47 protein-coding genes and 3 pseudogenes (2 of these 50 cut by a window edge) are annotated in these 57,183 nt (G+C 71.8%); 34 read left to right on the top strand and 16 right to left on the bottom strand.

Annotation, left to right across the window (positions count from 1 at the left end; genetic code table 11):
- Positions 1-253 carry the start of an IlvD/Edd family dehydratase gene (locus NNW99_RS37205; protein ID WP_215123736.1) on the bottom strand. 1,463 nt of this gene lie to the left of the window's left edge, so the window shows 253 of its 1,716 coding nt (coding positions 1-253); the start codon lies at positions 251-253; the stop codon falls past the left edge of the window.
- Positions 254-435: 182 nt separating this feature from the next.
- Here NNW99_RS37205 and NNW99_RS37200 point away from each other — a divergent pair, with 182 nt between their 5' ends.
- The 5 genes and pseudogenes from NNW99_RS37200 to NNW99_RS37180 form a co-directional block, all read left to right on the top strand.
- Entirely contained in the window at positions 436-954 is a 519-nt protein-coding gene (locus NNW99_RS37200) for a hypothetical protein (RefSeq protein WP_215123735.1), read from the top strand.
- A gap of 184 nt (positions 955-1,138) precedes the next feature.
- Positions 1,139-1,279 carry a lasso RiPP family leader peptide-containing protein gene (locus NNW99_RS37195; protein WP_215123733.1) on the top strand — a complete coding sequence of 47 codons (141 nt, stop codon included), beginning with the start codon at positions 1,139-1,141 and terminating at the stop codon, positions 1,277-1,279.
- Positions 1,280-1,371: 92 nt separating this feature from the next.
- Positions 1,372-3,228 carry an asparagine synthase-related protein gene (locus tag NNW99_RS37190; RefSeq protein ID WP_215123731.1) on the top strand — a complete coding sequence of 619 codons (1,857 nt, stop codon included), beginning with the start codon at positions 1,372-1,374 and terminating at the stop codon, positions 3,226-3,228.
- Positions 3,209-3,466 (top strand): lasso peptide biosynthesis PqqD family chaperone, encoded by a 258-nt coding sequence (locus NNW99_RS37185; RefSeq protein ID WP_251058039.1) that lies wholly within the window; start codon positions 3,209-3,211, stop codon positions 3,464-3,466. Before NNW99_RS37190 ends, NNW99_RS37185 begins: the two co-directional genes overlap by 20 nt.
- Positions 3,463-3,843: pseudogene (locus NNW99_RS37180) on the top strand (lasso peptide biosynthesis B2 protein); the annotation flags it as partial. The gene NNW99_RS37185 and the pseudogene NNW99_RS37180, both read left to right, overlap by 4 nt.
- Positions 3,844-3,853: 10 nt before the next feature.
- On the opposite strand, the gene NNW99_RS37175 reads toward NNW99_RS37180, so the two are convergent.
- The gene (locus NNW99_RS37175; protein ID WP_215123727.1) at positions 3,854-4,843 is read right to left on the bottom strand and encodes a helix-turn-helix domain-containing protein; all 990 of its coding nucleotides are present in this window, start codon (positions 4,841-4,843) and stop codon (positions 3,854-3,856) included.
- A gap of 301 nt (positions 4,844-5,144) precedes the next feature.
- Between NNW99_RS37175 and NNW99_RS37170 the strand changes: the two genes are divergently transcribed.
- From NNW99_RS37170 to NNW99_RS37160, 3 genes are all read left to right on the top strand, one after another.
- The gene (locus NNW99_RS37170; protein ID WP_215123725.1) at positions 5,145-5,969 is read left to right on the top strand and encodes an alpha/beta fold hydrolase; all 825 of its coding nucleotides are present in this window, start codon (positions 5,145-5,147) and stop codon (positions 5,967-5,969) included.
- An 88-nt stretch (positions 5,970-6,057) separates the two neighbouring features.
- Positions 6,058-6,891: an alpha/beta fold hydrolase gene (locus NNW99_RS37165; RefSeq protein ID WP_215123723.1), complete on the top strand. Its 834-nt coding sequence runs from the start codon at positions 6,058-6,060 to the stop codon at positions 6,889-6,891.
- Between the two features lie 24 nt (positions 6,892-6,915).
- Positions 6,916-7,713 carry a carboxylesterase gene (locus NNW99_RS37160; RefSeq protein WP_215123721.1) on the top strand — a complete coding sequence of 266 codons (798 nt, stop codon included), beginning with the start codon at positions 6,916-6,918 and terminating at the stop codon, positions 7,711-7,713.
- A 90-nt stretch (positions 7,714-7,803) separates the two neighbouring features.
- Here NNW99_RS37160 and NNW99_RS37155 read toward each other — a convergent pair whose 3' ends face one another.
- Both NNW99_RS37155 and NNW99_RS37150 read right to left on the bottom strand, forming a co-directional pair.
- Complete coding sequence (locus tag NNW99_RS37155; protein WP_215123714.1) at positions 7,804-8,367, bottom strand: snapalysin family zinc-dependent metalloprotease; 564 nt, start codon at positions 8,365-8,367, stop codon at positions 7,804-7,806.
- A gap of 81 nt (positions 8,368-8,448) precedes the next feature.
- Positions 8,449-8,940, bottom strand: coding sequence for an aminoglycoside phosphotransferase family protein (locus NNW99_RS37150; protein WP_251058038.1), 492 nt, complete (start codon positions 8,938-8,940; stop codon positions 8,449-8,451).
- A 402-nt stretch (positions 8,941-9,342) separates the two neighbouring features.
- Between NNW99_RS37150 and rph the strand changes: the two genes are divergently transcribed.
- Together rph and NNW99_RS37140 are read left to right on the top strand one after the other, a co-directional pair.
- Positions 9,343-11,940 carry a rifamycin-inactivating phosphotransferase gene (gene rph, locus NNW99_RS37145; RefSeq protein ID WP_215123712.1) on the top strand — a complete coding sequence of 866 codons (2,598 nt, stop codon included), beginning with the start codon at positions 9,343-9,345 and terminating at the stop codon, positions 11,938-11,940.
- A 170-nt stretch (positions 11,941-12,110) separates the two neighbouring features.
- Positions 12,111-14,978 (top strand): hypothetical protein, encoded by a 2,868-nt coding sequence (locus NNW99_RS37140; RefSeq protein ID WP_215123711.1) that lies wholly within the window; start codon positions 12,111-12,113, stop codon positions 14,976-14,978.
- Between the two features lie 71 nt (positions 14,979-15,049).
- Here NNW99_RS37140 and NNW99_RS39010 read toward each other — a convergent pair whose 3' ends face one another.
- Positions 15,050-17,446, bottom strand: a complete 2,397-nt coding sequence (locus NNW99_RS39010) for a glycoside hydrolase N-terminal domain-containing protein (RefSeq protein WP_285439962.1) — start codon at positions 17,444-17,446, stop codon at positions 15,050-15,052.
- On the bottom strand, positions 17,443-18,252 hold the full coding sequence (locus NNW99_RS37130; protein WP_251058037.1) for a glycoside hydrolase N-terminal domain-containing protein: 810 nt from the start codon (positions 18,250-18,252) through the stop codon (positions 17,443-17,445). Before NNW99_RS37130 ends, NNW99_RS39010 begins: the two co-directional genes overlap by 4 nt.
- Before the next feature lie 288 nt (positions 18,253-18,540).
- Between NNW99_RS37130 and NNW99_RS37125 the strand changes: the two genes are divergently transcribed.
- The 9 genes from NNW99_RS37125 (at position 18,541) to NNW99_RS37085 (ending at position 31,830) form a co-directional block, all read left to right on the top strand.
- Positions 18,541-18,735, top strand: a complete 195-nt coding sequence (locus NNW99_RS37125; RefSeq protein ID WP_215123709.1) for a hypothetical protein — start codon at positions 18,541-18,543, stop codon at positions 18,733-18,735.
- 147 nt (positions 18,736-18,882) lie between these two features.
- Positions 18,883-20,970, top strand: coding sequence for a dynamin family protein (locus NNW99_RS37120; protein ID WP_215123707.1), 2,088 nt, complete (start codon positions 18,883-18,885; stop codon positions 20,968-20,970).
- Positions 20,967-22,541: a dynamin family protein gene (locus NNW99_RS37115; protein WP_215123705.1), complete on the top strand. Its 1,575-nt coding sequence runs from the start codon at positions 20,967-20,969 to the stop codon at positions 22,539-22,541. The genes NNW99_RS37120 and NNW99_RS37115 overlap by 4 nt, the downstream gene beginning before the upstream one ends.
- Positions 22,538-24,838 carry an Hsp70 family protein gene (locus tag NNW99_RS37110; protein WP_215123703.1) on the top strand — a complete coding sequence of 767 codons (2,301 nt, stop codon included), beginning with the start codon at positions 22,538-22,540 and terminating at the stop codon, positions 24,836-24,838. Before NNW99_RS37115 ends, NNW99_RS37110 begins: the two co-directional genes overlap by 4 nt.
- A gap of 98 nt (positions 24,839-24,936) precedes the next feature.
- On the top strand, positions 24,937-25,479 hold the full coding sequence (locus NNW99_RS37105) for an RNA polymerase sigma factor (RefSeq protein ID WP_215123701.1): 543 nt from the start codon (positions 24,937-24,939) through the stop codon (positions 25,477-25,479).
- A 64-nt stretch (positions 25,480-25,543) separates the two neighbouring features.
- A complete protein-coding gene (locus NNW99_RS37100; RefSeq protein WP_215123700.1) occupies positions 25,544-25,741 on the top strand; it encodes a hypothetical protein in 198 nt (65 codons plus the stop codon).
- A gap of 43 nt (positions 25,742-25,784) precedes the next feature.
- On the top strand, positions 25,785-28,202 hold the full coding sequence (locus NNW99_RS37095) for an Hsp70 family protein (RefSeq protein WP_215123698.1): 2,418 nt from the start codon (positions 25,785-25,787) through the stop codon (positions 28,200-28,202).
- A gap of 56 nt (positions 28,203-28,258) precedes the next feature.
- Positions 28,259-30,241: a dynamin family protein gene (locus tag NNW99_RS37090; RefSeq protein WP_215123696.1), complete on the top strand. Its 1,983-nt coding sequence runs from the start codon at positions 28,259-28,261 to the stop codon at positions 30,239-30,241.
- Entirely contained in the window at positions 30,238-31,830 is a 1,593-nt protein-coding gene (locus NNW99_RS37085) for a dynamin family protein (RefSeq protein WP_215123694.1), read from the top strand. The genes NNW99_RS37090 and NNW99_RS37085 overlap by 4 nt, the downstream gene beginning before the upstream one ends.
- A 72-nt stretch (positions 31,831-31,902) precedes the next feature.
- On the opposite strand, the gene NNW99_RS37080 is transcribed toward NNW99_RS37085, so the two are convergent.
- Both NNW99_RS37080 and NNW99_RS37075 read right to left on the bottom strand, forming a co-directional pair.
- Positions 31,903-33,303: an Hsp70 family protein gene (locus tag NNW99_RS37080; RefSeq protein ID WP_215123692.1), complete on the bottom strand. Its 1,401-nt coding sequence runs from the start codon at positions 33,301-33,303 to the stop codon at positions 31,903-31,905.
- Positions 33,300-35,603, bottom strand: coding sequence for an Hsp70 family protein (locus tag NNW99_RS37075; RefSeq protein WP_215123690.1), 2,304 nt, complete (start codon positions 35,601-35,603; stop codon positions 33,300-33,302). Before NNW99_RS37075 ends, NNW99_RS37080 begins: the two co-directional genes overlap by 4 nt.
- 93 nt (positions 35,604-35,696) lie before the next feature.
- Here NNW99_RS37075 and NNW99_RS37070 point away from each other — a divergent pair, with 93 nt between their 5' ends.
- Complete coding sequence (locus tag NNW99_RS37070; RefSeq protein ID WP_215123688.1) at positions 35,697-36,395, top strand: Crp/Fnr family transcriptional regulator; 699 nt, start codon at positions 35,697-35,699, stop codon at positions 36,393-36,395.
- 13 nt (positions 36,396-36,408) lie between these two features.
- Positions 36,409-37,407, top strand: a complete 999-nt coding sequence (locus tag NNW99_RS37065; protein WP_215123686.1) for a hypothetical protein — start codon at positions 36,409-36,411, stop codon at positions 37,405-37,407.
- 542 nt (positions 37,408-37,949) lie between these two features.
- Here NNW99_RS37065 and NNW99_RS37060 read toward each other — a convergent pair.
- Entirely contained in the window at positions 37,950-38,111 is a 162-nt protein-coding gene (locus NNW99_RS37060; RefSeq protein ID WP_215123684.1) for a hypothetical protein, read from the bottom strand.
- Between the two features lie 139 nt (positions 38,112-38,250).
- Here NNW99_RS37060 and NNW99_RS37055 point away from each other — a divergent pair, with 139 nt between their 5' ends.
- Together NNW99_RS37055 and NNW99_RS37045 are read left to right on the top strand one after the other, a co-directional pair.
- Positions 38,251-39,042 carry an LppX_LprAFG lipoprotein gene (locus NNW99_RS37055; RefSeq protein ID WP_215123682.1) on the top strand — a complete coding sequence of 264 codons (792 nt, stop codon included), beginning with the start codon at positions 38,251-38,253 and terminating at the stop codon, positions 39,040-39,042.
- Between the two features lie 155 nt (positions 39,043-39,197).
- Positions 39,198-40,964: an FAD-dependent oxidoreductase gene (locus NNW99_RS37045; RefSeq protein WP_215123674.1), complete on the top strand. Its 1,767-nt coding sequence runs from the start codon at positions 39,198-39,200 to the stop codon at positions 40,962-40,964.
- A gap of 28 nt (positions 40,965-40,992) precedes the next feature.
- Here NNW99_RS37045 and NNW99_RS37040 read toward each other — a convergent pair whose 3' ends face one another.
- Complete coding sequence (locus tag NNW99_RS37040) at positions 40,993-41,523, bottom strand: MepB family protein (RefSeq protein WP_215123672.1); 531 nt, start codon at positions 41,521-41,523, stop codon at positions 40,993-40,995.
- 149 nt (positions 41,524-41,672) lie between these two features.
- Between NNW99_RS37040 and NNW99_RS37035 the strand changes: the two genes are divergently transcribed.
- Positions 41,673-43,406, top strand: coding sequence for a GAF domain-containing protein (locus NNW99_RS37035; RefSeq protein WP_215123671.1), 1,734 nt, complete (start codon positions 41,673-41,675; stop codon positions 43,404-43,406).
- 23 nt (positions 43,407-43,429) lie between these two features.
- On the opposite strand, the gene NNW99_RS37030 is transcribed toward NNW99_RS37035, so the two are convergent.
- The gene (locus NNW99_RS37030; RefSeq protein ID WP_215123669.1) at positions 43,430-44,131 is read right to left on the bottom strand and encodes a response regulator transcription factor; all 702 of its coding nucleotides are present in this window, start codon (positions 44,129-44,131) and stop codon (positions 43,430-43,432) included.
- A gap of 244 nt (positions 44,132-44,375) precedes the next feature.
- On the opposite strand from NNW99_RS37030, the gene NNW99_RS37025 reads away from it, so the two are divergent.
- The gene (locus tag NNW99_RS37025) at positions 44,376-45,281 is read left to right on the top strand and encodes a universal stress protein (protein ID WP_215123667.1); all 906 of its coding nucleotides are present in this window, start codon (positions 44,376-44,378) and stop codon (positions 45,279-45,281) included.
- A gap of 90 nt (positions 45,282-45,371) precedes the next feature.
- Here NNW99_RS37025 and NNW99_RS37020 read toward each other — a convergent pair whose 3' ends face one another.
- Entirely contained in the window at positions 45,372-46,037 is a 666-nt protein-coding gene (locus tag NNW99_RS37020) for a CBS domain-containing protein (RefSeq protein WP_215123665.1), read from the bottom strand.
- A 41-nt stretch (positions 46,038-46,078) separates the two neighbouring features.
- The gene (locus NNW99_RS37015) at positions 46,079-46,537 is read right to left on the bottom strand and encodes a cyclic nucleotide-binding domain-containing protein (protein ID WP_215123664.1); all 459 of its coding nucleotides are present in this window, start codon (positions 46,535-46,537) and stop codon (positions 46,079-46,081) included.
- Positions 46,538-46,883: 346 nt separating this feature from the next.
- On the opposite strand from NNW99_RS37015, the gene NNW99_RS37010 reads away from it, so the two are divergent.
- The 4 genes from NNW99_RS37010 to NNW99_RS36995 are packed head-to-tail and all read left to right on the top strand — an operon-like array spanning position 46,884 to position 50,398.
- The gene (locus tag NNW99_RS37010) at positions 46,884-48,257 is read left to right on the top strand and encodes a hypothetical protein (protein WP_251058036.1); all 1,374 of its coding nucleotides are present in this window, start codon (positions 46,884-46,886) and stop codon (positions 48,255-48,257) included.
- Position 48,258: 1 nt separating this feature from the next.
- Positions 48,259-48,606, top strand: coding sequence for a carboxymuconolactone decarboxylase family protein (locus NNW99_RS37005; protein WP_215123662.1), 348 nt, complete (start codon positions 48,259-48,261; stop codon positions 48,604-48,606).
- Positions 48,606-49,025, top strand: a complete 420-nt coding sequence (locus tag NNW99_RS37000; protein ID WP_215123660.1) for an SHOCT domain-containing protein — start codon at positions 48,606-48,608, stop codon at positions 49,023-49,025. Before NNW99_RS37005 ends, NNW99_RS37000 begins: the two co-directional genes overlap by 1 nt.
- Before the next feature lie 26 nt (positions 49,026-49,051).
- Positions 49,052-50,398: a sodium:proton antiporter gene (locus NNW99_RS36995; RefSeq protein ID WP_215123658.1), complete on the top strand. Its 1,347-nt coding sequence runs from the start codon at positions 49,052-49,054 to the stop codon at positions 50,396-50,398.
- Between the two features lie 141 nt (positions 50,399-50,539).
- Here the strand turns inward: NNW99_RS36995 and NNW99_RS36990 are convergent, their stop codons facing one another.
- Both NNW99_RS36990 and NNW99_RS36985 read right to left on the bottom strand, forming a co-directional pair.
- Positions 50,540-51,883 (bottom strand): VCBS repeat-containing protein, encoded by a 1,344-nt coding sequence (locus tag NNW99_RS36990; RefSeq protein ID WP_215123656.1) that lies wholly within the window; start codon positions 51,881-51,883, stop codon positions 50,540-50,542.
- Between the two features lie 250 nt (positions 51,884-52,133).
- Positions 52,134-52,361 (bottom strand): annotated as a pseudogene (locus tag NNW99_RS36985) (2-oxo acid dehydrogenase subunit E2); the annotation flags it as partial.
- A 180-nt stretch (positions 52,362-52,541) separates the two neighbouring features.
- Between NNW99_RS36985 and NNW99_RS36980 the strand changes: the two are divergent.
- The 3 genes from NNW99_RS36980 to NNW99_RS36970 all read left to right on the top strand — a co-directional run bounded on the left by NNW99_RS36980 (position 52,542) and on the right by NNW99_RS36970 (position 55,369).
- A complete protein-coding gene (locus NNW99_RS36980; RefSeq protein WP_215123654.1) occupies positions 52,542-53,063 on the top strand; it encodes a phosphopantetheine-binding protein in 522 nt (173 codons plus the stop codon).
- 117 nt (positions 53,064-53,180) lie between these two features.
- The gene (locus NNW99_RS36975) at positions 53,181-53,900 is read left to right on the top strand and encodes a hypothetical protein (protein WP_215123652.1); all 720 of its coding nucleotides are present in this window, start codon (positions 53,181-53,183) and stop codon (positions 53,898-53,900) included.
- 446 nt (positions 53,901-54,346) lie between these two features.
- Positions 54,347-55,369 (top strand): DNA-directed RNA polymerase subunit alpha, encoded by a 1,023-nt coding sequence (locus tag NNW99_RS36970; protein WP_215123650.1) that lies wholly within the window; start codon positions 54,347-54,349, stop codon positions 55,367-55,369.
- Between the two features lie 14 nt (positions 55,370-55,383).
- On the opposite strand, the gene NNW99_RS36965 is transcribed toward NNW99_RS36970, so the two are convergent.
- Entirely contained in the window at positions 55,384-55,848 is a 465-nt protein-coding gene (locus tag NNW99_RS36965) for a carboxymuconolactone decarboxylase family protein (protein ID WP_215123648.1), read from the bottom strand.
- Here NNW99_RS36965 and NNW99_RS36960 point away from each other — a divergent pair.
- Together NNW99_RS36960 and NNW99_RS36955 are read left to right on the top strand one after the other, a co-directional pair.
- Positions 55,774-56,677: pseudogene (locus NNW99_RS36960) on the top strand (sigma factor). The gene NNW99_RS36965 and the pseudogene NNW99_RS36960 overlap by 75 nt on opposite strands.
- Before the next feature lie 294 nt (positions 56,678-56,971).
- Positions 56,972-57,183, top strand: the beginning of a protein-coding gene (locus NNW99_RS36955) for an MMPL family transporter (RefSeq protein ID WP_215123646.1). The gene runs 1,939 nt beyond the window's last position; 212 of the gene's 2,151 nt are visible here — the first part of the coding sequence; its start codon is at positions 56,972-56,974; its stop codon lies off the right edge, out of view.

Raw genomic sequence — 57,183 nt, 5'->3', positions numbered from 1 at the left:
GCGTCTCCCCCAGCGACACCACGGGCAGGTCCAGCGGGATGCCGCCCGCCTCGTACACGCCGCCCCGGACCGAGGCCGCGACCTCGTTCAGATGCGCGTTGCAAGGAGTCAGGTCCGAGGCGGTGTTGGCGATCGCGATCTGAGGCCGGCCCGCGAAGGCGTCGTCCGGCACTCCGCGCCGCATCCAGGCCCGGTGTATGTAGGCGTTGCGGTCCTGTCCCTCGTACCACTGCGCGCTGCGGAGCCTCTCCATGGAACCCTTCCGATAGACGGTACGGAGGTCTGAGTTCCGGAACGTGATCAAGCATAAGCAGCCGGTGCGCGGATCGACAGACCCCGTCGAGCGCGTCAGAAACCCGTCAATATTCGCCCGCGGGGCGCCAGAACCCCGTCAGCGGGGGCCACAGAGCCCTGACGGCCGCCTATTTTCAGGGCATGGAACGGAGCTCACCGGCGGCCCCGGTCGGCGACCGCCACTGGCGTGACGGTGCGCGGCTCGCGGTGTGCTGCACGCTGGTGTTCTGTGCCATGTGCCTGCTCGTCGACTGGGACGCCGGAAGCCTGACGCTCACGCGTGCCCTGCTCTGGGGCGTCCTGTCGGCCACGGTGCTCGGCGTCCTGCTGCCGCCGCAGGTGAGCGCGGGCCCCGGCTGGCTGGCGGTACGCACCCCCTGGCGCCGGATCGTCATCCGCACGGACGCGCTGACGGCCGTACGTCAGTACGACGGCGTCTCCTCCCACCTGGTCCTGCGGGACGTCCACGGCCGGCGCCTGGAACTCGACCCCCGGATCCTCGCGGCCAACCCGCTGCTCTGGCACGAACTCGACACGGGCGTCCGCCGCTCCCTGGAGCGTGGCACGCTGCGCCACGGCGCGGATGTCCTGGAGCGGCTCGGCCACCGCATCGACGACGAGACGGGGCACGCGGTGTTCCGGGCCTCCGGGCTCTCCTGACTCCGGCGGCGCTTTCGGGGGCCCGGCCGAGCGCCGGTGCACCTCCCCGGCGCGTGACAGCTCCGGGTCTCTCATCCCTCACACGATGGGTTTGTCCGGGTTCCCCTGGCCTCGTCCGGTTCTGGGATGCGTAACTGCTTGACCGGGGGCGGGAATTCCGCCTCCGCGACCGGAGGTGACCGCTGTGAACGAAGCGCTCATGGCCATGGAGACCGTGGACTTCTACGAGCCGCCGCTGCTGGCCGAGGCCGGGGCGTACGCCGACCTCACCCAGGGCGAGGGAGGCGGCGAGCCCGAAGGCGAGTTCTTCTACCACGACGAGTGACCCACACCCTCGTACCGGTCCGTGGCTCTCACGCCGCGGGCCGGTACCCGGTCCGCCCCCACGTGGTCACCCACCCCCTCTTGGAGAGGCCCATGCACTCCACCCCGGGCTGCTGGTTCGTCGTTCTCCCCGACCGGGACCTCCACCCCCGCGTCATGGCCCGACTCCGGGAAACCGCCCGCCCGGACACGCTCCGGGTCGTGCCGCATCCCTCCGGCCGGCCGTGGCTGGCCGGCCGCTGGACCGGCGAGGAGATGACCGTCTGCACCGCCGGTGCGGTACGGCTGGCCGTCGCCGGCACCTGCTCGCTCGACGCCGGACAACTCGCCGTACGGGCCCGGCGGATCGGCGATCCTGCGCACATCGAGGCGGCCCTGTCGGGCGCCCACGGCTGTTTCCATGTCATCGCCTCGGTCGCCGGGCACACGTATGTGCGGGGCAGTCACTCGGGGCAGCGGAGGGTGTTCCGGGCCGAGGTGGAGGGGGGCACGGTGTGCGCCGACCGCTCCCTGACGCTCGCCCGGCTGACCGGAGCCGCGCCGGACACCGCGCGGCTGGCCCTGCACCTGGCCGGTGGCCGCGTCCCGCACCCGCTCGCCGGGGGTGCGCTGTGGGGCGGGGTGTACGGCGTGCAGCCGGGGCAGGCCCTGGAGTCGGGGCCGGACGGCAGGGTGCGTACCCGCGTCTGGTGGCAGCCGCCCGTGGCCGAACTGCCGCCGGCCGAGGCCGCCGCCGGTCTCAGGGAGGCACTGCGCCGGGCGGTCGCGCTGCGGGTCGGCTCCGGTGAGGTGGCGGGTGCGGATCTGTCCGGCGGTATGGATTCCACCTCCCTGTGCTTCCTGGCCGCCGAGGCGGGCGCGCGGCTGGTCGCCGTCACTCTGGACTGGAGCGCGCCCACCAACCAGGACCGCGCCTACGCGGACCACGCCGCCGCCCGTCTGCCCGGCATCGAGCATCTGGTGTTCCCTTCCGCGGATCTGCCGGGTCACTTCAGCGGCCTCGACGTACGCGGTGAGCCCACCGACGAGCCGACGGCGGCGCCGCGCGACCGGGCACAACAGCGGCACCTGGCCGAGGCCATGCTCACGCGCGGGGCCGGACTGCGGCTGTCGGGGCACGGCGGGGACCAAGTCGTGCAGCCGCCGCCCGCCTATCTGCACGCGCTGCTGCGGCATTCGCCGACGACCGGGCTCAGGCACGCCGCCGGGCGTCGCGCGCGGCACCGATGGCCGCTCGGGGCGATGGTGCGCGCCCTGGTGGACGGCCGCTCGTACGCGGCGTGGCTCACCCAGGCCGCAGAGCACCTGATCGCGCCGGCGGCACCGACCCCGCTGGGCTGGGGCCCGGGCCCGCGGCTCCCGGCGTGGGCGAGCGCACAGGCGGTCGAGCTCTGCCGCGAGCAGTTGCGGGCGGCGGCGCACCGGGCCGAGCCGCTGCACCGCGACCGTGGCCGGCACGCTTGGATCGCCATGGTGCGCCAGGCAGGCCGGGCCGCCGGGCCCCTCAGCCACCGCGCAGCGCTCGCGGGCCTGCCCGCCCATACGCCGTTCTGCGACGACGCCGTCATCGACGCCGCTCTCGCCGCACGCCCGCACGAGGCGTCGACCCCGTGGTCGTACAAGCCGCTGCTCGCCGCCGCCATGAACGGACTGGTCCCCGACCACATCCTGTGCCGGACCACCAAGGACCACTGCGGGGCCGAGTGGCGGGAGGGCCTGCGGCGACAGCGGCGCACCCTGGCCGCCTGGGCCGAGGACTCCCGGCTGGTGGCCGCGGGCGTGGCCGACGCCGATGAGCTGCGCCGGGCACTGCTCTCGCCGCAACTCCTCACCGGCGGGGCCCCGGAACTGGAGGCCACCCTCGGCGCGGAAGCGTGGCTGCGCGACCTGGAACACCACGATGCCCGACACGACGCACAGGAGAAGGACGTTGCACCGACTTCGCCCTGATGTCACCGCCTGCGCCACCGGCGACGGCATGGTGCTGCTCGACGAGCGCACCGGCCGGTACTGGCAGCTCAACGGCACCGGCGCACTCGTCGTCACGGCGCTCCTCGACGGCGCCGCACCGGACGAGGTGGCCGACCGCCTCGCCTCGACCCGCCCGGTGAACCGTGAGCGCGCCGCCGCCGACGTCACCGCCCTGCTCGACCACCTCCTCAAGGAAGCGCTGGTGACCGCCTCGTGAGCCAGGTCCTGGACACCGGCGGCGTCCGGCCGCCGGTGAGCCGCCGTATCGCCGCCCGCACCGCCGTCGCCGCCGCCCGGCTCATCGCGCTCCTGCCGCCCCGCCGCATCCGCACCGCCCTGCGCCTGGCCCGCCGCGGCGCCCGGCCTGCCCGCTACGACGAGGCGCTCCGGGCCCGGCAGGACGTGACCGCCGTCAGCACCCTGTGCGCGGGCCGCTACTGCCTCCCACGCTCCCTGGCCACCGCCTTGCTGTGCCGGATGCGGGGCCACTGGCCCACCTGGTGCTCCGGGGTGCGCACCGCACCCTTCGCCGCCCACGCCTGGGTGGAGGCGGACGGCCGCCCCGTCGGTGAACCCCCGGACACCGCCGCCTACCGGACGCTGATCACGGTGGAGGCGCCGCACGACGGGACAGATCGTCCCGGGAGTGCCGCCGCCATTCGCTGGGGCTGGTGCCGTAGGTCTCGCGGAAGCGGCGGGAGAAGTGGGCGGGATGAGCGAAGCCCCAGGAGCGGGCGATGGCTTCCACCGTGCGATGGGCCTGTTCCGCCGCTGCCAGGTCCTCGCGGGCGCCCTCGAGACGACGGCGGATGACCCATTTCTCGAGGCTCAGTCCGCCTTCCTCGCACAACCGGTAGAGGGTGCGCACGGAGATGCCGTGCGCCCGGGCGACGCGCTGCGGTGTGAGATCCGGCTCGGTGAGATGTGCGCGCAGATAGGCCAGGACCCGGGTGAACAGGGTCTCCCGCGCCACCTCCCGGCGCGTGGGATCGTCTCCGGCGGCCGAGACGATCAGAGCCCGGGTGAGGTGCACGGTCGCGGCGGCGAGGGCTTCCGCCTCGGGGCCGCCGCTGAACCGGTCCGCGTGCCGGCGCAGCCCGCGGATGTGCTGCACCAGCAGCGGTTCGACGGGGCTGTGGTGCAACAGCGGGACGGCGGCCCGCACCGTGTCGACGGGCAGGGCGAGATGGGCGATGTCGAGCGAGAAGGCCACCGAGCGGCCGGTGCCCGACCATCCGTACTCGTGTGAGGCGACCATGTGGGGACTCAGGCCGACGCCGTCCGGCCCCAGCCGCCGCTGATATCCGTCGCAGCCGTAGGCCCCCGTGCCGAACCCTTCGGCCTGCGTCATGATCGAGACGGTGTCCACCAGTTCGCGGCGCGTCTTGCGATAGGAGCGCACGAAGCGCGCCCCCGTGCCGCGGGTGTCGAACAGGGTGAGGGGACCGATGTGCCAGACCTCCAGCCGCTTCCACATCGTCGGCGCCGGTTCGTCCTCCTCGACGACGTCGACTCCGCCCTCCCGCGCGACCACGGTGCGCAGAGCCTCGTAGCGGTCGGCGGCGGGTAAGCCGTCGGTGTCGAGAACCAGCACGGCGCCTCCCAGGCTGCGGTAGCGGCCCGTCGCCGCTGCTTCCCCGAGGAGAAGTCTGCGGCGTGCGAGCCACTCGCGACAAAGGTGGGTTCATCGGACACCTGACTCGGCGGCTCCGTTACGCGGTCCACCGTCGGGTGCGATGCCCGAGAGCGTCGTGGCACAGAGGGGCAAGGCTCCGGCACACAGGGCACAGCCGCCGGGTCGGCGCCCGTGCGATGCTCCCCTTCACCACTGCTTCACGTTCCGCAGAGCCACTGATCGATGAGCCGGAAGATCCCCTGCCACCGGGAGAGTTCCCATGCCATTCGTCACCGCAGCCGACGGAGCGCACCTCCACTACAAGGACTGGGGCGAGGGCCGCCCGGTCGTGCTCAGTCACGGCTGGCCGCTGAACGCCGACAGCTGGGAAGCCCAGCAACTGCTCCTGGCCACCCACGGATTCCGCGCGATCGCGCACGACCGACGCGGACACGGACGTTCCGAGCAGACCTGGACCGGCAACGAGATGGACACCTACGCCGACGATCTGGCCGCCCTCATCGACACGCTCGACCTGCGCGACATCACGCTGGTCGGGTTCTCGACGGGCGGCGGCGAGGTCGCCCGCTACGTCGGCCGGCACGGCACCGCCCGGGTCGCCCAGGTCGTCCTGGTCTCCGCCGTACCGCCGCTCATGCTCAGGACCGACGACAACCCGGGCGGGCTGCCGGTCGAGGTGTTCGACGCGATCCGGGCCGGTTCGCTCGCCGACCGGTCACAGCTCTACCGCGATCTGGCCGACGGGCCGTTCTTCGGCAACAACCGCCCCGGCGCCGCCGTCTCCCAGGGCGTCCGCGACGCCTTCTGGCTCCAGGGACTGCAGGCCGGGCACCGGAACGCCCACGAGTGCGTCGCCGCCTTCTCCGCCACCGACTTCCGCCGGGACCTGGACGCCATCGACGTCCCCACGCTCGTCATCCACGGCGACGACGACCAGATCGTGCCGTTCGAGGTGGGCGGCAAGGCGTCGGCGGCGCGCATCAAGAACGCGACGCTCAAGGTCTACGCGGGCGCTCCGCACGGCATCACGGACACGCACAAGGAGCGGCTCGGAGCGGACCTGCTCGACTTCCTCAACTCCTGACGTCTCAGGGCGACTTCTGGCTTCTGACGTCTCACTCCTGACTTCTCACTCCTGGCTCCTCACTCCTGACTCCGGAAGGAACCACTCGATGATTCCCGAAGGCCGGTCCCGCCGCGGCGTGCTCGGCGGGCTGATCGCGGCGGGCGGCGCCCTGACGCTCGGGGCCGCGGCCACACCCGCCGCAGCCGGTACCGGTGCCGGTGCCGACCGGTCGGGCGCCAAGGCGACCGTCGTCCTCGTCCACGGCGTCTTCGCCGACGCGTCCGGCTGGAACGCCGTCACCGCGCGGCTGCTCAAGGCCGGTCACCAGGTCCTCGCCCCGGCCAACCCGCTGCGCGATCCGGCAGGTGACGCCGCCTACCTCTCCGGCATCCTCGCCGGCCTCTCCGGTCCGGTGATCCTCGTCGGCCACTCCTACGGTGGCGAGGTCATCACCAACGCCGCCCGGGGCCACGCCCACGTCAAGGCGCTCGTCTACGTCGCCGCCTTCGCGCCCGACGAGGGCGAGAGCGCGTTGCAGCTCGCCCGCAAGTTTCCCGGCAGCAGGCTGGAGGACGCACTGGTGCTCCGTCCGCTGCCGGACGGCTCCGACGCCGAAGGCTCCATCGATCCGGCGAAGTTCCACGACGTCTTCGCCCAGGACCTGCCACGCGCCAGCACCGGGGTGATGGCGGTCTCCCAGCGCCCCGGCAGCGTGGGCGGGCTGGCGGGCCCCAGCGGTGTACCGGCGTGGCGGAGCCTGCCCTCCTGGTACGTCGTCGCCGGAGCCGATCGTGTCATTCCGCCCGCCCTTCAGCGGTTCATGGCCGGTCGGGCCGGCAGCAGGACCGTAGAAGTGAAGGGTGCCTCGCACGTCGTGATGATGTCCCGGCCGGACGCCGTCGTGCGGCAGATCGAGGCCGCGTACCGCGCCACCCGCTGAGACCCTCCGGAAGGAACAGCAGCCATGAGCACCCCGGACACCATCGTCCTCATCCACGGCTTCTGGGTGACACCCCGCAGCTGGGAACACTGGATCGACCACTACAAGAAGCGCGGCTACCGCGTCATCGCGCCCGCCTACCCCGGCTTCGAGGTGGAGGTCGAGTCGCTCAACGCCGACACCGCGCCCATCGAGAAGGTCACCGTCGAGGAGATCGTCGCAGGCCTGGAGCAGGAGGTCCGGGCCCTGGACAAGCCACCCATCCTGATCGGCCACTCCGCCGGCGGCGTGTTCGTCCAGCTCCTGCTGGACCGCGGCCTGGGCGCGGCCGGGGTGGCCATGTGCTCCGCGCCCACGGAGGGCGTCGCCGTCGTGCCGCTGACACAGATCAAGGCGGCCTTCCCGGTCCTGAAGAACCCGGCCAACCGGCATCGCGCGGTCGGTCTGACCGCCGAGCAGTGGCACTACGCCTTCACCAACACCTTCTCGGAAGAGGAGTCGAAGGCCCTGTACGAGCGGTACGCGATCCCCGCCTCCGGCGCCATCTTCTGGGACAGCGCCCTGGCCACCCTGCGCCCCGGCCACCAGAGCACCTACGTCGACTACCACAACGACGCCCGTGCGCCGCTGCTGTTCGTCTCGGCGGAGAAGGACCACCTGATGCCGCCCAAGGTGCAGCAGTCCAACGCCCGGCACTACAAGTCGAACACGGTCACCGAGATCAGGGAGATCCCGGGCATGCCGCATCTGCTCCCGGCGGCACCCGGCTGGGAGGAGGTCGCCGACCAGGCCCTCGACTGGGCGCTTGAGCACGCCCGGTAGAACATGAGCCGGAGGGGGCCCGACGCGCGAACGCCCGCCCCGTGTACGCGGGCGGGCGTTCGACCGTCCTCAGGTGTGGTGCGGCAGGTGTCAGTCCACGATCACCCCGGCAGGTGCCACCGGAGCCGGCCCGGCGAGGGCGCCGCCGAAGTTCCCCTCGACCTCTGACTTCTCCGCCGCGTTCGGATACGGGTTCGTGCACGCGGTGCCCGCGGTGGAGCCGGACATCAGGCTGGAGCACGGTCCGGGCTTGCGATCCGGCAGGCCCAGGATGTGTCCGAGTTCGTGGGCGGAGATGCGAATGGTGTTGTAGCCCTGGTCCACGGCCTGGCGCCCGATGTAGACGGTTCCGTTGCCCAGGGTGGTGGGCAGGGCGCGCGGCCAGCCGTTGTCCGCGAGGACCCGGATGTTCGCGCGTTGCCCGGCGGCGACCGGCCGCAACTCGACGGCGTCGACACTCTCGTTCCAGATGGCCGCGCCCCGGTCGACCGCGCTCCTGAACTCCGCGGAACCGCTGGCGTCGTAGAGGAGGACACGGGCGGCGAGGGCCGCACCCTCCGCGTCGGGAGAAGCGGCCACGGCCTGGCCACCGGCCAGGGAGAAGGACACCACCAGGGCAGCGGCCAGACCGCCGGTCAGCTTACGGACGTGCATGATCGACCTCCTTGTGGGGGAAGGCAGTCGTGCTCATGACATTTCCTGGCCCACTGCCCAGCGGAGCCGAAGGTGAATCCGTCAATCGGCTGCGGCGGCCCCGTCGCGCGGGCCGGGGCCGCCGCGTTGGGCGTTGAACACGGCGTTGCGGCGCAGCTGTTCGACGCACCAGCGGAAGTGTCCGTCGCTGTCGTCCGGACCGAAGACGTCGTAGGTGGTGAGGGCGTACGCCGCCTGATAGGCGGTGAGAGTCTCCGGCGCGTATCCGAGCTCGTGGGCGAAGAGCCGGGTGAGTTCCGCGGTGTGCTCCTCGGCGTGCGGCCCGTACATGTCCCAGACGGCGGCGGTGACGGCGGCCTCGAAGGCCGGGTCGCCCGCGGTCGTGCAGAAGCCGAAGTCGAGTACGGCGACGGGCCGACCGGCCGTGTCGACGTGGATGTTGGGCGGGACGAGGTCACCGTGGATCGCCGCCACCGGGGCGTCGGGGAGCGACCGCAGCGCCTCTCGCGTGCGCTCGACCCCCGCGTCGAAGTCCGGCAGATGGACGCCCAGGGCGGCACCGTGGCGCTCCACGGCCCGGGCGACCAGGGCCGCGAGCGCGTTCTGGAAGCGGTCGTGTCACCAGAACGCCGCCCTCGTGCTCCTCGGCGTCGAGGATCTCCGGGGTGGAGAACGGCAGCGCGTGCGCCGCGATGTCCGCGTAGACCTGGCGGGTGAGCTCGAGTCCGGCGGGCGGCCCACCGCTCCACACCTTGGCGACCCGGCCCTCGCGCAGCCCGGATGATCTCCACCCTGGTTCGGGTCGTGCCGAAAAAGCAAAGGCAAGAAGATCGCTCTCCTTGCCACTCTCAACGTATAGCGCACCGGGGGGCTTGCGGCAAGACCCGGGTGGTGGCACAGAATCTCCGGCCGAGGCCACAACCTGCGGGTATGGGGGCCACGGAATGCGACACGACCGCCTCGGAGGCATCGCGAATGATCCAGAAGTATGTGTGGGACCTTCAGGAGGCCGACGAGACGCGGGGCTCGGTCGTCGGCGGCAAGGGCGCGCACCTGGGCGGGCTGTCGCGGATCGAAGGGGTCCGCGTGCCCGCCGGCTTCTGCGTGACGACGGACGCCTTCCGGCGGATCATGGCGGAAGTGCCCTCGATCGACGAGCGGATCGATCGGCTGGTGCGGCTGAACCCCGACGACCGGGACGCGATCCGCGCCCTCAGCGCGGAGATTCGTCGGACCATCGAGGAAACCGCCGTCCCGGACGATCTCGCGGCGGCGATCACCCGCCCGCTCGCCCGGCTCGGCGAGCAGTCCGCCTACGCCGTCCGGTCCAGCGCGACGGCGGAGGACCTGCCGACCGCGTCCTTCGCCGGCCAGCAGGACACGTACCTGAACGTCGTGGGAGCGGCGGCGGTCCTCCGGCACGTCAGCCGGTGCTGGGCCTCGCTGTTCACCGAGCGGGCCGTGACCTACCGTCAGCGCAACGGCATCGACCACCGTACGGTCCAGATGGCCGTGGTCGTGCAGCGGATGGTCTTCCCGCAGGCGTCCGGCATCCTGTTCACGGCCGACCCCGTCACGGGCAACCGGAAGGTCGCCACCGTGGACGCCGGCTTCGGCCTCGGCGAGGCCCTGGTCTCCGGACTGGTGAACCCGGACGTGTTCAAGGTGCGCGGCGGCGAGGTCGTCGCAAGGACGATCGCCGCCAAACAGCGAGCCGTTCAGGCCCTGCCGGACGGCGGTACGCGGGAAGTGGCGATCGACGCGCGGCGGCAGGAGCAGCCGTCCCTGACGGATGAACAGGTCGTGCGGCTCGTACAGCTCGGGCGGCGGATCGAAGCGCACTTCGGCCGGCCGCAGGACATCGAATGGTGCCTGGCCGACGATGACTTCCAGATCGTGCAGAGCCGGCCGATCACGACGCTGTTCCCCGTCCCCGAGGCCGACGACCAGGAGAATCACGTCTATGTCTCCGTCGGTCATCAGCAGATGATGACCGACCCGATGAAGCCGCTGGGCCTGTCCATGTGGCAGCTGATGGCGATGGTGCCGATGCATGAGGCCGCCGGGAGGCTGTTCGTCGACGTCACCCGGCGCCTGTCCTCGCCCGCGAGCCGCGCCGGCCTCCTGGACGTCATCGGGAAGGGCGATCCGCTGACCCGGGACGCTCTGGAGACCGTCCTCGACCACGACGGCTTCGTGCCGTCGCTCCCGGACACGGGCCCCGGCGGGCCGCCCGTCGGCGGCGAGAGCGCCCCGGTCGAGACCGATCCGGCCGTAGTCACCGAGTTGATCGAGCGCAGCCAGGCGTCCGTCGCCGCCCTGGAGCGGGACATCCGGACGAAGACCGGACCGGCGCTGTTCGACTTCCTGCTGGAGGCCTTCGAGGAGCACAAGCGGGTCCTCAGCGATCCGCTGAGCATGCGGGCCCTCATGGCGGGGATGGACGCCACCTGGTGGCTCAACGACAAGCTGCGGGAGTGGCTGGGCGAGAAGAACGCCGCCGACACGCTCACGCTGTCCGCTCCCGACAACGTGACGTCGGAGATGGGGCTGGCGCTGCTCGATGTCGCCGATGTGATCCGCCCGTATCCGGAGCTGGTGGCGTTCCTGAAGGGCGTCGAGGACGACGATTTCCTCGACGAGCTGCCGAAGCTCGCGGGCGGGACCGAGGCGCGCGACGCCATCGAGGCCTACCTCGACCGGTACGGCATGCGCTGCGTCGGCGAGATCGACATCACGAGGCCGCGCTGGCGCGAGCGCCCCGCCACACTCGTCCCGGTGATCCTCGACAACGTCAGGAACTTCGAGCCGGGCGCCGCCGAGCGGCGTTTCGAGGAAGGCCGGGAGAAGGCGCGGCAGAAGGAACAGGACGTGCTGTCGCGCCTGCGGGCCCTGCCGGACGGGGAGCGCAAGGCCGACGAGGCCAAGCGGATGATCGACCGGGTCAGAACGTTCATCGGGTACCGGGAGTACCCGAAGTACGGCATCGTCAGCCGCTCCTTCGTCTACAAGCGGGCCCTGTTGGAGGAGGCCGAGCGTCTCGTGCGGGCCGAGGTGCTTGCCGAGAAGGAGGACATCTTCTACCTCACGTTCCAGGAACTCCACGACGTGGTGCGCTCGCACCGGGTGGACGGGCGGCTTGTCCAGGAGCGCAAGGAGGCCTTCCGGTCGTACCACGCGCTCACACCGCCCCGGGTGCTCACCTCGGACGGTGAGGCCCTCACCGGGGCGTACCGGCGCGACGACGTGCCGCCCGGCGCCCTGATCGGCCTTCCGGTTTCCGCGGGGACCGTCGAGGGGCGGGCCCGCGTCGTCCTCGACATGGCGGACGCCGATCTCGAAGCGGGCGACATCCTGGTCACGCCTTTCACGGACCCGAGCTGGTCGCCGCTGTTCGTCGGGATCGCGGGTCTGGTGACGGAGGTGGGCGGTTTGATGACCCATGGCGCGGTGATCGCCCGGGAGTACGGGCTTCCGGCCGTGGTGGGCGTGGAGGGGGCGACCCGGCTGATCCGGGACGGGCAGCTGATCCGGGTGCACGGAACCGACGGGTACATCGAGATCCTGTCCTGACCCGCCGGGGCAACTACCGTGCGGTTGGCCTGATTTGACGCCAGAGGCGATCAACTTCGAGCAACCCCGCACCCTTTGTTTCTCATCTTCTCCCAAGGAACGAAAGAGGCGCCTGGGACACCTGGGACATCTGTGGTGTCCGGGCGCAGCCCATCCAGAGGAGAAGCACGTTGAGCCATGCTCGGCGCACATGGGTCGCGGCCGCGGCCCTGTTCGCGGTGGTGGTGGGGTCGCCAGGACTGGCGCAGGCCCAACCGGCCGCCGATCCCACCCCGTCCACCCCGTCCGCTCCATCCACTCCGTCCACCCCGTCCGCCGCCGACCCCGGTCCCGGCCGTGGCCTGCCGGCCGGCTGGCAGATCACCGGCGAGAGATCCGGTCAGCAGCTCACCTGGCGCTCGGACAGACCCGTCCCCATGGGCGACGCGGCCGTCGAGTTCTACTCCGGAGACCGGCTCCTGGGCCGGCCCGCTCCCGGGAAGGACGGGCGTACGTTCCGCCTCGGCCTCGAAGGCGTGGCGCTCGGGTCCGCGCAGGACCTCCAGGTGCGGGCCGCGGGGCGCCGTCTCGACGAGGCCGGCGTCAAGGCCGACGCGAAGCGCCGCTCCGCTCAGAAGCAGGCGAAGCCCGTGCAGCCGGGGAAACCCGTCCAGCCGGGGAAGCCGTCGGCCCGGCCGCCGGCCAACCCCGTGGACCCCGGTGTCCCCGGCCGGTACCGCACGGTCAGCGGCGAGTACACGCTGAAGTCGGTGCGACTGCCCGACTTCCCCGCCCCGGTGGAGATGCGCGCGACCGTCACCGCACCCGTCGGCGCCCTCGGCAAGCGGCCGCTGGCCCTCTTCCTGCACGGCCGCCACGCCACCTGCTTCACCGGAGGAGCGAACGGTGAGGCGCTCGGCGAGTGGCCCTGCCCCACCGGCTCGAAGCCGATACCGAGCTACCGCGGCTATCTGCACGACCAGAAACTCCTGGCGTCCCAGGGATATGTGACGGTGTCCATATCCGCCAACGGCATCAACGGCCAGGACTACGCGGCGCAGGACGCCGGAACCCAGGCCCGCTCCTCCCTCGTACGGCAGCACCTCGCCCGCTGGGCCGACTGGTCGGGCGCCGGACGGGCCGAGGCACCGGCGATCGTACGGAAGGCCGCGCGGGCCGACCTGTCGCGCGTCCTCCTGGTCGGTCACTCGCGCGGCGGCGAGGGCGTGAACCGGGCCGCGATGGACAGCCTCTCCAAGCCGCCCGCGGACAAGGACGGCTACCGGGGTCCGGTGCGCTGGAAGATCCGGGGCAATGTCCTCATCGGCCCCACCGTCTTCGGCCAGAACCCGGCACCCGATGTGCCCTCGATGACGATCCTGCCGGGCTGCGACGGCGATGTGTCCGACCTGCAGGGCGAGATCTACGTGGACGGAACGCGCGGCGTGAGCCGTGGCGCCGCCCTGCACAGCGCGGTCTACATGGTCGGCGCCAACCACAACTACTTCAACACCGAGTGGACGCCGGGTCAGGCCGAGGCGCCGGCCGTGGACGACTTCTGGTCCGACGAGGAGACGCCGCCGGACCCGGTGTGCGCGCAGGGCACGGCGACCCGGCTGACGGCCGAGCGGCAGCAGACCGCCGGTTCCACGTACATCGCCGCCGCGGCCCGGCTGTTCGTCGCGGGCGACGACCGGGTCCGGCCGCTGCTGGACGGCTCGGGCGTCCGGGCCGCGTCCGCGGGTCCCGCGCGTGTCCTGACCCACGCCGTCGGTGCCCGTCGTAGCGGCGCGTTCCTGCCGGGCGCCGGGGTCACGGTGGACGGCGGGCGGCTGTGCGCGCAGGTGGATCCCGACCCCGCCGCCGCCTGTCTGAAGCCCGGGACCCTCGGTGGGTCACCGCACTTCGCCTCGTGGGAGACGGAGCGGGAACCGGGCCGCGACGCCGTGGCGTTCGACTGGTCGGCGCCGGGCTCCGCGGTCCGGGTGCGGCCGGGGAAGCCGGTCTCCCTGAGCGGGGCCAAGTCTCTCGCCCTGCGGGTCATCGTGCCGCCGAACACCACCGGCACCCGGTTGGACGTCTCCGTCACGGACACGGCGGGCCGGCACGCGAGGCTCGGTGCCGTCCGCCTCGACGGACTGCCCGGCTCCGACCGGACGGCCTCGTACTGGGGGCAGGAGGTGCGCGTACCGCTGACCGCGGCGACGGCGGCCGGGCTGGACCTGAAGCGCGTGAAGTCCCTGGCACTGACCCCGCGCAGCGGATCGGGACAGGCGTGGCTGATGGACGCCTGGGGCTGGCGTCCCGGCATGGCGCCGGTTCGGCCGGCCGCGCTGCCTCGCGTGGACATCGGCCGGTTGACGGCCGACGAGGGCGACCGCGGAGTCCGGACCCTCAAGGTGCCGGTGCGGCTCTCCGGGCAGGGCAGTGGCCGGATCCGGCTCTTCGTCGCGGACCCCGAGACCCTTGAGGTCACGTCCCGGCTGGTGACGGTGCGCCCCGGCGGCGGCAGCGTGGACGTGCCCGTCGAGGTGCGCGGCAACACCCGCTTCAGCTACGGCACGACGCACCAGGTGTTCGCGAAGGCCGTCCGGGGCGCCGTGGTCGGCAATCACCTCGGCGGACTGACCGTGCGGGACGACGACCCGATGCCCACGTTCAAGGCGACGCCGCTCGCGGGCCGGGTCACCGAGGGCCAGAGCATGAGGTGGCGGATCGAGCAGTCCGCGGTCGCCGACACGGACCTCTGGCTCGGGGCCGCGTTCGTGCCGGTCGACGGCGGCGCGGAACTGTCCAGCGCCGACGTCGACCCGCAGTGGTTCGAGGAGAACACCGGCGGGTCACCGAGCCCGGCCCGGCCGTTGTCCGAGGTGGAGGTGTTCTACCCGGACATCACCGTTCCCGCGGGGAAGCTGAGCACGGAGGTGACCGTTCCCACCGTCGTGGACGGGGTGAGCGAGCCGGCGGAGTCACTGCGGATGCGGATCTCCCTCTGGGAGGACGACGGCGACCAAGTGGAGGGCCCGGTGCTCGACGGCACGGTGGTGGACGCGCCGTAGGCGAAGTGGACGCGAGGGCCCGATTGCACGGCCCTCGCGTCCCTCGCCTCCCTAGCGTCTTCTGTGTCACGTCACCGGGACTTGCCAGGCTTCACCTTCTTGTCGACGCCGTTCACCCGCACCGTGACCTTCCTCTGGTTCCGCGCCCGGTCGGCGACGATCGCGTAGGACGTGACCTTTCCGTCGCGCCACTCGCAGCTCACCTCGTAGCCGCCACGGGCGCGGAGTCCGGTGAAGGAGCCCTGGGGCTTCCAGCCGTCCGGGAGCGCGGGCAGCAGGTGGATGACGCCCTCGTGGCTCTGCAGGAGCATCTCCGCCACGGCGCCCGAGATACCGAAGTTGCCGTCCATCTGGAAGGGCGGGTGGTCGCAGAACAGGTTGGGCAGCGTGTTGTAGGTGAGCAGTCCGCGCAGCATGATCTGGGCGCGATGCCCATCGCCCAGCCGGGCGAAGAGAGCCGCCCGCCAGGGCCAGGTCCATGATCGGCGGCTGTCGCCCGACACCGTCGCGGCCGTGAAGGGCACGCCTTCCTTCTCGCCGCAGCGCGCCTTGAGGGAGACGAGGGCGGCGGCTGCGAACTCGGGTGTCTTCGGGGTGATCTGACGACCTGGGTAGACGGCGAAGAGGTGCGAGGTGTGGCGGTGGATGTCGGTGGGGCTGTCGATGTCCTCCTGCCACTCCTGCAACTGCCCCCATTTGCCTATCTTGTTCGGCGCGAGGCGCGCCTGCATGTCCTGGACCTTGGCCCGGTAGGCGGGGTCCGCCTTGAGCACCGCTTCACAGTCGAGGTAGTTCTGGAACAGGTCCCAGATGATCTGCTGGTCGTACATCACGCCGTCCTCGCGCGGCCCGTGCTCGGGTGACCAGCCGTTCGGCGCGACGAGGAGTCCGTCCTCGCGTTCCTTGAGATGGTCCTCCCAGAACTGGCAGATCTCCTTGATCATCGGGTGGGCGAGGGTGCGGAGGTAGTCCAGGTCCTGGGTGAACGCCCAGTGTTCGTAGAGGTGTTGCGCGTACCAGGCGCTCGCGACGGTGTTCCACTCCCACGCGTTGCCGCCGAAGACGCTCTGGCTGGTGCGGGCGGTCCAGCCGCGGGTGTCCTCGCCGAAGGCGTTGCGGGTCGCCACGCGGCTGGGCACGGCCACCTGCTCGATGAACCGGACGAGCGCCTCATGGCACTCCGGCAGGTTCGTCGTCTCGGCTCCCCAATAGTTCATCTGGATATTGATGTTGGTGTGGTAGTCGGAGGCCCATGCCGGCTGGTTGCTGTCGTTCCACAGACCCTGGAGGTTGGCGGGCAGGCCGCCCGGGCGCGAGGAGCTGATCAGCAGGTAGCGGCCGTAGTCGAACATCGCCTGCTCGAGTGTGGGGTCCTGGCCGCCCGCCGCGTAGCGCGCCAGCCGGGCATCGGTCGGCAGAGCGAGGACCGCGGCGTCGGAGGTGCCCCAGTCGACCGAGACGCGGTTCATGAGGGCGCGCGTGTCGGCGATGTGCTTCTCGCGCAGCGTGTCGTAGGGCCGGGAGGCCGCCTTGCCGAGTGCCCTGGCGATGCCCGGTCCCGGATCGGGTCCGCGCCACCCGGCGGCGGCATCGAGCTTGTAGTCGGTGCGGGCGTCCAGGAGCAGGGTGAGGGTGGTGCAGCCGCTGAAGCGGAGCTCGGATCCGTCGGCGCGGAAGTCGCCGTCGGTGTGCACGGCCTGGACGGTGCAGGCGTGCTTGAGGCCGTTGCCCATGACGCCGCTGAAGGCGATCCGGCGGGCGCGGGCGTCGACGGTCGTCGGCGCGTTCTCCTGTGCGGACGTCAGCGATATCGCTCCGGTGAGGCCGTGGGCGCGGTCCGATGTGTAGCGGAGGACCAGGACGTCCGCGGAGCGGCTCGCGAACGCCTCCCGCAGGACGCGCCGTCCCGGCGGGCCGAAGCGGGTGGTGTGCAGTCCTGTGGCGAAGTCGAGGGTGCGCCGGTAGTCGACGACCGTCCGCTGCCTACGCGTGTCGAAGCCCCTGCCCTCCAGCGCGACCTCCCCGACCTGGAAACCGGTGGACGACGCGCCGGGGGTCAGGGTGAGCCGGTAGAGGCGGTAGGCCGTGCTGTTGGTGATCCGGAAGGTCCGGGTCTCGCCGCGGCCGGCGAAGGGCGCTCCGGGGTCCTGCGTGTCCAGGGTCGTCCAGGCGGCCCCGTCCCGCGACGCCTCCAGCCGCCATCGCCGGGGGTCGTCCTTCGGACGGTCCGGGGCCGCCGTCAGCGCGTATGAGGTGACGACGACGGCGCGGGGCAGCTCTGCCTGCCAGACGACCGCTCGTGCGGGGGCGTCGACCCGCCAGACCGTGGCCGGATCACCGTCCACCGAACTGGAGATGCCCGTGTCCCGGGAGGCGGACCCGGAGCCATGTGAATGCCCGCTCGGCGACGACACGTACATCGCGCCGCCCGCGCGGAGGTCGACGCCGGACAGGCCGATCTCGCTCACTGGAAGTGGCTGACGCCTGCCTTGGGGACGAAGTCGAACCGGTAGAAGCGGTAGGCCGCAGGGTGGGCGCAGGTGAATTCCTTCGTCTGGAAGCGGCTTTCGAAGGGCGCTTCCAGCGTGCGTCTGTCGAGCGTGGTCCACGTGTCGCCGTCGATGGAACCGGAGAGCGCCCACTCCTGCGGATCGCGCTGCGGCACGTCGTCGGCACTCGTCAGACGGTAGGACGCGACCGCGACGGGTTCGGGAAGCTCGACCTGCCAACGCACCGTCGAACCCGGCCCTTCGACGCACCACTTGGTGCCCGGGTCGCCGTCGTACGTCTTGTCGACACCCTCCGTGGCGGAGCTGCTGTACGGTCCCCCGGGGGCCGTGACCTTCGGACTCGCGCGGAGAGCGAAGCTGACGACGACATCGCCGAAGTTCCGGTACGAGCCGAAGCCGGTCATGCCGGTGTCGAACGCGCTGTCCGGCTTGCCCGCGAGGGCGTTGTCGTAGTCGTTGACACCGCCCCACAGGCTCTGTTCGTTGAACTGGACGCGCTCCTCGTAGGGATCGGCGAAGAGCATGGCACCGAGTCGGCCGTTGCCGATCGGCAGGGCCTGCGACTGCCAGTCCAGGGCCGGTACGGAGTAGGTCAGCGCCTCGCGCGACAGCGTCGGCCAGGGGGCGGCCCCCGCCGCGTCGGCCCCGGCGGCAACGGCCTGTGCCACGGGAGTTCCGCCGGTCAGCTGAGCGAGCAGAGGTGCGAAGGCGAGGCCACCGCCGGCCTTGAGGATGCTGCGTCGCTGCGGTTGGGATTCATTCACCACGTTGAGATCTCCCGGCCCATTCATCGGCTCTTTCACGGGCGAAGTGACAGCCGCATCGATCCATGTCGAGGGCGCGAACATCGTCGCCGGGGAAGAGATCGGATGTCTAGAGGCGTGCGCCACTGACTCATCTGACCCCCGAGCCCCAAGAGTTGTGAACATGGGATTCAGCCGGGAACACACGGGCACCAAGGTGAACACCTACGCCTACAGCCCCCGCGGGTGCGGCAGGTGCGGCCTCGGTGGGTACGTCGGCCTGCCCACCTTTTCAGGAAGGACGGGAGCATGAATTCTGAAGGCGGACGGACCACCAACCCCTGGGTCAGTTTTGTCCTTGCCTTTGTCGCCCTCTATGCCGTGATCGCCGTCGTCATGTTCCTGAGCGGCTCCGGCGCCGCACAGGCCTTGGGAACACCGGCGGCCATCCTCATCGGCCCGGCGGTGGGTATCGGAGTCGTCCGTTATCGGAAGACGCGATGAGGTGAGGTGAGCTGATCCCCGCACGGCCTGGCGGCTGAAGCGCCGGCACAGCTCCGGCGCGGACGGAACAAAGTCGCCCCATGCCGAATCCAAGGGATGTCAGTGGTCGTCGCGAACGACCGCGGGTGTCGCGAGGCGGAGGACGGCATGGAACGACTCGATACGGACGCGCCGGCGGCCCGGACCGCGCGTGTGTTGGAGCACCTGGCCGCCGCGGCGGGCAAGAGGGCGCTGGCGGAGACCGAGTCGCGGCTGCGCGACGCCGCGCGCAGGCTCGCCGACGGCCGGATCGTCGTGGTGGTCTGCGGCGAGTTCAACCGCGGCAAGTCCAGCCTCGTCAACGCTCTGGTGGAGCGCAAGGGCCTCCTCCCCGTCGATGTGCTGCAGACCACCAGCGTGGTCACCACGGTCGGCTGGGGCCCGCGGGAACAGGCCACGGCCCGGTTGCGCGACGCGGGCGGCGGGACCGAGGAGCGGGTGATCCCCCTCGACGAGGTGGCTCGCTACGTCACGGAGAGCACCAACCCGGGCAACCGGCACCGGGCCGAGCTCATCGAAGTACTGTTGCCCCACCCGAAGCTGGCCGACGGAGTCACCCTGGTCGACACACCGGGCGTGGGGGGCGTGTTCCCCGAGCACACCGCGATGACCACGGGGTTCCTCGCCTCGGCCGACGCGGTGGTGTTCGTCGCCGACATGACCTCACCGCTGACGGCGAGCGAACTGCGCTTCCTGGGGCATGCCGTCACCGCGACGGACTCCGGGCCCGACGAGGACGGGCTGCTCGTCGTCCTCACCCGGGCGGATCAGGCCGCCCCCGCCGACCGGGGCGAGATGCTGGCCAACACCCGTGCCAAGCTCGCCGAGCTGACCGGCAGGCCCACGGGTGACACCTCCGTGCTGCCGGTCTCGACCCGCCTCAGGCTCCGGTATCTCGGCTCCGGTTCCGACGCGCCGGACGAGGACAGCGGCTACCCCTTGTTCGAGGCCGTCCTCTGGAGGGGTCTGCGGCGGCGCCGTGCCCGGTTGCTGCTGGCGCGCCCCCTGGAAGAGGCCGGTGCCGCGGTGCAGGCGCTGCTGGGCCCGCTGACTGCGGAACAGGAGGCACTCGCCCGGGAGACGGACGAGACGCTCTCCCGGATGCGGGCGGAGGCCGAGGCCGGGCAGCGGCGCATCACCGAGTTGAGGAGCACCGGGGCACAGTGGCGCACGGAACTGCGGACGCAGCTCAGGGAGTTGCGCAGGGAGCTGGTCATGGCCCTGCACGACGAACTCGACACCGTGTGGCAGCGCGTGTGCACGGAGTACCTCTACGACGAGGCGCTGCAGGACGACATGGACGAGTTGGCCGCACAGGTGTCGGCGGCCTACGCGGCGGTGGCCGGTGCCACGGCGCGCCGCGCGGAGACCGAACTGAACGCCCTGGTCACCGGATTCGCGCAGCGCCACGGCATCGGTCTCACCCCCACCGCCAACAGCCGGATCGACACCGTCGGCCCGCTGCGGCTGGAGCCGGACCTCGGTGCCGAGGAACAGCCGGGCAAGGCGATGCCCATCGGCCGCGACGGAGCGTTCGGGGCGTCGATGGGGGCGGCGATCGGCGGCACCGTGTTCGGCCCGCTGGGCGCGGCGATCGGGGCCGCGGCCGGGCTTCTGGCAGGTCTGCTGCGCGGGGTCAAGGCCGCCCGCCACCAGGAGCTGCAGACACGTCGCCGGAACCTGCGGGACCAGCTCGGCATGGCCCGCGGGCGCCAGCAGCGGGTCATCGTCCATGGGCTCGGCAACCTGCTGGACTCGGCGGCCGAGAGGGCGGAGCAGGAGCTCGACAGCCTGCTGCGGCAGCAGACCGAGACGGTGGGCGACACCCTCGAACGGTTGAAGGCGACCGCCGACGCCACGCGTGAGCAGGCCCGCGCCCGTCACGACACGCTGGCGAAGGAGCACTCGGAACTGCTCGCCACCGGGCAGGAGGTGGCCACGCTCGCGGCCCTCGTCGCCGAACTCGTCACGGAAGCGGACACGGACCTGCCGCCCGCACCGCACTCGAAGGAAGCCGGGGCGGCCGGGCGTGCGGCCGAAGGACACGAGGCGTCGGACGACACGCCGCCCACGTCCCAGCAGCCGGCGGAGCAGCCGGGAACAGAGCGGGACACGGAGCCAGGCCCGAAGCCGAAGCCGGAATCGGAGACGGAACCGGAACCGCAACCGGAGTCGGAGTCGAGGCCGGACGCGTGAGCGGCTCCGCCGCTCTCCGGCGGGCCGCACTGGACGTCCTCCGGGACAGCGCGACCACGGACGGCCTGCCGGAGACCTTTCGCCGCACCCTCGCCGACCAGGCCGAGCGGCTGTCCGCACCGTTCTCCGTGGCCCTGGTCGGCCGGGTCAGCGCGGGCAAGTCCACCCTGGTCAACGCGCTGCTCGGCGAGCGGATCGCACCGACCGGGGTCACCGAGCTGACGATGACGGTCAACCGTTTCCGCCACGGCACCGAGCCCTCGCTGACGGTGCGCCATCTGGACGGCACCGTGACCCGGCACCGGCACCTGTCCGACCTGGAGTCGCTCACCGTACGGTCGGCCGACGACCCTGACCGGCAGGCGCTGCTACGGCGGATCGACCACCTGGAGACCCGTCACCCGCATGGGCAGCTCGCCGAGCTGGAGATCATCGACACTCCCGGCCTCGACTCCTTCACCGGCCCGGAGTCGGCGTCCACGCTGCGTCTGCTGGGCCGGACCGGGCAGGACCTCACCGACTCGACGCTCGCGGAGAGCGCGAGGGCCGACGCCATGGTCCTGACGTTCACCGCGCGCGGCGCCCACCGGGACGACATACGGCTCACCGCCGAGTTCATGACGCAGGTGCCCGGCCTCGGCCCACTCAACACCGTCGGTGTCCTCAACAAGGTGGAGCTGCTGTGGGACCCGGACGACGCGCCCGATCCGATGCGGCCCGCCGGGCGGGTCGCCGACCAGCTCATCCGCACCGCGGGGACCTCCCGGCTGCTGTACTCGGTGGTCCCGGTGGCGGGACTGCTCGGCTCCGGGGCCGCCTGTATGGACGCCGCCGACCTCGACGGCCTCTCCCACCTGGCCACGACGACGGCTCCACGACTGCTGGCCGAACGTGCCGCGGACAGCGACGCGTTCACCGGCAAGGACACCGGTCTCCCGCTCTCCCCCGAGGAACGCGCCCGGCTGTTCGGGCGCTTCGGCGGCTGGGGCGTGGTGCGGGCGTGCCGGTCGATTCGCGAGGGAGCCGACACCGTGGACACGCTACGGGGCGAACTCCTCCGGGTGTCCGGCGTCGACTCCCTGCGCGCCCTGCTGCGCGACCACTTCGGCGGCCGGGCCGATCTCATCAAGGCCGCGCAGGCGTTCCGTACGGTGCCGCGTCTCGCCGAGCGGACCGCCCGGTCACTGCGGGGTGAACCGGCGCGGGCGGTGGAGGCGGTGGCCGGCGCGCTGACCGCCGTGGAACTGCGGCACTGCCTGGCGTACGCGGAACTACGGGCGCTGCGCGACCACTTCGACGGACGGCTCGACCTCCCCGCCGAGCAGACCGAGGAACTCCTCCGGGTGACCGGCGAGCACGGCACCGGCGCGGCCGCCCGGCTCGGACTGCCCGCCGACGCGGACCACCCGCTGCTGCTGCGCACGGCGCGCGCCCGGCTGGACCGCTGGCACGCGGAGTTGTCGGCACCCACGGCGTACGGGGCCTCACGTCAAGCTCAGTTGACGATTCGTCAGTCCTATGAGGCTCTCCACCACCACATCGCCTCCGGGCAGGAAGGAATGGCCGAATGAGCCCGACCGAAACCCCCTCGGAGACGGAAGCGGTCCTGGTCGTCGACTTCGGGACGACGACCACCCAGGCGGCTGTGGTGGAGGGGGACACGACACGCATCCTGCACGAGCCGACCACCGGGGCGGTGTTCTGGCCCTCGTCGGTGCTCGCCGACGGGGCGGGCGGACTGCTCGTCGGGTCCGTGGCGGAGCGGGGCAAGCGGCTGCGCCCGACCCGCTACCGCTCGGAGATCAAGCGGGACGTCGGCAGTACCGTGCCGCTCCTGGTCGACGGGACGCCCTACCCGGCGACGGAGCTCGTGAGCGCCGTGCTGCGGGCGGTCGCCGCCGAGGCGCGGCGCGTGCTGGGCCGGCCACCGCGCCATGTGCTCCTCACCGTCCCCGCCGCGTACGGCCCCGCCGATCCCCGCCGCGACGCGATGATCGGGGCAGCGGCCGAGGCCGGGCTCGACCGGGCGGAACTGCTCGTGGAGCCGGTGGCCGCGGCGTACTCCCGTCCCGTGGGAGCCCCGTTCACCGCCGGGGACGTGATCCTCGTGCACGACTTCGGAGGGGGCACCTTCGACGCCGCCGTGGTGCGCATCGGGGCAGGGCAGCACGAGGTGCTCGGCCATGCCTCACTGGAGGACTGCGGGGGCCGGGACCTGGACGCGGCGCTCCTGCGGCATCTGACCGAGCGCCACTCGGGCCTGTCCGGGGTGCCGGAGGGCGCCGACGAGGTGACGGCGCTGCGAGGGGGGATCGCGGCGGGCGACTTCGTGCGCGAGCTGAAGCACGACCTCAGCACCGCCGGACAGGTGGAGGACCTCTCCCCCGGCGGCGAGGTCGTACTCCTGGAGCGCGGCGTACTGGACTCCATGGCGGACCAGCTCATCGGCCGGACCGTGGAATGCTGCCGCGACCTGCTCGCGAAGGCGGAGGTCCGGCCGGAGGAGATCGCGGCCGTGCTGATGGCCGGCGGCAGCAGCCGCAGCCCGGTGGTCCGGGAGCACCTCGAACGGACCCTGGGCATCCGGGTGCGGCACGTGGAGAACCCCCAACTCGCCGTGGTGCGGGGTGCGGCGGCCTGGGCCACGCGGGCCCCGTCCCGTGATCTGCGGCCGACCGTCAGGCCACCCGGGACGGAACCTCTGGCGTGGGCGGTACCGGGGGGCTCCGGGGTCTTCCTCGGTCCGGTGGTCGCGGAGGGGCAGGCGTACGAGGCGGGCGCCGTGGTCGCGGACGTACGGTCGGTCGAGGGCACCCTGCACCGGCTGCGGGCGGAGCGCCGCGGCGCGATCCGGCGCTGGCACGCGGAGCCCGGCGGACGGTTCCTCTCGGGGGACTGGCTGGTCACGACGTCGGAGGCGGCACCGGACACGCAGGGGCCGCTGCGACGGGCGGACGCGGACCAGGTCAGGGCGATGGGCTGGACGCGTGAGGGGGCGCTGCGGTTGGCGTTCGCGGACGGCGTGCGGGAATGGGCGGAAGGCGCGAGAGCCCGTACGGTCGCGGCGTGCCGCCTGCCGGAAGGGGAAGCACTGTTCGAACCCGGGGGCGAGGCCTTGGTGGTGGCCGACCCGGGCTCCAGGACCGCGCTCCTGCTCACGCTGAACGGCGCGCGGTCGGGGCGTGAACGGCAGGTCGGACTGGTTCCCCCCGGCTGCGCCCATGGTGTTCGCGTAGTGCAGGCCCTCCCGGCGGGCCCGGATCAACTGGTCGTGGCCGTCACGCAGAATCCGGATGCGCCGAAGCCCTCGGTCTCCCTCTGGACCATCGACACGGCTCGCGGAGAAGGCCGGCATGTGCTGAACCTGACGGCCCGGAAGGCAGCGGTGCCCGAGCGACTGCTGATGGGGTGTTCAGGACGGCGCGGTGTCATCTGGGTGGCGCGACAGGCCGCTGTCGCACTGGTCGCGTACGGCGAGGGCGACGAGCGGATCATCCGCCAGATTCCTCTCGTCGCGCGCAGGAATGTGCGGATAGCGGCGGTGCACCCCGATGGACCGGTCGCGGTGACCCACTCGCTCCCGCACAGCCGGTCCGAATCCACCACGACGATTCGAGTGGGTGAGGCGGAGCTGACGACAACTCCCCCGACTGCCCTGGAGTTCTCGCCGGACGGCCGGATGCTGGCGATCTCGCTGCGGACCGGCTGGTGCCGGATCGTGGACAGCAAGACCTGCGCACCCCTAGCCGAACTCGCCCACTCCCCCGCCCCGATCACCCATCTCGCCTGGTCCCACGACGGAACGCGACTGGCCCTGGCCGGTGGCGGAAAAGTATCCGTGTGGAACGGGGAACTTTTCCGCCCTTAGCCCGATCTATGGGCCATCGGGCGTCGGTTCTCCGCCACGCGGTCGGCGGACGCGACTGACGAGGGCACACCTGTGGGGGGTCGGTGTTGGGGAACGTGATGTCGCAGGACCTGGCGGGTCTGAGCGACGAGGAACTCGTACCACGCGCGGTGCAGGGCGACCGGCACGCGCTCGAACAACTACTGCGCCGGCATCGCACCACGGTGCTGACCGTGTGCGCGGGCATCACCGGCAACCGGGAGGACGCCCTGGACGCCTGCCAGAACGCGCTGATACGCGTGACCGGCGCCATCGGCGGCTTCCGCTCCGAGGCCCGCTTCACGACATGGCTGCGCGCCATCGCCGTCAACGCCGCCAAGGCCGAGATCGCGCAGCGGGGCCGTCGCCCGTACCCCGTCGGCGACGACGTCCTGCCCACGGAGCCCGTCCGTGCGGTGGACGGACGCGTCACCGACGGTCTGCGCGTGCGGCAGGCGCTGGCCGCGCTGGACGTCGACTTCCGCGCGGTCGTCGTCTTACGGCATCTGTGCGGGTGCAGCTACGAGGAGATCGCGCATGTGCTCCAGATACCGATGGGCACCGTCAAGAGCCGTCTGTCCCGGGCCCGGATGGATCTGCTGGAGCTGCTCCGGCTCGACTGAACCACGACCGCGGTACGGAGCACGACCCAACCGATCCCCGCCCCGTTGCGAAGAGGAGACCGAGATGAACGAGGAGCGGCGGGACCGCCTGCCGAACCCCCCGGAACCACCGGAGACGGACCCGGACACGGTGGCCACGCCCGAGATCCTGGCCCGGCTGCACGCCCTGCTCACCGTCCTGCCCCTGCCGGAGATCGACGACGCGTCCTGGGGCGCGCTGGTCGCCGACGCGCTGGACCACATGCCTGCCCGTCAGCTCTGAAGCGAATTCCGTACCGGCCCGAACGAAAGGCGGCTCCCTCCCCATGGCGCACGAACCCGTCCTCGCCATCGACTTCGGCACCTCCACCTCGGCCGTGGCGCTGCTCGCCGACGGCCGGGTCCGCATGGTCAAGGAGCCCTCGGGCGACTCCTGGGCGTGGCCCTCGGCCGTGTCCTGGGACGGCTCGCGGCTGCTGGTCGGCACACCGGCCGAGCACCGCAAGGCCATGTACCCGTCCTCCTTCCGCGGCGAGTTCAAACGGAACCTCGGCGAGAGCGCCCCGCTGGTGCTCGGCGACGCCTCCTACCAGGCGGAGCAGTTGGTGACCGCGCTGATCTCCGCCATGCGCGGGGAGGCGGAACGCCTGTACGGCCGGCCCATCACACGGGCCGTGCTGACCTGCCCCGCCTCCTACGGCCCCGGTGACCCGCGCCGCGGCCTGCTCATCGGCGCCGGCGAGGCGGCGGGGCTCACGGCCGTCGATCTGCTGCCGGAGCCGGTGGCCGCGGCGTTCGCCCCGCTGGCCGGAGCCGCCTTCGAACCGGGACGCCTTGTTCTGGTGTACGACTTCGGCGGCGGCACCTTCGACGCGGCACTGATCAGGACCACGGAGCAGGACGACGCGGAGGGGACCGTGGAGGTGCTGGGACACGCGGCACTGGACGACTGCGGCGGCCACGACATCGACGTCCTGCTCGCGGAGGAACTCGTACGGCGCGGTGGCGCCGCGCTCTCGTCCTGGCTGCGCCCGGGGCCGGAGCAGGACGACGAGAAGGGCGGCGCCAAGGCCTCCGGGAGGTCCGCCGCGAAGTCCTCCGGCCCGACGGCGAACGCGGAGGACGGGCTGCGGCGCACGCTCGACCTCGGCGATTTCGCGCACCGGTTCAAGCACCGGCTGAGCGTGGAGGCGGAGATCGAGGACTTCTTCCGCTCCGCGGGCCTGCCCGTCGGCCTCGACCGCGCCCGGCTGGCCGAACTCACCGCGCCCCTCGTCACCCGTACCGTCGCCTGCTGCCGGGACCTCCTCGACCGCTGCGGACGGAGCGCCGACCGGCTGGCGGCCGTACTGCTGGTCGGCGGCACCACCCGGATGCCGGCGGTGCGGGACGCGCTGGAGCAGGCGTTCCCGGGGCTGCTGCGCGGCGTGGAGGACCCGGAGCTGGCGGTGGCGCAGGGCGCGGCCGCGTGGGCGGGGACGGCCACCGAGAGGTACTCGGTCGCCGGGCGGCCCGCCGGTCTCAGTGTCCCGCTCTCCTGGGAGTTGCCGGGTGGAGGAACCGGGAAGTTGCTGCAGTGGTACGTCGGACCCGGTGACGACTACCCCGCCGACGCGGTGTTCGCCCTGGTCCGGCTGACCGACGGAGGGCTGTGGGAACTCCGCGCGGACGGGCGCCCCGGCAGGGTGGCGCAGCTGCACTCGGAGGCCGGCTCCGACATCTCCTCCGGCGACTGGCTGGTCACGACCGGACGGGACGAGCCGGCCGGGCGGGGGCGGCGGCGCGGTACCCGCGCGGGCGCCCTGCCGTCGTGGGAGGACCTGGCACCCCCGCCGAGCACCGCCCTGCCCATCGGTGACGGTGCCACGGCCTACGGACGCGTCCTGCTGGTGCCCGGCGGCCGCCATGTCGTGACCCAGCACGGTCAGGGGACGGTGGGCTGGGAACTGAACCCGGACGGGCTCAAGCCGCTGTGGGAACTGCCCTCGGTCTTCCGGGTGGTGTCCGCCGGATGCTCGGGGACGCTCCTCGCCGTCGTACCGGTGGAGGGCACCGGCCACGCCCAGAGGGTCGACGTCGTCGATGTCGTCTCCGGTGAGGTACGGGGGTCCGTCCCCTTCGACGGGGCCTGCCTCACCGCCGCCTTCTCCTCCGACGGCACCCGGCTCGCCGTACTCAGCAATCAGCGGCGCCTTCGGATCTTCGCTCTCGCCGGCGGGGACGTGCTCACCGAGGCCGATCTGTCGCGCTACAGCATGACCGGTGAGCAGCTGGTCCTCGATCCGGCGCTGGAGTTCGCCGCGTTCCCCGTCGGCAACAGTGTGATCATCTGCCATGTGCAGGGGCGTCAGCTCGCGCAGCCCCCGCACCTCACCGTCAACGACCCGCGCAAACTGCTCGCCCTGCCGTCCACGGCCGGGTTCGCCTCGGGGTCGAGTGTCCCGCAGGCGGTGGACGTGTGGAGCCTCGACGGGCATGCCTTCCGCCTGCACGACCCGGCCCTGGTCAAGCCGCACCTCCTGGCCGTCAGCGCGGACGAGCGTCTGCTCGCGGCCGCCGACCCCGGTGGCCTCGTCGCGGTCTGGGAACTTCCGCACCCCGCGACGGCCGATGAGGTGCGGGAGGTCCCCCGCTCCGCACAGCGCATGCTCTTCCCGATGCCCGTCCGCGACCTGGCCTTCGGCGCGGACGCCACCACCCTGATCGCCGCCACCGACCGCGAGATCCACGTCTGGGATCTCTGACCTGTGACCGGAGGGGATCTCGGACCAGGGATCTCCACCCGGAGAAGAGGACGGATATGGCCGACTACGAGTCCATCCGCGATGAGATCCTGGCCGTCTTCGGCACCGTCGTCGAGGTGGCCCGGGACCGGGCCGCCGAGCAGACGGCGGACCGGCTGTACGGGGCGCAGGAGCGGCTGCGTTCCGGCGAGCTGACCGTGGTGGTGTGCGGGGAGTTCAACCGCGGCAAGTCCAGTCTGCTCAACGCCCTGCTGGACCGCCCCAACATCCTCCCGGTCGACCACTACTTCGCGACCTGCATCGCCGCCACGATCCGGCGCGGTGAGACCGAGGCCGCCGATGTCACCCTGAAGGCGCCGGACGGTTCGCTCGTCGTCAAGCCCATCAGGCTCGAACAGATCGGCGAGTACGCGGCCGAGAGCGGCAGCCGGAAGGACGAGGCGGTCCTCCTCGATCTGAGGCTGGACTCGCACCGCCTCAAGTCCGGTCTGGTGCTGGTGGACACCCCCGGAGTCGGGGGCGTCTACCACGAACACACGCTGGTGACGCAGGAGCAGCTTCCCACCGCCGACGCGATCCTCTTCGTCGTCTCGGCCGAGGAGCCGCTCACCGAGAGCGAGACGGTCTTCCTGCGCGAGGCGGCGCACGCCGTCAAGGCGGCCGACCACCCCGACGCGATGTTCTACGTGCTCACGAAGTCGGACCGCAGGGCGGACATCGACACCGACCTGGCCGCCAACCGCAAGAAGATCGCCGCGATCACGGGCAGGTCCCCGGAGGACGTGCTGATCGTGCCGGTCTCCAGCAAGCTCAAGCAGCAGTATCTGGCCGGGATCGGCGGCGACGACCCCGAGCTGCGCGCGGAGCTGCTCCACAACTCCGGTTTCCCCCAACTCGAGGAGGTCCTCTGGGCGCGGCTGGCCCGGCACCGTGCCCGGGTCCTGCTCGGCGGCGCGCTGGGCGAGGCGGACGCGGCCGTCCGTACGCTGCTGGATCCGCTGCTGGCGGAGGAGAGCGCGCTGCGCGACACCAGCAAGGCCCGGCTGGACGAGCTCAACCGGGAGACGGAGCGGGAGTCGGCCCGGCTGGCGGAGCTGTCCTCCGGCGCGGCTCCTTGGCGCAAGCGCCTTGAGGACGAACTGGACGGACTGCGCGCCAAGGTGAGCGAGCGCACGGCGCGCGAGTTCGACCGGGTGTGGAGCCGGGCGGAGACGGAGTATCTGTCGGTGCGCATGCATCTGGAGCAGCCCGACCTGCTGGCCCTGCGGGTCAACGGCGATCTGGGCATGGCCCGTACGACGGTCTCCGAATGGGCGGCGCGGCGGGCCGCTGAGCTGCAGCGGGGGCTGGCGCGGGACATCGGCCTGGAGCTGGGCGGCAGCGAACTCGGCGAGATGCCGGCGCCGCCCGTGGTGGACCTCGCCGCGTTCGGGCGGCTGCACAAGCCCACCGAGCGTGTGGGGCACGTCATCCCGGCCACCTACCGCAAGGAGACCAGGACCCGGGAGAAGAAGCGGGCCTCCGGCCCTCCGCCGTCCGGTTTCTGGAACAAGGTCAAGCACGGCTGGAACCGGACGAAGGACTTCTTCTCCCCGGTGTACGAGACCTACGAGAAGAAGGTGCTCGACACCCCGGAACAGCGTTGGTACGAGACGGTCGAGCGGGAGATCCCCGAGCATGTCATCGAGCAGCGGCGTCGTGAACTCGCCGACTCCGTCCAGCGGGCCCGGCGCGACCAGACGCCCCGGATCGAGCAGGCCGCGCAGGAGGCGATCGGCGACTTCTCCCGGGAGATCACGGCCGAGTTGGACAGCCGGATCGCCCGCGAGCAGGAACGCACCGCCGACACCCTGAAGCGGCTGAAGGACAGCGCCCAGCGCACGGCGGAGGAGGCGGTCCGGCGGCTGGGCGAACTCGAGACCGAGCAGCGGCCGCTCAAGGACGGCCGCGAGCGGATCGCCGCCCTGGTGCGCGCGGTCAACCGGCTCGCCGAGGGGCGGTCCGGCCCCGGACCGGACGCGGAGGGCGAAGCCGCATGAGCGACGGTCTGGCGGACCGGGTGAAGGCGGCCTTCGAGTCCGCGCTGCGGCTGATGGCCCGCGGCGGCGGCTCCGCGGAGGTGCTGCGGGCCGCGTTCGAGGCGGAACGGGGGCGTGCCGGGAAGAAGATGAGTGTCGCCGTGGTCGGCCGTATCAGCACCGGCAAGTCCACGCTGGTCAACGCGCTGATCGGCGAGGAGCGGGTGGCCACCGGCTCGCAGGAGCTGACCTTCAACGTCAACCGGCTGCGGTACTCCGAGACACCCCGGCTGCTCGTCCGATACAAGGACGGCCGCCCCTCGGTCCCGTACTCGCCGGAGCGGCTGGAGGAGCTGACGGCGCGCCGGGAGGACCATCTGGAGGAGCTGCGGGGCATCGCGGAGGTCGTGGTCGAGATCCCGGCCCCCTATCTGGAGGACTTCGAACTCATCGACACCCCGGGGCTGGACTGTGTCTTCGGGGAGGACTCGCTCAACACCCTGGAGTTCCTGCGGCTGCGGCCGGAGGACGTGATGGACGCCAGCCTCCGCCACGCCTCGGCGGCGGACGCCCTGATCCTGGTCCTCCCGGTGCGTGGTCCCTCCCGGACCGACGCGGATGTCGTCGCGCAGTTCCTCGGCCCCGACTTCGCCACCTCGACACCGCTGACGACGCTGGGGGTGCTCACCAAGTGCGAGTACCTGTGGGAGGAGGGCGGCCCGCATCCACTGGTGCTGGGCCGCCGCCAGGCGGACCGCATCATGCGGGACGCGCCCGGCATGCGCCGGCGGCTCTTCGACCTGACGCCGGTGTGCGGCCTGCTCGGCCAGGCGGCGGCCACCCTCGACGAGGAGACCGTCGCCACCTTCGAAGAGCTGGCGAAGGCTCCCTCGGCGGCCCTGTCGCTCCGCCTGTCGGACGCCAAGATGTTCGTGAACGCCGGGGACGGATTCCCGCTCGACGCGGCACGCCGCCGGGCCCTGTGGAACCGCTTCGGCCCGTACGGCATCCACACCGTCTGCGGACTGCTGCGGGACGGCGTACGGGATCCCGCGAAGCTGCGCGCGATCCTGCTGGACGACAGCGGGCTGACCGGTCTGCGGGGCAGACTGACCGACCACTTCGGCCACCGCTCCGCGCTGCTGAAGCTCGACGGATCGCTGGAACGCATCCGGCGGATGCCCAAGGACCTGGCGGCCGGCGCCGGCCCCCGCGAGCGGTCGCTGCTGGACGCGGCCCTCGGCGGCTTCGAGGCCCTGGCCCTGAACGAACCCGGCTTCGCGGAGCTGCGGACCCTGCGTGAGCTGTACAGCGGGCGGCTGCGGCTCGGTGTCGAGGAGAACGAGGAACTACGGCGTGCCCTGGGCGAGTTCGGCCGTAGCCCTGCCGCCCGGCTGGGACTGCCCGAGGGCGCCGGCGCGGACGCGCTGCGTGCGGAGGCGCGGCGCCGGCACTCCGTCTGGCTGGTGCGCTGGCAGTCCGGGATGCTGTACGGCCCGTCCCGGGAGGCGGCGCGGACGGTGGTACGCGCGTACGAGCATCTGCTGCACGAGTTGGAGGAGTCGCACGGGCCGGACGCGCGCGGAGAGGGCGGCGGCCGGGAGGTCTGAGGCGGGAGGCGGGGCGGGGCAAGGGCCGCCATGCCCGTCCCGTACCCGCCCGTCCCGTACCCGCCCGTCCGCTCAGCCGTCGTCGCCGCGGACCACGGTCAGCAGCCACTCCCCGTCCCGCACACGGTCGCCGGGACGGGCATGGTGGGCCCGTACTCGTCCCGCCGACAGGGCTGACAGTTGGATGAGCGAGCCTTCCTCGGTCCGTACCCGGCCGAGGACGGCGCCCGCTTCGTAGCGGGCGCCGGGTGCCACGTACCAGTCGACCAGGGTCGAGGCCCCCGGGGGCAGGGGCCAGCACAGCGGGGTGCGTCCGGGAACAGGGCCGGTCGCCGCGACCGTGCGCACCGTCCTGGCCCTTCCCCAGGCGGCAGCCCCCTCCGCGACGGCGGTACGCGGATCCTCGGCGCGGTACAAGGGCAGTCCGAGGGCTTCCTCCACATGAGCGGCCAGCCCGGGCAGCCGGCTCGATCCCCCCACGAGGACCACGGCGTCGGCCTTCGGCGGGCGGTCGGAGGAGTCCAGGAGAGCGGCCTCGGCGAGCAGCCGTGCGCAGCACCGGGTGGTGCGTTCGTAGAGCGGTCCGGCGAGGTCCAGGAAACGGTCCCGGTGCAGGGTGAAGGTGCGCTCGGCCGGCGTGAACACATCGGACGGGGCGCTCTCGGTCGCGAGCCGGTGCTTGAGCTGCCGGGCGAGATCGATCAGTTCGATGCGGTGGCGCAGCGCGCGGACGGTCAGCTCGCCCTCGGGCGGCGGGAGCAGTTCGGCCAGCTCCGGGCCGCCCTGCGCCCGCAGTTCGGCGACGACGATGCCGTCGAGGTCCCGGCCCCCGCATTCCTCACCCGCGTGCGCGAGGACCGTGTGCTCCCCGTCGCCGCCGTCCACGTCCTTCCCGGACGCCAGACGCACCAGCGCGGTGTCGAAGGTGCCTCCCCCGAAGTCGTGCACCAGGACGGTGGCGCCCGGCGGCAGGGGGCCTCCGGCGAGGGGCGCGAGGGCCGCGGCGACCGGTTCGGGGCACAGCTCCACAGCGGGCAGACCGGCCGACCGGGCGGCGCCGAGCAGTTCCTCGCGCCGCGGATCGGCGGGGCCGTACGCGGCGGGGACGGTGAGCACCGTACGGCTGACGGGGCCGCCGCCCACGCGTTCCGCCTCGGCCCGTACGGCCTGGAGGAGGAGCGAGACGAGGAGCCCGGGCCGGTGTCCGCGCCCCGCCAGGTCGACGGGCGTGCCCTGGCCCAGGGTGCACTTGATCTCGTCGCGGTACGCGGCCGGAGCGAGCCGGCGGCGCCGCTCGGCCGCGGTGCCGACGTACGGCATGGTGCCGTCGAACAGGACGGCGGACGGCCAGCACCATCCGTCGCCGATGTGCTCGCGCAGCCGGTGCACGGTCCCGTTCCTGACGAGCGCGGCGCAGGTGCTCGTGGTGCCGAAGTCGATGGCGAGGACGGATGGCGCGGTCGTGCCGCTCATGGGGCTGTCTCCTGCCGCTCGTCGCTGCGGAAGACGCTGTCGGCCACGGCGGGGGCGGCGGTCCGGGTCAGCGTCCAGATGACGGTCGTGCCGTCCGAGAGTCCGGCGGCCAGCCTGCTGCCGTCGGGGGCGAAGGCGAGGCAGAGCGCGTCGTCCTCCACCGGGAGGGTGCGCAGGAGCCGGCCGTCCTCCAGGCTCCACACCGTCACCCCCGCTGCCGGGGCGCAGGTGGCGAGGAGGCCCGCGGCGGACGAGCAGGCGAAGAGGGTGACGCCCCGGGCCGGAATCTTCAGGACGCCGTCCGGGCGGTGGCCCGCGACGAACAGGACGGCCGGCGTGGCCAAGACGGTGGGCCGGGCGTGCGCGCCGAACAGGTCGTCGTAGGCGTCCGCCAGTCTGGCGAAGTCGTCCTGATCGTCGAACTCCTCCAATATCCGCCAGAAGGAGGGACTGCTGAGTGTGGCGCACTCGTCGTCCAGCAGTACCAGCACGGGAGGGATGCCGTCCGGCAGGCTGTCGAAGTCCCCCGGCTCGGCTTCCTTCCAGGTGTCCGTGAACCACACCGCGTCGAAGCCGGTGTGCTCCGGCTCCACGGCGACCAGCAGTCCGCCGTCATCGGTGAAGACGAGGTCGCCGCCCTCGCTCAGTGACTCCTCGACGAACACCGGCGCCTCCTGCTCGTGGTCGAGCACCACCAGCCCGCCGGCCACGTCCCTGGCGGCGGCCAACGGCCGCGTGGGAGAGAAGGTGACGGCGGTGACGTCGTCGTCCAGTTCCGCGGACGCCCGCTCGCCTCCGGTCCCCAGGTCCCAGACGCTCACCGACCGGTCCGCGCCGCCCGTGCCGAGGAAGCGGCCGTCCGGGCTGAAGGCGACGGCGGTCACGGCCTCCGCGTGTGTCCGCCAGACGGCCCGTCCCGTGGGAGCGGGCATACCGGCCCCGGCCGCCGGCCGGTCCGCGCTCACGGTGAGCAGCCAGTCTCCGGTGAACACCTCGTCGTCCACGGCGGCGTGCCAGGCGGTGATCCGGCCACCGGCGTCCGCCACGAGCTGGTGCAGGGAACCGTCCGGCACCCGGACCCGGGCCAGCAGCTCGCCCTCAGCGAACGCCGCCCCCGCCTCGACGCGCCGTTCGACGAGAACGCCACGGCCTCCGGGCAGGTCCCAGGTGAGCGGCACCGCGCCCGCGGCGGGGCGGCGAGGGCGGGCGGTGCGGCGCGCGCTGTACACGGCCCGGACACAGGCTCCCCGTACGACCGCGTGCAAGGGCCGCTCGACGGCCCGTACCGGGATGCCGAGCCGGTGGGTGAGATGGCCCAGCACCACCGGGCTGCCCCCGCCGCCGCCCACCGGCAGCACCGCGGCGACCCGGCCCGGCTCCACGCGTGCGGTGTCCAGGACCTCCTCGCAGCACGCCGCGGCCCGGTCGAGGAAAGGCGCCGCGATCTCGGCGAAGCGGGCGGCGCCCGCCGCTTTCAGCAGACGGTCCCGGTACGCCTGTCCCCCGTCCGCGTCGCTGTGCGCCGGATGGCCCCACGGTCCGTCGGCCGCAGGGCCCGCGAAGCCCGGGGCGCCGTCCGCGCGGAGCGTGGCCTGGGCCGCGCCCTCGATGTCCCGCATCCCGCAGCCGTCCAGCGTGAGTCGGCCGAGTACATCGTGATCGGCACGGCCAGGGCCGCGCATCCGGACGAGGGCCGCCGTGAAGGTCGAGCCGCCCAGGTCGTGGACGAGGACCAGGTCGCCGTCCCGCAGCCCTCCCCCGTCCCCGAGGGCGAGGGTCGCGGCGACCGGTTCGGCCAGTAGCTCGACCGTCGTGAGCCCGGCCCGCCGGGCTGCGGAGAGCATCCCCGCGCGCCACGGGTCCGCGGCGCCCGTTCCCGCCGGGACGGTCAGCAGGGCCGTGGTGACGGGCCGGTCCGCGATCGTCTCCGCCTGGTCCCGCAGCACCCGCAGGAGCGCCCCCACCAACTCGTCCGGCAGCCAGGACCGTTCCCCCGCCCGGACCCGGGCCCGGCGGCCGAGGTCCCCGGGCAGCTCCCCGCGCAGCGCTTCCGGCCGCTCGCGTCCCCGCAGTACGGCGGCCCGTCCGACGAGGAGGCCCGTTCCGTCCGCGAACACCGCGGTGGGCCAGTCCGCCGCGCTGCCGTCGGGGTCGCGAAGCATCCGTATCCGGGTGCCGATGAGGAGAGCGGCCCGCGTGGCGGTCGCCCCCATGTCCACGCACAGCACCGGTTCCTCCACCGCCGCACCCCCGCCCGTGTCAGCCGGCCCGCTGGCCGCACCCCGGTCTTCGGTCTTCATGGATCCGGGCCGGGCGCCTTTTGTTCCCGCAGGACGTGTCAGTTGTGCTCATGGGGTTGCACGAATCCCGCCCGACGGGCTGAACTTGGGCATATGAGTCAGCCCGAGTGGCCCGCCGGCCGGCGAGGTGCGGGTGCCCTGCTGCCCCGGCTGCCCGCCGCCGCCGTCGCGGAACTGCGGGGCATCGGACGCCGGGTGACGTTCCGTCCGGGCGCCGTCCTGCTCACCGAGGGGGAACGGTCGCGGCACGCGCTGCTGCTGTGGGCGGGCTGGGTCAAGGTCATGGCCGCCCGGGGCCGTCCGCAGCCGACGCTGCTCGCCCTGCGGGGCCCGGGAGACATGGTGGGAGAACTGGGGGCGCTGGACGGCCGTCCGCGCACCGCGTCGGTACTGGCCGTGTCGCCGGTGACCGCCCTGCGGGTGGCGGAGAACGATCTGCACGGCTGGCTCCGCCGGGCACCGGAAGCCGGACTGGTCCTGCACCAGTACATGAGCTCCAAGCTGCGCGAGGCGACGCACTTCCGGTTGCGGGCGACGGACCCGGTGGAGATGCGGACGGCCGGGCTGCTGCGTTCGCTGTCCGGCGCGTACGGCAGCGAGGAGGCGGGCGGCACAGTGATCACCGCGCCGCTCACCCAGCAGGAGATCGCCGCCCTGGTCGGCGCGTCCCGCGCGCAGGTGCAGCGCGCGCTCGCGGCCCTGCGCGGCGCCGGGGCCATCAGCACCGGATACCGCAGCATCGTGATCCTGGACGGGCACGGGTTGGCCCGTCTGGCGGGGGAGGCCGGATGAACGCGGGGGCGGCATGAACGCGGGGACCACATGGCCGGGAGGCGTCAGGCGGCTGGCGTTCGTGGTGGACACGGCGGACTCGGGGGCCCGCACCGTGCCCCGCCAAGCGGTGGCCCAGAAGCGGCTGTTGGGTGCTCTGGAGGAAGCGTGCGCGGCGGCCGGGGTCGACCGGGGCACCTGCGACCGGCAGGACCGTGGTGACGGCGAGTTGCTGATCCTGCCGCCCGGGGTCGTGGAGACCACGGTGGTGCCGGAGCTGCTGCGGGTCCTGACGCTGGCGCTGCGACGCGACAACCAGGGCCGTACGGAACCCGAGCGGCTGCGGGTACGGACCGCGGCCGCGGTGGGCATCGTGCACCGTTCGGCGCTGGGCTTCGCGGGGGACGGCGTCGTCGAGGCGTGCCGGCTGGTCGACGCGGACGCGCTGAAGGAAGCCTTCCGGGCGGCGCCGTGGGCGGAGGTGAGTTTCGCGGTCGGCGAGGAGCTCTACCGGGATCTGGTGCGGCACGGCTACGACGGCCTGCCTCCGGACAGCTTCCGGCCGCTGACACCGGTCGTGGACGGTCGTCCGTTCCCTGCCTGGCTGAGCCTGTTCGGGCCCGGCGGGGAGCTGTCCCCCGCGCCCGACCGCCCCGCCGACCCCAGCCGGCCGGTCTCCCCACCGAAGGCCTCGGGCACGTGGATCGAACCACGGTTCGACCTGGGGGCGCCGTTCACGACCGTGGGCCTCTGGGCGCTGGAACACCATGGAGGTCAAGGCACGGACGCCGAGGGATACCAGAACCACTCGGACGACGGCCGGGCGCCGGGCGGCTCGACGGCCGCCGGCTCGTCCGGTCACCGAGCCGTACAGCAGACGCGTTCCGGACACCTGGCCGATCCGGAGGATCTGCACGAACAGCGGGACGCGTTCCACGACTCCGACATCGGAACATTCGAAGACAACGGGGATACCCCGGCGGACAGTTGGGAAGGCGACGACTCCTCGCCCGACGACGACGGCTGGCCCTGAGCCGTCAACTGCCCCAGCAGCGCGGACCCGCCGAGAAGCAGTTCGCAACGCACCGCGGACTCCGGAATGTCCAGCGCCCTGGCGGTCTCCCGGCACGTCAGCCCGATCCGGTACCGCAGGACGAGCACGGCACGCGTCTCGGCGTGCAGGACGATCAGAGGCGGACGCCCCGGCACGCGGGGTTCCGGCCCCTGCGCCGGACCGGCCGGGCGAGCCCGTCGCTCGGCGGCCGCCGCGACCGCCCCGAACAGCCGGATCCGGTCGGCCGTCGCATCCTCCGCGCAAGCGGTCCGCAGCCCGTCCCGCAGTGCGTCGCGTACGTCGTCCACACCGCCGCAGGTGATGAGCGCTGCGACAGCGACGAGTTCCCCCCGCTCGGAGTCGATCAGTCGTGCGGCTTCCCTCTCGTCGATGCGCATGGCTCTCCTCTGTACCCACGGGCGGAACGGGATCTGCCCAGGAACCTAGGGCGAGGCGGCCCGCCCCCGCACGGGCAAATGCCTCGAATGAGCCTGTGCGCTAGGAGTTGATGCCGGGTGCGCTCAGTCGTCGTCGGCGGTCTGAGGGTGGGGGTCCGGGGTGAGGGCGTTGTGGTCGTGGATGTAGTCGTCCATGGAGAGGTATCCCTGGTGATCGGCGGCCTCGATCACCTCGTCGGAGGTGTACTCCCCGTCTTCCCAGGTGTCGATCGTGGGTTCCGTCATGCTCCTTGGACTCCGGCCGGCAGGCCGATGTTCCCGGGAACCTTCCTCATTTCGCCGGGTCCCGTCACCGGTTTCGTGCGAAGATCTACCGGCCCTTTCGGGCACCACCCCGCCGCAGCAGTCATCCCTCGGAGAGTCCATGCGCCGTGCCCACCTTCTCTTCGCCGCTGTCCTCCTGCTCTGCACCGCCTGTTCCGGCGATACGGAGAGCGACTCGGGGAAGAGTGCGAAGGCCGTGGAGCACGGTGCGGCCGTGCGGGCCGCGATCGAGAGGACGAGCGCGGACCGTGTCCGCGTGGACCAGAAGATCGAGTTGCGGGACGTCGACCGCCCCACGACCTACGTGTTCACGATCTCCGGCGCCTTCGACCTGGCGGGTGACAGGGGCCGGCTCACGGTGGAGTTCGAGGACAGTGGCATGGACCCCGTCGAGGAGGTCTTCGTCGGTGACACCGTCTATCTGCGGGGCTCGCGGCTGGTGGGCGAGGGCGAGTGGGCCTCGGCCGTCCGGAGCGAGGCACGGACCCGCTTCTTCCTGCGGGCGCCGCTGAACGACCCCGAGCACCTGCTCCGCCAGGTGAAGGCGATGCGGCAGGTGTCGAACGAGGGCGAGGAGAAGGTGAACGGCGCCCGGGCGGTGCACTACCGGGGCACGATCGACCATGCCACGGCGTCGCTGGGGATGACGGCGAAGACGAAGCAGGGGCTGAACGAAATACGCGAGACGCTGGGCGACGACATGCCCGTCTACGCGGACGTGTGGGTCGACGCGAAGGGGCGCGCCGTCCAGGCCCGGCTGTCCTGCTTCGGCGGTGTGGAGGCCATGACGACGCTGACGCTGTCGGACTTCGGGACGCAGGTGAAGGCCGAGGCGCCGTCGGCCGAGCGGATCGTCCCCGTGACGGCGGGCGAGGATGTCCTGCTGGCCTGAGCGGGTGCGCGCCCGGTCCCGGGTCGCCCTGCCCTGAAGTCGTGCGCCCCAGCCGCGTGGTGCTGCATCAAGTCAAAGTGACGTCGGCCGTCTTCCGGGTTCGCCGCCTCACCCCTATCCTCATGCGCCGATGTTACCGACGGTAAGGGGTAGCGATGAGCGGCACCACGCGCAGAGGGTTCCTGGGCACGGCCGCAGCCGCCGCCGGCGGCGGGGTCGCCCTCGGAACCGCCCGGCGGGCCTCGGCCGCGAACGGCTCGGCGGCGCGGACCGTGGCCGTCCTGGGCGGCGGCGTCGCCGGGCTCACGGCCGCGCACGAACTCGCCGAGCGCGGCTTCCGGGTCACGGTCTACGAACGCAAGGCGCTGGGCGGCAAGGCCCGCAGCATGGACGTACCGGACAGCGGCACGGGTGGCCGCCGCCCGCTGCCGGGAGAACACGGCTTCCGCTTCATCCCCGGCATCTATCACAACCTGCCCGACACCATGCGGCGCATCCCCTTCCCCGGCAACCCGAACGGTGTCCACGACAACCTCGTCGCCCCGAAGGAGATGCTGTTCGCCCGGTCGGGCGGCCGCGAGGACATCCGGCTCCCACTCCCCTGGCCCGGCCACACCCCGGCGGAACTCACCCCGGACGAGATCCGCCGCGCCCTCACCTCGGTCCTGGACACGGCCTTCAACCTCCCCCTCCACGAGGCCCTCTACTTCGCGGGCCGCTTCCTGGTCTTCCTCACGAGCTGCGACGAGCGCCGCGACGAGGTGTGGGAGCGGACGCCGTGGTGGGAGTTCGTACGGGCCGGACGGATGTCCCAGGACTACCAGCGGATCCTCGCCGTCGGCATCACCCGCAACATCGTGGCCACCAAGGCGGAGGAGGCCAGCACCCGTACGGTCGCCACCCTGATGGAGGCCTTCGTCTTCAACCTCCTCGGACGGGGCGCGGACGGACCGCTGGACCGGATCCTCAACGCACCCACCAACGAGGCCTGGATCGACCCGTGGGTGACGTACCTGACGTCCCTCGGGGTCGAGTTCCGCGTCGGCTGGACCGTACGGGATCTGACCCTGGACTCGGGTGCGATCGCCGGGGCCGTCGTGGAGGAGCCCGGAGGCGCGCGCCGTACGGTCACCGCCGACCACTACATCTCGGCCATGCCGGTCGAACACGCCCGCCGCACCTGGAACTCCGCCGTACGGGCCGCCGACCCCCAACTGGCCGAGTGCGACCGGCTGAAGACGGACTGGATGACCGGCATGCAGTTCTATCTGACCGAACGTACGCCGATCCTGCACGGTCACCTCAACCTCATTGACTCCCCGTGGTCGCTGACCGCGATCGCCCAGGCCCAGCACTGGCCGGGCCACGACTTCCCCGCCGACTTCGGCGACGGCACGGTCGCGGACTGTCTGTCCGTCGACGTCTCGGAGTGGGACCGTCCGGGCATCCTGTACGGCAAGACGGCCAAGCAGTGCACCCGTACCGAAGTCGCCCGCGAGGTGTGGGCGCAGCTGAAGGCGGCGCTCAACGACACCGGCCGTACGGTCCTGAAGGACTCGGTGCTGCACTCGTGGTTCCTCGACCCGGCCGTGGACGGACTCGGCACGCCCCACCCCGTCAACGAGGAGCAGTTGCTCATCCACCCGGTGGGGACCTTCCACCACCGCCCGCGCTCGGCCACGAAGATCCCGAACCTCTTCCTGGCCGGCGACTACGTGGCCGTGCCCATCGATCTCGCCACCATGGAGGGCGCCAACTCCTCGGCCCGGCAGGCCGTCAACGCCCTGCTGGACCAGATCGACTCGACCGCCGAACGGTGCACCGTGACCCCCTTGTACCGGGCCCCCGAGCTGGAGGCACTCAAGCGGCACGACCGCACGCGCCACCTCCTCCGGCTGCCGAACGTCTTCGACATCGGCTGAACGCCGTACGTCACCCAGCCGTCCGGTATCAGCCGGCCGCCCGGTAGAGGGCGCGGGCGCGGCTCAGGTCGGTGGGGCCGTCCTGGTCGAGGTCGAAGAAGTGGTTCGCCTGCCATGCCTGGGTGCTGCGGGCCTGCCGGCTGGTCGTGGCCACCCAGGGCGGATAGACACGGAATCCGCGCTTCCCGGAGGAGCCGTCGCGGGAGACGATGCCGCGCTCGCACAACACCTCGCTCGGGAACACGAACTGTCCGAAGCCGTCGTCGTCGCGGCTGCCGATGACGAAGAGATCCACTCCGTCGTCGGTGTCGAAGGGCCGGATCGGCCCTTCGACGGACCGCTGCCACACGGTGACGAACTGGCCCGCCTTCGTCGGGGTGGTCTTGGCCACGCGGAACCGCACCGAGCGGCCGTCGAGCGTGAACGCGCAAGCCGCGTACTCCGCGCTCTCCGGCTCCGGCACCGGCGGCGAGCAGGACAGACCGAGCGGGTCGTAGACCGACACCTTCGCCGCCAGCAGGTCACCGTGAAGCCCCGCCCACGGCTGATTCGTCACCATGGCGCCATCCTGTCATCACGCCCTCGCGCCGGGCCTTGTGTCCCGGTGCCGGAGGGGAGGCAACCCGTCCGGCCAGGGCGCCACGCACTATCGTGAGAAAGGAAGGCGCCTGATCCGGGTGCGTCCGCGTGAGCCGGTCGGAGGCGACGATGAGCGGGGAACGGCCCGGTCGATCGGAGCAGCACCTGCCCAAGCTGCGGCTGGACGAACTGCTGGACGAGCTTCAGGCGCGGATCGACGCGGCGCGGGGCACCCGGGATCGTGTGCACAGCCTGCTGGAGGCGGTGCTGTCGGTCGGGCGGGAACTGGATCTCGCCCAGGTGCTCCGGCGAATCGTCGAGGCGGCCGTGGTGCTCGTGGACGCCGAGTACGGGGCCCTGGGAGTGATCGGCGACGACCGTATGCTCTCCGCGTTCCACACCGTCGGCATCAGCGACGAGCAGCGGGCCCGGATCGGGGACCTGCCCAGCGGGCACGGCATCCTGGGCGAGCTGATCCGGCACCCCGAGCCGCTGCGGCTGACGGAGATCTCCGAGCACCCGGCCTCGTACGGCTTCCCGCCGCACCACCCTCCGATGCACTCCTTCCTGGGTGTGCCCATCCGGGTGCGTGACCAGGTGTTCGGCAACCTCTACCTCACGGAGAAGCGCAGCGCGCAGGAGTTCGACGCCGAGGACGAGTCGGTGCTCGCCACCCTCGCGGTGGCGGCGGGCGTGGCCATCGAGAACGCCCGTCTGTACGAGGAGACGCGGCTGCGTGAGCGGTGGCTGGGGGCGAGTTCCGAGGTCACGCGTGCCCTGCTGTCGGGCGCTCCGAGCACGGACGTCCTCGAACTGATCGTGGAGCAGGCGCGTCAGATCGCCGACGCCGATGCCGGGATGATCGCCGAGCGGGTGCCCGAGGAGACCGCGCTGCGGCCGTTGCTCGCCGTCGGGCGGGACGCCGAGCGGCGCAGTGGCCTGGTGATGTCCGGGCAGGACGGGTTCGTGGCCGCCGTCCTCACGACGGCGGAGCCGGCGGTGAGCGCCGACATCCAGGAGGATCCACGGACCTGCGGGGACGCGGCGCAGTGGGCCGGGCTCGGGCCCGTGGTCGGCGTACCGCTGGAGGCCGGAGGCAAGGCCGGGGGCGTGCTGCTGCTGGGGCGCGAGGCGGGGCGTACGCCGTTCACGGACGCCGACACGCGCCCCCTGCTCGGGTTCGCCGGGCAGGCGGCGCTGGCACTGGAGCTGGCCGAGCGGCGTCGGGACGCCGAGCAGATCGTGCTCCTGCGGGACCGTGACCGCATCGCCCGCGACCTGCACGATCTCGCCATTCAGCGACTGTTCGCGGCCGGGATGACGCTGCAGAGCACCCAGCGTTTCATCGACCATCCGGAGGCCGTGGAGCGGCTGTCGCGGACCGTGGACGATCTGGACGAGACCATCAAGATCATTCGGTCCACGATCTTCGGGCTGCGGACGCACGGGGGCGGGACGAGGGAAGGCGGCGGCCTGCGCGGCCGGGTGTCGGACGCGGTGACGGCGGCGGCCTCGTCCCTGGGCTTCGCTCCCGCGGTGCGGATCGAAGGCCTGGTGGACACGGATGTGCCGGGCGATGTCGCTGATCACACGCTGGCGGTGCTCGGCGAGGCGCTGAGCAATGTGGCCCGGCACTCCGGGGCCCGCTCCGTGGACGTGCACCTGAGGTGTGCGCAGGGCGAGTTGACGCTCGTGGTGACCGATGACGGTCGCGGGATACCCGAAGGTGCCGCGCGCAGCGGTCTGAAGAACATGGAGGAGCGGGCCGTCACGCTCGGCGGCGACCTCCGGCTCGGCGAGCGCCCGGAAGGCGGCGGGACCCGGGTGGTGTGGCGGGTGCCGGTGCGGCCGCCCCGAGGCTGACCGTGGCTTGCCGGCTGCCCGGGTCAGTGGGGCCGGTGCTCGCCGGTCCCGGCGTGGTCCCACTGCGACGCGAGGACCGCGGCCTGAACCCGTCGCTGGACGCCGAGCTTGGCCAGCAGCCGGGAGATGTGGTTCTTGACGGTCTTCTCCGACAGGTAGAGCTTCGTGCCGATCTCGCGGTTGGTGAGCCCGTCCCCGATCAGGGCGAGAATCTCCCGCTCGCGCGGCGACAGGCTCGCCAGCTCGGGGGCGACGGCCGGTTCCTCGGACGGGTCGGCGCGCAGCGAGCGCATCAGCCGGGCCGTGGTCTCCGGGTCCAGCATGGACCGCCCGGAGGCGACCGTGCGTACCGCCGAGACCAGGTCGGAGCCCTTGATCTGCTTGAGGACATAGCCGGAGGCTCCCGCCATGATCGCGTCGAGCAGGGCCTCCTCGTCGTCGAACGAGGTCAGCATCAGACAGGCCAGCCCGGGCATCCGGCTGCGCAGCTCACGGCAGACGGTGATGCCGTCGCCGTCCGGCAGGCGCACGTCGAGGACGGCGACGTCGGGGCGGAGCGCCGGGCCCCGGGCGAGCGCCTGCCCGACGTTCTCGGCGTCCCCGACCACCGCGATGTCGGGCTCGGCGTCCAGCAGGTCGGACAGGCCGCGGCGCACGACCTCGTGGTCGTCGAGCAGGAAGACCCGGATCGGGTGTTCCTCGGTGAAGGTGCGCGGCTCGGTCATCTCGACCCCTCGTCGGCCGGGGGCGGACTGCGGACCGCCCGTGACCACGATCATCACGCGCGGCGGCCGGATGCACCAGGGCCGATCGGCCCAAGGCGTGCCGTGGACGGAGTACCGCCGCGCCCGCTGGTCCGGCCGTGCGGCAGGGCCCTTCGGCCCCGCAGGGGGACCTATGGCCCCTCCACCGCGGCGGCCGGGAGAGGCGACGCTGGAATCGAGAGCTTCTACTCCGGAGGTGGAGACCATGTCCCGCACGATCACCGTGGGTCTCGACGGCTCGCCCGAGAGCCGTGCCGCCGCCGAATGGGCGGCCCGCGAGGCGGCGCAGCGGCGGCTGCCGCTGAGGCTCCTGCACGTGTGGGAGCCGGCGCCGGAGCCCATCGAGCAGGCACCGCAGCTGGGTGCCGAGACCCGGCAGGACTGGGGCGAGAGGATTCCCCGCGACACCGCGGACGGTGTCGGTCTGCGTCACCCCGGCGTCGAGGTGACCACGGAACACCTGACCGGCCACCCCGGCAAGGTGCTGTGCGAAGCCGCCAAGGACGCCGACCTGCTCGTCCTGGGCTCACGGGGGCTGAGCGGCATCGGCGGCTTCCTGGTGGGTTCGGTCGGCCTGGCCGTGGTGGCGCGTGCCGAGCGTCCCGTGGTCCTGGTCCGGGCCGGTGAGCAGGCGGCCGACGAGCACGAGAGGGACGCGACGGGCATTCCCTCGGCCGCCACGCGGTACCGGCCGGTCGTCCTCGGCGTCGACGTCGACCACCTCGACGCGACGGTGATCGGCTTCGCCTTCGACGCGGCCGCCCGGCGCGGGACCTCCCTGTGGGCCGTACACGGCTGGCATCTGCCCTTGTGGTTCGTCTACGGCGGAGCCGGCGACCTGTACCGCTACGAACAGGTCGTCCGCTCGCACGCCGACACGCTCACCGACGCACTGCGTCCGTGGCGGGAGAAGTATCCGTCCGTCGAGGTGGTGGAGGTGTCCCGCTCGGGCGGTGCGGCGGCTCAGCTGATCGAGGCCTCCCACCAGGCGTCGCTGGTCGTCGTGGGACGGCGGATTCACCGCCACCCGTTCGGGACGCGTATCGGTTCCGTCACGCATGCGGTGCTGCACCATGTCGCCGCCCCCGTCGTGGTGGTTCCGCACGACTGACGCGACTGAGACCTACCGTCACAACGGTGAATCACCCGCTGCCGGCGCTGCCGCTGGAGGAGCGGCGGCAGCGGACCCGATCGCCCCGGATCACGGTCTGAGATCACGGTCCGACACGAGAAGGCCGTGGCACTCGACGTCCACCACGCCCTCGACGGAGCGGACCAGACGGGCCGCGACGGGTACGAGGGAGGTGTCCCGGATGCGGCCGGTGAGGGTGACGACTCCGTCCCGCACGTCCACGCCGATGGGCTCGACGGGGGCGGGGAAGAGGCAGGCCACGACCTGGCGGCGGATCTCCTCGGCGAGTTCCTCGTCAGCGCGCAGGAAGACCTTGAGCAGGTCCGCGCGGCTGACGACGCCCTCGAGGACGCCCTGCCCGTCGACGACCGGCAGCCGCTTGACCCGGCGTTGGGCCATGATGCGTGCGGCCTGGGCGAGGGTGGCGTCGGAGTGGACGGTCACGGCCGGGGAGCTCATCAGCTCGTCCGCCCTGAGCGCGCCCGCCTTGGCCAGGTCGGAGAGCCGGCGCCGCTGCGTATAGCGGTCCGGATCGGTGTCGCGGAACTCCTCCTTGGGCAGCAGATCGGCCTCGGAGACGACCCCGATCACCCGGCCGTCGCCCTCGAGGACGGGTACCGCACTGACCTTCCACTGCTCCATGACCTCGACGATGTCCTTGAACAGGGCCTCACGGCCGATCGCCACGACGGCGTGCGTCATGACATCGCTGACAAGGTGCGGGCTGCCGTGCATGGTTGCTCTCCTCGGGTCTCGGTGCGGCCGTGGCACCTCGCTCATGCCGGGCTCCCGCTGCCGTACGGGGCGTACAGATCGAGCAACCGGATGCGCGACGTGTGCAGCCTGTCCGCGACCACACGGCCGACCCAGTCCGCGATCGCGCGGCCGAACTCGGCGTCCTGCGCGCATATCGCCCGCACGGCTTCCGCGTCGAACTCGAAGGCCCGCACCGGGCTCATCGCCTCTCCGCCGAGGTGCCACACGTGCGGCGGGAAGTGCCACGACCAGCCGACCAGTTCGCCCTGTCCCAGGGACGCGACGGCAGCGGCCCGCCGGCCCGGGACATGGAGGTCGAGCACGACGGTCCCCGTCCGCACGATCCAGAACCGGTCGGCCCGCCGGCCTTCCTCGAAGAGGCGTGCGCCCGCGTCGAAGGACACCTCGCGTGCGAGGCGCATCAGCCGTTCGCGCTGCGCGGCCGGGAGGGCCACGGACAGGGTGGTGGTGGAGGTCATCGCTCAGACTCCCTTCCGCCGCCCTGCGGCAGCGGGGCGGCGAGTTCCTCGCGCGGGCCCGCGGTCTGTTTCCGGCGCTGCCGGTCGCCACGGGTTCGTTGACTTCAGGGTGTGCCGAACCACCGCGGGCCCACTAGGGCCGAACGTCCCTGGCGGGGGCCGGTCAGTCCCTCGAACTGGCTGATGACTCCGTCGTGGAAGAACTCGACCGGGACGACTTCCGCCGGCGGTACGACGACATCCGGCCCTCCAGAGCACCCGTGAGGGCCGGCCATGCGCCGTCCGCTCACCCTCGCTAACATCGATGAGCGGGACAAAACTAGCCAAAGTGTCACAGGGGAGACTCATGGAGTCCTCCGATGGTTCCTCTGGTTCCTCGTCCGCCGCGGAAGGACGCGACCGTGCGGCCGCCGGCCCTCCGCTGAACTCCACGGAACGGGAAGAGTACGAACGGCTGCGCACAGCGGCCTCCGTTCACCACCGGCGTCTGCGCTACTCGGCGACCTCCGTACTGCTGATCCTGACCTTCCTCCTGGCACCACTGGCCGTGGTCGCCGCCTGGGTGGACTCGGAGGTGGCCGACACCGACCGGTACGTCCAGACCGTCGCTCCGATCGCCACGGAGCCCTCCGTCCAGAACACCGTGACCGACCGGCTCACCAAGCGCGTGGTCGACAACGTCGATGTCGCCGCCTTCACCGACGCCGTCGGGCGGACCTTGCAGCGGGAAGGCGCACCCCCGCGCGTGGTGCAGGGCGCCGACGCGCTGACCGGCCCGCTGACGAGCGCGCTCACCTCGGCCGTCCACAGCATCGTCCACCGGGTGGTGACCAGCGACCAGTTCGCCGAGGTGTGGGACGACGCCAACCGGCGGGCCCACGCCGCCGTCGTCAAGGTCCTCACCGGGGAGGGCGGCAGCGCCGTCCAGGCCGGTGACGACAGCATCGACCTGAACATCGGCACCGTCGTCGACAACGTCAAGCAGCGACTGGTGGACGCCGGGTTCGATCAGGCCTCGAAGATCCCCGACGTCGACAAGACGATCACCCTGTTCCAGACCGACAAGCTCAACGAGGCCCAGGGCGCCATGCGCCTGCTGAACATCCTCGGCGTCTGGCTCCCGGTCCTCGTCCTGGTCCTGGCGGCACTCGCCGTCTGGAGCGGGCCCGCGCACCGCGTCGCCCTGATGACCACGGCCATCGGCATCGGGGTCATGATGATCGTGCTGCTCGTCGGCCTCGCCGTGATGCGGCAGATCTATCTGGACTCCGTCGCCACGACCGCCCTGCCGCAGGACACCGCCGCCGACATCTACGACATCTTCCTGCGCTTCCTCAAGAACAGCACGGTCACGGTCCTGGTCATCGCGGTCATCACCGCGCTGGCCGCCTACCTGTACGGGCCCGGACGCGGTGCCCGGTGGATCAGACGCGCGGCGACGGGCGGGACCGGGGCGACGGGCCGGGCCATGGCGCGCCACGGCATGCGCACCGGGGGCCCCGGCCACTGGCTGGACGCGCACCGCAAGTGGACCACCGGCATCGTCATCGCCGGCGGGGCGCTCGCCCTGGTGCTGTGGAACTACCCCACGCCCGGGTCCGTGGCGCTCGTCCTCGGCATCGTCCTCCTCGTACTGATCCTCCTCGGAATCCTCGCCGCGGCCTCCGGGAGGGCGCAGCCGAGCCGTATGTCGCATCAAACCCCAGGGAAAGGAGCCTGAGATGGCTGAGCAAGAGACAGGGGCGGGCGGCGTCGCCGCTCTCGCCGAGGCGAACGCGCCCGTGTTCGAAACGCTCGTCCAGATGACGCTCGACACGTTCGAGCGGTCCGGACTGGACGAGGAGACGTACCTGCTGGCACGTATCGCCGCTCTGGTGGCCATGGACGCCTCCGCTCCCTCGTACCTCCTCAACATCGGCACCGCCGCGGACGTCGGCGTACCGCTGGAGAAGATCCAGGGAACGCTCGTGGCGATCGCCCCCGTGGTGGGCAGCGCCCGCGTGGTGTCCGCCGCGCGCGCCATCGGCGAAGCGTTCGGGCTGGACCTCCCCGGAGAGGAGGAGCGGTGATGGGCGGCTATGTGAACCTGGCCTACGACTACCCGGTCCTCGGCGCCTTCTGGACGATCATGTGGATCTTCCTGTGGGTCATGTGGATCTTCCTGCTCTTCCGGGTCATCGTCGACATCTTCCGTGACGACTCCCTGAGCGGCTGGGCCAAGACGGGTTGGCTGGTCTTCACGATCGTCCTCCCCTTCCTGGGCGTCTTCGTCTACGTCGTCGCCCGGGGCAAGGGCATGGGCAAGCGTGAACAGGACCACGTCAAGGCCAAGATGGACGAGACGGACCGCTACATCCGCGAGACCGTCGGCGCCACCGGCCCTCCCAGCGAGGTGGACCAGCTGGAGAAGCTCTCGCAGGTCCGGGCCCGTGGCGACCTCTCCGAGGAGGAGTTCCGCCAGGCCAAGGAGAAGGTCCTGCACTCGTGACCGCACGCCCTGACGGGTGAGGCACGGTGAGCGGCAGCGTGTGGGCGGGGGCGGCCGTGGTCGCCGTGACGGCGGGGTACGCCCTCTTCTCCCGGCGGCTGGCCACGACCGTCGTGTCGGCGCCGATGGTGTTCACCGGCTGCGGGATCGCCATCGGCCCGATCGGGCTCGGCCTGCTCGACCTGGAGCAGGACGCGGGGCCGGTGCTCACCCTGGTCGAAGCCGCCCTGACGCTGGTCCTGTTCACCGACGCGATGTCCGTACGGCGACGGGATCTGCGCCTGGGCGGCTTCCTCCCCGGCCGTCTGCTGGGGATCGGTCTGCCCTTGACCATCGGGGCGGGCTGGCTGCTGGCGTGGCCCCTGCTGCCGGGGCTGACGCTGTGGGAACTGGCCCTGCTCGGTGCGGTTCTCGCGCCGACCGACGCCGCTCTCGGCAAGACGGCGGTGTCCGACCGGCGTGTCCCGCCGCTGGTGCGCGGCGGACTGAACGTCGAATCCGGCCTCAACGACGGTATGGCGCTGCCCTTCTTCGTGCTCTTCCTCGCGGCTCTGCCGGGAACGATGGCCTCGGAGGAGGGAGCCGGCGGAGTCTTCTGGCGCGCGCTCGTGCTCAGCACCGTATGGGGCCTTATCGCGGGAGGCCTCGGCGGGTGGCTGTTGCGCTGGTCGCGTGCGAAGGGCTGGATCAGCGGTGACTGGCGGCAGACCTTCGTCCTGGCCGTGGCCGGGGGCTCGTACACCGTGGCCGTCGCCTTCGACGGAAGCGGCTTCATCGCGGCCTGGGTGGCCGGGTTCGCCTTCGGTGTGGCCCTGCGGCGCAGCGGACCGGCGAAGACGGCGGCGGCACCTCCCCGGGAACCCACTGAGACGCCCCGGAAGACACCGGCTCAGGAACCGGACGCCGTCGACGACTCCGCCGGTCTCGCCGGTCATCTCGCCGACCTGCTCGCCTCGTTGAGCTTCCTGGTCTTCGGTGCCGTTCTGCTCGGGCCGACGCTGGACGACCTCGACTGGCGGATCGTCGTCTACGCCGTACTGAGCCTCACCGTGATCCGGATGCTGCCGGTCGCCCTCTCCCTGACCGGGTCCGGCCTGGCCCTTCCCACGATCGCCTACATCGGATGGTTCGGACCGCGCGGCCTCGCCTCCGTCGTCTTCGGACTCCTCCTGGTGGAGGAACACGTCCCGGGCGTTCAGCTCCTCGGCCGGGTCATCGCGGTCACCGTCGCGCTCAGCATCCTCCTGCACGGCATGTCGGCCGTGGTCCTCGCGAAGCGCTACGGCACCTGGTATCGGAAAGCCACCGCCCGGCGACCACACCTGCGCGAGAACCTGCCCGGGGAGGGAGAGACCGGGCACGCGCCGCCCTAGGCACGATAGGGAGAGCGGACGGACCCAGCGACGAGGACACGCAGTCGCTTCGACCGAGAGGCCATGACCGCGGAGGACACCGGGCGCCCGAGCTCGTCGCGCACCGCCCAGAGCACCACAGCCTTCCAGGTATGGGAGAACCTACGAACCTTGGCCCTTGCTGGGGGAGGCCGGGAAGGATGCCTCGTCGCGGTCCGTGCCATCGGTGATCCACCATCCGTCACCGCCGAGAAGGGCCAGTTCCGCGCGGCCGTCGCCGTCCCAGTCGTGGACGGCGAAGAGTCCGGCGTCGACGGGGCCGTCGTCGCCCGGCACGGAGCGCTTGGTGGTGCGCCAGGGCTTCGATCCGAGCCCGTGCTCGGAGCCGCCCCGCAGCACCTCGATCCGCGCGTCCCCCGCCTCCTTCTTCCTGGTGAGCTGCACGGCCAGGTCGTCGCAGCCGTCGCCGTCGAAGTCTCCGGCGGCGAGCCTGGCGCCGAAGCCCTCCTTGAAGTCGCCGCCGTCCATGGTGACCCACTCCCCCGGCTCCTTCCCGTAGCGGACGCTGACCTGGCCGCGCCGGTGAGGTGTGTCGACCTCGTCGTAGCTGTCGACGAAGCTCCGGCCGATGGCGACGTCCTGCCGCCCGTCGCCGTCGAAGTCGCCGAAGACGACGTTCTCGCCTTCCGGCAGCCGCTCGGGCTCCTTGCTCAGGCCGCCGGCGGTACGGGCGCCGCCCGTGAACAGCAGGGGCGGATCCCACGGGGAGTCGTAGAGCGCGAGATCGGTGGCGCGGTCGTCGTTCGCGTCCCCGGCGACCAGCACGGGTGACGCGCCCTCGTGGACCGGGCTGGGGATCTCCACGGTCCTGGTGGGAGCACCGGAGCGCTTGAACGGCCCCTTGAGGACGACCAGTTCCTGATCCTCGTTCGAGAACCTGAAGACCGCGAGGTCGGTGTGGCCGTCCCCGTCGAAGTCGCCGGCGATCGGCGCGGTGCTGTATCCGCTGCCCGGCAGTGGGACACGCCCCTGCGGTCCGCCGGCCTGCGGGCCCTTGGGGCCTCCCCACAGCACCTGGGCGGCGCCGCTGACGACGAGGTCGGCATGACCGTCCTCATCCAGGTCGGCGACCGTGGGCTGCCACGGATCGTCGCCCGTCTGGATGTCGTCCGGCAGACCGAGGTCGTCGTGGGTGAGGACGGTCGTGCGGTCGTGGTCCGGTCCGTGCTCGGAGCCGGGCACGACGGTCACGTCGAAGCTCTCCGCCCTGTCGGAGATCTCATGCACCAGATCATCGAAGCCGTCCCCGTCGAGGTCGAGGGCCGCGGGCGTGTCCTCGCGCGCCGAATCGGCCGGTCGGCAGGGGCTGTTGGGCACCGAGCGCGCGCCGTCGGACGGAAGAAGGGCGACGAACGCCACGACGGCCACCACGACGAGAAAGGCCGGCACGGCGTGCCACATGCGCAGGTGGAGGAAGAACGGACCGCCTGCTTTCGGAAAGTGCATCAGCCCACTTCACGGGCGTGGCCGCGGCCCGCACAAGGAAGCTGATCATTTTGTTACGGGGGTGATGCACGGCCCCGGGCCGACGTCTTCGACCCTGTGGCCGAGCGACAGGTCCCATCGGCTTGGTCCGGTGTTCTCGGGAGCGGTGACGCACGCGATCACGTGGCGCAGGAATCCGGCCGCGGGCCGCGGTGCCGCCGGTGAGGTGGCAGGCGGGGACCGTGTCACGCCGGGCGAGGTCGGTGAGGCGGCGCAGGTCGGCGGCGAGAGTGTCGAGGGGCAGCCGGTCGGCGTTCCGTATGACGGGAACGCCCAGGCCGTGCTCGGTCTGGGCGGCGAACCCGAGGTGCACGTGCGGCAGCCGGACGATCTCCGCCCGGCTGGTGTCCACCGGTGCGTTCAGTTCGGGGAAGGCGGCGAGCCCGGAGAGGCAGGCCCGTGTCGCGGGTGTCACGGGCGGCGAGCAGGCCGGTGGCATCGGCGTCCGCCCAGATGGTGACGGAGGGTGTGTGGCGGTGGGCATGGAGGAACTTCTCCGCGGCCGCGTCGAGGGGGATGCGGACGCCTGACCGATGAGTGGCTTCGCGTTCACGGTGCTCCGAGTGGCCAGCCTTGTTCACCTCGAGGCCACTGCGGTCTCCGGTTCCGCTGTCACGCGATGCGCGTCCGCCCGGCCCCCTCCCAGCAACCCACCGGCACGCAGGGGCTGTGGATCGAGGACGTCCCCGTTCCGTCCAGGGACCCGCTCGCCGAACGCCGCCGCGTCACCGAACTCGCCCGCCTCCTGCTGGAGGACCCCGACGTGCGCACCGCGGCCGTCGTGGTACTCCGCGACGACCCGACCGATGCCGCCACGGCCACGATGGACGCCTACGTGGTCCTGTCGCCCGGGGCCGACCCCACCACGATCCGCGAACGGGACGCAGGTGTCTTGCCCGACTACATGCTCCCCGCCACCGATGACCTCACCATGACGCTCACGGAGATCTGGAGCGACGTCCTCGGCGTCCCGGTCGGCCCGGACGATGACTTGTTCGAACTCGGCGGCAACTCCCTCTTCGCCGTCCGCATCGCCGCCGCCCAACGCACCCGCGGCGTCACACCCCTGCGCCTGCGGGAGCTGTACCGTCACCCGAAGATCCGCGAATCGGTGGGGATTCTCAGGTCTTTGGACGGGTGACGGGCGCCCACGACGTGCACCGACTCCGGCTCACGGTGCCCACACACTCCAGGAGTCGAGGCTGATCACGGCCGGAAATGAGTATGCGGCTGCGTGGCGTCCGCCGATCATGTGTGGATGACCGATCAGATGGCGATCAGCACCTTGACTTTGCGGCACAGGATCCCGGACGACTGGGCGGCGGATCCATGGGCCGAGGTACGACCCCTGATTGACGGCGTAGACGTTCTGGAGGGCGTCCACCCGGAAGGGGTGGCACCCAATTGCCGACACTGGACAGGCCCGGCCGAGAGCTGGCCGCTGACGGTCACGAAGGAGCCGCGCAGAGTCATGATCACCGAGCCGCCCTGCACCGCCGGCTGCTGCGGCGCCCTGTACGTCACCATGCGCCGCGAGGGCGACCGGGTGATCTGGGACGCCTGGGAGAACACCAGCGACGTCACTGCCGTGCCTGCGGACATCCGCTTCGATGCCGCCCAGTACGAAGCCGAACTCGCGCGGGCTGCAGCGGACCGCAGCTGGGAAGAGCCGGTGGACACCGTTGCCCGCCTGCTGGAGCAGACCCTTACCGACAGCGGCTGGTTCGAGCAATGGGGCTGCGTTCTCACGGGTGTATGGCCACGACGCGCGGAGCCCGACATCCCCGAGGAGTTCACCAGCCCCGAGGGGGTCGATGTCGAGTTCCACGAGGTCCTCCAGGCTCCTGGGGAGCGTGCGTGTTCCTACGGGTACGAATTGTTCGTCACGCACGATCAGCCCGTGGAGGAGCAGGCACGACAGCTCGCGGCCCGCATTCTGGCGGACGATCCGCGGAAGACTGCTGAGCTTCGAGGTTGAGACTGCCGACGGGCCCGGCTGGCGGGCACCACGTCAGGATGGTGCACTCGGCATTGAGCGTGCGCTGTCCAGCTCGCGACAAGGCCCTGCACTCATCAGCATTTCCATGCTCTCCCGGTCATCACACTTCGTGGCCGCCGCGAGCGGGGCCTGCTCGGTCGCTCGGCGCTGCATGATGCCGGAGCGGTACGTCGGCCTGTTCCTGGAGGACCCGCGATCGGTGCCGTGCCGGTGGTCGAGCACCTGGCCGCGCAGTCGGCATCGAGGCCCCGTAGATGCCGGGCAGCACTGGTCGACGTGCACGAGCCGGGCCCGGTCGGCGGGGGCAAGGCTCGCAACCTCCTGGCCGAGGGCGGTTCGGCGCCTGCGGAGACTCGTATCGCCTCGTACCCTTCACTTATCCACAGCGCCACTAGCGGGCGCGAAATCACTGGAGGCAACACCCCGTGCTGATCGCTCAGCGTCCATCCCTGGCCGAAGAGGTCGTCGACGAATTCCGCTCCCGGTTCGTGATCGAGCCGCTGGAGCCGGGCTTCGGCTACACCCTCGGCAACTCCCTGCGCCGGACCCTGCTGTCCTCGATCCCGGGTGCGGCGGTCACGTCCATCCGCATCGACGGTGTCCTGCACGAGTTCACCACCGTGCCGGGCGTCAAGGAGGACGTCACCGACCTGATCCTCAACATCAAGCAGCTGGTCGTCTCCTCGGAGCACGACGAGCCGGTCGTGATGTACCTGCGCAAGCAGGGCCCGGGTCTGGTCACCGCCGCCGACATCGCGCCCCCGGCCGGTGTCGAGGTGCACAACCCCGACCTCGTCCTCGCCACGCTCAACGGCAAGGGCAAGCTGGAGATGGAGCTGACGGTCGAGCGTGGCCGCGGCTATGTCTCCGCCGTGCAGAACAAGCAGGTCGGCCAGGAGATCGGCCGGATCCCGGTCGACTCGATCTACTCGCCGGTGCTCAAGGTCACGTACAAGGTCGAGGCCACGCGTGTCGAGCAGCGGACCGACTTCGACAAGCTGATCGTCGACGTCGAGACCAAGCAGGCCATGCGTCCGCGTGACGCCATGGCGTCGGCCGGCAAGACCCTGGTCGAGCTGTTCGGTCTGGCCCGTGAGCTCAACATCGACGCCGAGGGCATCGACGTAGGCCCGTCCCCGACGGACGCCGCCCTGGCCGCCGACTTGGCGCTGCCGATCGAGCAGCTCGACCTCACGGTCCGCTCCTACAACTGCCTCAAGCGCGAGGGCATCCACTCCGTGGGTGAGCTCATGGCGCGTTCCGAGGCGGACCTGCTCGACATCCGCAACTTCGGTACGAAGTCCATTGACGAGATCAAGGCCAAACTGGCCGGCATGGGCCTGGGCCTCAAGGACAGCCCGCCCGGAATCGACCCGACCGCTGCAGCCGACGCCTTCGGTGCACACGACGACGAGAACGGGCCTTTTATGGAGACCGAGCAGTACTGAATGCCGCGCTGGGCTCAGCGCCAGGTCTGGCCGTCCGGTTCCTTGATGGTGCGGTTGATCCTGTTGAAGAAGTTGGTCAGCGCGATCTCCAAGTTGATCGCGCCGAGCTGCTCCTCAGTGAAATGGGCGTTGACCTCTTCCCAGATCTCGTCGGTGACTCCCTCCGCACCGTCCTGCAGCCGGGTGGCGGCCTCGGCCGGCGCCAGTGCCGCGCGCTCCGCATGGGTGTAGAACGGAGCCTCACGCCACGCCGCTACGTTGTGCAGCCGCTCGTCGGTGTCACCGGCCTTCTTCCCTCCGGCGACACCGGCGTGGACGCACGCCGAGCAGGTGTTGATCTGGCTGGCGCGCAGGTGGACCAGCGCAAGCAGCTTCGGGTCGACGCCCCCGGCGGCGATCGCCTTCTGCAGGTCCCCGACCGCTTTCCACACGCCGGGGTTGTCGGTGCCGATCCGATCGCCGAGGCCTTCGAGGCGCACAGCGACCGGCTCACAGCCGTTGCCTACTGCGTGCTCGGCTCGCACGCCGACGCGGACGACGTCGTACAGGAGGCGTGGCTGCGTCTGTCCCGCCAGGACGCCGACGCCATCGACAATCTCGGCGGCTGGCTGACCACCATGGTCGGCCGCATCAGCCTCGATCTTCTACGCTCGGGCCGCACGCGCCCGACAGTTCCCCTCGACGACCGGCCGCCCGAACTCACCGTGACGCTCGACGATGGCCCGGCTCCGGAAGAGCTTGTGGCACTGGGCGACTCGGTGGGCCTGGCGCTGTTGACGGTCCTGGACTCGCTGCGCCCCGACGAGCGCCTGGCGTTCGTGCTGCACGACGTGTTCGCCGTGCCCCACGGGGAGATCAGCACCGTCCCCGGCAGGTCGGTCCACCGACGCGACCAAGATGCTCACCAGCCGCGCCCGCCGGAAGGTGCAGGCGGCGCGGCAGTCGGCAAGCGACCGACAGCACCAACGCGAGGTGGTCGGGGCGTTCTTGGCCGCGGCCCGCGAGGGCCGGTTCGAACGGCTGCTGGAAGTCCTCCACCCCGAGGTGGAGTTCACCGTCCACACCCCCGGCGGACGTTTCGTCACCATCGGGGCCACCAGGGTCACCGGCCGCGCCCGAGTGGCCGGCGGCACGGCCCACGGACATGCGGCGACCGTCAACGGGCGCCCCGGCGTCATTGCCTGGAACGAGGACGGCACCCCGCTGTCCCTGCTCGCCTTCACCGTCACCGACGGCCGCATCACCGAGATCACCGCCATGGTCGACCCGGCCGAACTCACGCTCACGGACCTGCCGGAACCGGTGTGACTCTCCACCGGCGAACTGCCGTGAGTGCCCCGCACCGATCGGCGGAGAGTCCTGAAGTACAACGACCGCCCGCACGGACCGGGTGGACGTCGACGCGTTACTCATCCGGCCCGACGGCTGTGTCGCCTGAGCCTTGCCTCCCGGGCAGGACCTCGACGCCACCACGCTGGTGCGTGCGCTGGGCACATGGTTCGGCCAACCGGCCTGAGCACCGTATTAACAGTCGCCTCAGGTTCGCTCGGTACGAAGTAGGCGTCCAGACAAGCGATGTAACGCGTATGTAGGAGGCCAGTGATGGCAGTCAACGCAGCGCCGTCCGGGGAAGCGCCGGCCGGTCGGTTGGCAGGCCGGTGGGTGCCGTGGTTAGTGATCGGATTGTGGCTGGTGCTGGCGGCGGGCATGGTGCCGCTGAGCGGAAAGCTGAGCTCGGTCACCACCGACAGCGCCGTGGACACCCTGCCGGCCAGTGCCGAGTCCACCAAGGTGGCGGTGCTGGAGGACAGTCT

This window comes from Streptomyces sp. CRCS-T-1 (assembly GCF_024442335.1).
GTDB classification, from domain to species: Bacteria; Actinomycetota; Actinomycetes; order Streptomycetales; family Streptomycetaceae; genus Streptomyces; species Streptomyces koelreuteriae.
The sequence above is the reverse complement of the archived record's forward strand: the minus strand, read 5'-3'. Positions and strand labels throughout refer to the sequence as shown.

Coding starts and splice junctions, on each gene's coding strand:
- NNW99_RS37070 (WP_215123688.1), top strand. CDS start 35,697: ATGAGTCAGCCCGAGTGGCCCGCCGGCCGGCGAGGTGCGGGTGCCCTG.
- NNW99_RS36990 (WP_215123656.1), bottom strand. CDS start 51,883: ATGCACTTTCCGAAAGCAGGCGGTCCGTTCTTCCTCCACCTGCGCATG.
- NNW99_RS37065 (WP_215123686.1), top strand. CDS start 36,409: ATGAACGCGGGGACCACATGGCCGGGAGGCGTCAGGCGGCTGGCGTTC.
- NNW99_RS37000 (WP_215123660.1), top strand. CDS start 48,606: ATGGGCGGCTATGTGAACCTGGCCTACGACTACCCGGTCCTCGGCGCC.
- NNW99_RS37110 (WP_215123703.1), top strand. CDS start 22,538: ATGAGCCCGACCGAAACCCCCTCGGAGACGGAAGCGGTCCTGGTCGTC.
- NNW99_RS37015 (WP_215123664.1), bottom strand. CDS start 46,537: ATGACCTCCACCACCACCCTGTCCGTGGCCCTCCCGGCCGCGCAGCGC.
- NNW99_RS37040 (WP_215123672.1), bottom strand. CDS start 41,523: ATGGTGACGAATCAGCCGTGGGCGGGGCTTCACGGTGACCTGCTGGCG.
- NNW99_RS37085 (WP_215123694.1), top strand. CDS start 30,238: ATGAGCGACGGTCTGGCGGACCGGGTGAAGGCGGCCTTCGAGTCCGCG.
- NNW99_RS37035 (WP_215123671.1), top strand. CDS start 41,673: ATGAGCGGGGAACGGCCCGGTCGATCGGAGCAGCACCTGCCCAAGCTG.
- NNW99_RS37105 (WP_215123701.1), top strand. CDS start 24,937: ATGTCGCAGGACCTGGCGGGTCTGAGCGACGAGGAACTCGTACCACGC.
- NNW99_RS37165 (WP_215123723.1), top strand. CDS start 6,058: ATGATTCCCGAAGGCCGGTCCCGCCGCGGCGTGCTCGGCGGGCTGATC.
- NNW99_RS37025 (WP_215123667.1), top strand. CDS start 44,376: ATGTCCCGCACGATCACCGTGGGTCTCGACGGCTCGCCCGAGAGCCGT.
- NNW99_RS36980 (WP_215123654.1), top strand. CDS start 52,542: ATGCGCGTCCGCCCGGCCCCCTCCCAGCAACCCACCGGCACGCAGGGG.
- rph (WP_215123712.1), top strand. CDS start 9,343: ATGATCCAGAAGTATGTGTGGGACCTTCAGGAGGCCGACGAGACGCGG.
- NNW99_RS37075 (WP_215123690.1), bottom strand. CDS start 35,603: ATGAAGACCGAAGACCGGGGTGCGGCCAGCGGGCCGGCTGACACGGGC.
- NNW99_RS37120 (WP_215123707.1), top strand. CDS start 18,883: ATGGAACGACTCGATACGGACGCGCCGGCGGCCCGGACCGCGCGTGTG.
- NNW99_RS37155 (WP_215123714.1), bottom strand. CDS start 8,367: ATGCACGTCCGTAAGCTGACCGGCGGTCTGGCCGCTGCCCTGGTGGTG.
- NNW99_RS37010 (WP_251058036.1), top strand. CDS start 46,884: ATGGAGTCCTCCGATGGTTCCTCTGGTTCCTCGTCCGCCGCGGAAGGA.
- NNW99_RS37170 (WP_215123725.1), top strand. CDS start 5,145: ATGCCATTCGTCACCGCAGCCGACGGAGCGCACCTCCACTACAAGGAC.
- NNW99_RS37160 (WP_215123721.1), top strand. CDS start 6,916: ATGAGCACCCCGGACACCATCGTCCTCATCCACGGCTTCTGGGTGACA.
- NNW99_RS37095 (WP_215123698.1), top strand. CDS start 25,785: ATGGCGCACGAACCCGTCCTCGCCATCGACTTCGGCACCTCCACCTCG.
- NNW99_RS37055 (WP_215123682.1), top strand. CDS start 38,251: ATGCGCCGTGCCCACCTTCTCTTCGCCGCTGTCCTCCTGCTCTGCACC.
- NNW99_RS37125 (WP_215123709.1), top strand. CDS start 18,541: ATGAATTCTGAAGGCGGACGGACCACCAACCCCTGGGTCAGTTTTGTC.
- NNW99_RS37045 (WP_215123674.1), top strand. CDS start 39,198: ATGAGCGGCACCACGCGCAGAGGGTTCCTGGGCACGGCCGCAGCCGCC.
- NNW99_RS37030 (WP_215123669.1), bottom strand. CDS start 44,131: ATGACCGAGCCGCGCACCTTCACCGAGGAACACCCGATCCGGGTCTTC.
- NNW99_RS37100 (WP_215123700.1), top strand. CDS start 25,544: ATGAACGAGGAGCGGCGGGACCGCCTGCCGAACCCCCCGGAACCACCG.
- NNW99_RS36975 (WP_215123652.1), top strand. CDS start 53,181: ATGACCGATCAGATGGCGATCAGCACCTTGACTTTGCGGCACAGGATC.
- NNW99_RS37060 (WP_215123684.1), bottom strand. CDS start 38,111: ATGACGGAACCCACGATCGACACCTGGGAAGACGGGGAGTACACCTCC.
- NNW99_RS37190 (WP_215123731.1), top strand. CDS start 1,372: ATGCACTCCACCCCGGGCTGCTGGTTCGTCGTTCTCCCCGACCGGGAC.
- NNW99_RS37005 (WP_215123662.1), top strand. CDS start 48,259: ATGGCTGAGCAAGAGACAGGGGCGGGCGGCGTCGCCGCTCTCGCCGAG.
- NNW99_RS37020 (WP_215123665.1), bottom strand. CDS start 46,037: ATGCACGGCAGCCCGCACCTTGTCAGCGATGTCATGACGCACGCCGTC.
- NNW99_RS37080 (WP_215123692.1), bottom strand. CDS start 33,303: ATGAGCGGCACGACCGCGCCATCCGTCCTCGCCATCGACTTCGGCACC.
- NNW99_RS37090 (WP_215123696.1), top strand. CDS start 28,259: ATGGCCGACTACGAGTCCATCCGCGATGAGATCCTGGCCGTCTTCGGC.
- NNW99_RS37200 (WP_215123735.1), top strand. CDS start 436: ATGGAACGGAGCTCACCGGCGGCCCCGGTCGGCGACCGCCACTGGCGT.